Origin of the sequence: Pontibacter oryzae, from assembly GCF_003576375.1 — a bacterium.
In the GTDB taxonomy this organism is placed as follows: Bacteria; Bacteroidota; Bacteroidia; order Cytophagales; family Hymenobacteraceae; genus Pontibacter; species Pontibacter oryzae.
On sequence record NZ_QWGE01000002.1, the window covers coordinates 288,358 to 346,028 of the forward strand.

The window sequence follows — 57,671 nt, forward strand, 5'->3', positions numbered from 1 at the left end:
AAATAAGCGCGAGCGCCAGCTAATGGACCACCTGCTTGTAAACGCCCTGATCGAGGCCCGCAGCTGCGAGCGCTTCAAGCTGCTCTGGAAACACATACAGGACGAGGAGCTGCAGAAGTTCTACTACGAGCTAATGGTATCTGAAGCCGGGCACTACGTTAGCTTTGTAAAGCTGGCAAAGGAATACATGCCCGCTGAGGAAGTTGATGCCCGCCTAAAGGAGCTGCTTGCCATAGAAGCAGACATTATCCGAAATCTGGAACCGCGCCCAGACAGAATGCACTAGTGAGTTCTGAGTTATGAATTCTGAGTCTTGAGTCATACTTATTTTTTAACTCGGCACTCAGAATTCATAACTCAGAACTCCATCAGGTTTTTTGCTTTTTCTTTTTGGCTGCCGGGAAGAGGATATTGTTCAGAATGAGCCGGTACCCTGGGGAGTTTGGGTGCAGGGCCAGATCTGTCGGGTCTTCGCCAACTAAGTGCTGGTAGTCTTCCGGGTCGTGGCCGCCGTAGAACGTCCAGGTGCCGCGCCCATAGGTGCCGTGCATGTAGCGTATCTCGCCCAATTCTTGGTTTTCACCCATTATTACCACTTCAGGCTTAACCAGGCTTTTGCGGAAAGCTGTGGTTTGGCCCATAAACCCTTTTATCGTTTTTACGTGGTCCTGCGTGAGCATGGTTGGGATCGGGTCCCATTTTGCGGAGAAGGTGAATAGCTGAAAATAGTCGTTCGACTCAGTTACGGGGCGCTCTTGTGGCTGCACATCTATGTTGGAGTATTCATACTCCAGGGGGTTGCGCGAGATCCTGAAATCCCGGAAGGCAAAGGTCTTACTGTAATCCAGTTTTTGCTGCGCAGTGGGGTCTGCGGCATCGCCGTCGAACATGGCTTCCACAATATCCAGGCCTTCAGCGGCCAGGGCAATGTCGTAGGTATCGGTGGCCGAGCACATAGCAAAGAGAAAACCGCCGCCAGCCGTAAAATCTTTAATCTTGTTTACTACCGCCAGCTTTAATTGCGATACCTTCTCGAAACCTAACTCCGTGGCTGACTCCTCAGCTTCGCGCTGCTGCTCCTGGTACCAAGGGTAATGCCGATAGCTGGCGTAAAACTTGCCGTACTGGCCCGTGAAATCCTCATGGTGCAGGTGCAGCCAGTCATACTTTGGCAAATCGCCCTGCACAATCTCCTTATCGTAGATCACATCGTATGGTATCTCGGCATAGGTCAGTACTAGGGTCACGGCATCATCCCAGGGCATTTTTGATTTAGGAGAGTACACTGCCACTTTTGGCACTTTCTCCAGTTTCATGATATCCATGTTTGCCTCCGGGTCGTTGATCTGCTGCAGAATGCCGTTGTACTGCGCATCCGAGATCACGTTGTAGCTCACGCCCCGCACGATCAGCTCATTCTCAAGCTGCGGAACATGGTTAAATGCGAAACTTCCGCCACGGTAGTTAAGCAGCCAATCCACGGGCACGTTTTTGCCAAGTACCCAATACGCCACGCCGTATGACTTTAAGTGGTCTTTCTGGACCTCATCCATCGGCACTAAAATAGTGCTGGCCCAGGCAGGCAAGTGCATAAGTAGCATGAGGAGTAAAAGCGCGGTGGTACGGAAAAACATCAGGTTGGTCTTTAAAATATAGTCAAATGTATAAAAAAGGTTCATTTTTAAGAAAATGACACTATCTTAGAAGCATTGCTGCCGATTTTTATTCTTAACGTAAAAGATAACAAAAGCGCACATCTTTCCCGCAGATGAACCTACTCGAAAATATACGCGAAGGCCTGAGAGCCATCAAGAGCAACTTGCTCCGCACCGTACTTACCGGTCTAATCATTTCCATTGGCATCATGTCGTTGGTTGGCATACTTACCGCTGTTGATAGCATGAAGTACTCCCTGACCCAAACCTTCTCAAACCTGGGAGCCAACTCCTTCGATATCCGCCGGAAGGGCATGAATAACCGGGGTAGTCGACAGGGCCGCGTGGAGAAAGTATACCCACAGATAGATTACGAGCAGGCATCGCAGTACAAAGAGCAAATGGCCGATGAGGCGCGCGTGAGTCTTTCGGCGTTTGTTTCCGGGGCCACAGTTGTAAAGAGCGAAACAGAGAAAACCAATCCAAACATTAGTGTGGTGGCGGCTGATGAGAACTACATGCTCAACAATAACCTGAACCTGGCCAAGGGGCGCGACTTTTCTTCTTTTGAGCAGGAGATGGGAAATAACGTGGCTATTATCGGAGATGAATTGGCTACCAGCCTTTTTAAAGGACAGGATGCAGTAGGAGAGTATATTACCTTTTTAGGCCGAAGGTTTAAGGTTATTGGCCAGATGGAAAAAGCGGGCAGCAGCATGGGTGGCAGCAGCGATCGCCGCATACTTATACCCCTCGAAACTGGCCGCCAGATTCCTAGAAATGGCAATTCGGAGCTGAACTTCGATATTAAAACAGCTATTTTTCGAGCCGATGAACTGAACTATGTGATGGGCGAGGCTACCGGAAAAATGCGCAACATTCGGCAGGATGCCTTAGGCCAGGAAGACTCCTTTGAAATTCGTCGCTCTGACTCGCTAATCGAAAGCCTGAACAAAATAACCGGTTACTTGAAATGGGGAGGAGGCGTTATCGGGTTCATCACGTTGCTGGGCGCATCGGTTGGTTTGATGAACATTATGATGGTATCGGTAAACGAACGCACCCGCGAGATTGGTGTGCGAAAGGCCTTGGGTGCAACAGCCTTCCAAATACGGCAGCAGTTCCTGATAGAGGCTATCGTTATCTGTATACTTGGCGGTTTGGTGGGTATACTGCTTGGCATTTTAATGGGTAACGGCATTGCCTCGTTAATTGCCGAAGGCGGCGGTTTCTTTGTGCCTTGGCTATGGGTTTTTGTGGGGCTTAGCATTTGTGTAGCAGTAGGCGTTATCTCTGGTTACTATCCGGCTTTCAAAGCTTCTAAACTTGATCCGATTGAATCGTTGCGATATGAGTAATGTTGAAAAGTATGGTATAAACGAGAAGCCCGCTGCGAACAACAGCGGGCTTCTCGTTTATACCATACTTTAACTTCAGCGCTGACTTAACTTGGCTTATGTTAGCATAGCTGGGAGAGATGCTCAGTCTTGCATACTTATCTTTTCAAGCTACTTTGTTGAGCTCCAAGTCCGCGAGGACTCGTTTTACCACTCGGCGCTGTGTTCCCTCCTGCGCCAGGGCGCTGCCCTACGGGCACCGGATCTCACAAGGCGCCTCCCGGAAAAACTGGGAGCTGTTTTTTTCTTAAGTTGCGAGTTTTAACGCCTTCCTGCTAAGCGGGCTTATCTTGATGCTTTTCGTTTCTAGGTTCACGTTGCGTTTAGATTAGGCGGTGGCATAGGTTTAAAACCAAAAGGCCCGCTGCAGGTTGTGCGGCGGGCCTTTTGGTTTTATGGGCGAGAGAGAATTACTTCTTTTTCTCTTCAGTCGTCTTTTCTTCTTTTTTGTCAGAAGATTCGGCTTTCTCTGTTTCGTAGGTCTTGTTTAGTGAAGCAACAACTTTCTCGGTGATGTCCAGGGTAGAGTCGCCGTAAAGGATGGCGCTGTTGCCACGCTGGTAAGTGAGCACCATTTTGTAGCCTTCCTCGTTGCTTAACTGCTTCAAGTATTCCTCTACGCGGTCGTAGATTTTCTTCATTTCCTCCGACTCCTCAGAAACAAGCTCGTTGCCTGAGCTTTGCTGAAGCGCCTGCAGCTGCTGCTGCTTCTGGGCAAGGCGCTGCTCAGTGTTAGCACGCTGCTGCTGCGACATGCCGGCCGCTGACTCCTGGTAACGTTGTACTTCTTTCTGGAAAGACTCAGCCTGTGCGCGAAGGTCTTTTTCTTTTTGTTCGGCTTTGCCTTGCAGGCGGTCGCGTACGTCTTTAAAGTATTCGTAGTTCGCCAGGAGCGAGTCAGAGTTTACATAAACGATGTTCGGTGCGCCTGCAGCGGTCTCAACGTTTGCGGTAGTGTTGTTCGGGTTCTGGTTGCAGGCTACCATCATGGCAGAAGCCGCAGCCAGACCTAATGTCATCTTTAAAACTTTCACGCTCTATCTAATTATGTTTAGTTGGAAGATTTAGCAGCTTAAATATAAGAGTATTCTTGTCCAAAAACCTAATGCTTGAGCACCTCCTGAAAAGTTTCTTCGGCTTCCATCAACCCGTTGGCATCTAAGTTGGTCAGGCGCACATGCTTTGTCTCGTTCACCAGCACGGGATCATACTTGGCAACTACGCGCACGTAGTTTTCTGTCCAGCCTTCCATTTGGCCGTCTTTCACGTCATCCTCGAAAAGCACGGTAAACTCGCGGCCAATGTTCTGCTCGTAGAAATTGCGCTTTTTCTTCTCAGAAAGTATGCGCAGCATATCGGCACGGCGGTTCCTTTCTTTTATACTTACCTTGCCAGCCATGTCTGGGGCCAGGGTGTTTTCGCGCTCAGAGTAGGGGAACACGTGCAGGTAGCTCACATCTAGACCGTTAATAAAGTTATATGTTTCCAGGAAATCTTCTTCCGTTTCGCCAGGGAAGCCCACGATCACGTCCACGCCAATGCAGCAGTGCGGCATCAGCGCCTTGATTTTGGCAACGCGGTCGGCGTACAGCTCGCGCTGGTAGCGGCGGCGCATCAGTTTCAGGATCTTATTGGAGCCCGACTGCAGCGGCACATGGAAGTGCGGCATAAAGCGCTGGCTGGTGGCCACGTATTCTATTATCTCGTCTTTAAGCAGGTTTGGCTCAATGGATGAAATGCGGAAACGCTCAATCCCTTCCACTTTGTCCAGTTCCTTCACCAGCTCATAAAACGACTCCACGCGTGTGCCATCCTGTATGCCAAAATCGCCGGTATTCACGCCGGTCAGCACAATCTCTTTTACCCCGGATTCTGCAATCTCATGCGCAGACCTTACCACGTTGGCAATACTATCGGAGCGGCTGTTGCCACGCGCCAACGGAATGGTGCAGAACGTGCAGGAGTAATCGCAACCGTCCTGTACCTTTAAGAAAGTGCGGGTACGATCGCCGAAAGAATATGAATTATGAAACGTGTTGGCTTCGGAAATTGGGCTAGCGTATACCTGTGCCTTATCCTTTTTCTCAAATGTTGCCAGAATATCCACGAGCTGAAACTTCTCGGCAGCGCCTAAAACGGCATCCACGCCAGGTATTTCAGAGATTTCTTTTGGCTTTAACTGAGCATAGCAGCCAACAATCGTAATAAAGGCATCGGGAGAGTGCTTTAAGGCCTCCTTCACAATTTTGCGGCATTTCTTATCGGCGTTATCGGTTACCGAGCAAGTATTGATAACGTAAATGTCGGGCGTATCGGTAAATTCCACCTTCTCAAAGCCACGCTCCTGGAAAATACGTCCAATAGTGCTGGTTTCGGAGTAGTTGAGTTTACATCCTAAGGTATAAAAAGCTACTTTTTTCATAATCAGGGGGCAAAGATACGAAATTAAATTGTGAAAGGGTGAATGTGTGCCTTGCCAAGTATAGCTCTGGTACAAAGCACCTTAGAAGTTATACTTGGCTAGAAGAATAGTTTGTGTGCTTCTGTTGATTAAGCCGGGGTTCCTATTTCTTAACGAAATCCCCGAAGGAGTATTCCATATAAGCCTTGCCATTCTGGATTTGTTCCTCGCTCACAGTGCCTTCCTTTAAAATCGGTTTTTGTGAGACATTGTCGAAAGCAAGTATACCTTCGGGTGTGACGTATCCAAAACCATCGTTGAAAACATAAAACGCAAAAGGAGAGGAGCTTGGCGCCAGTAGGTTGCGGCTCCACTTAAACTGATTGTGCGGCAACTTTAATTGTGCGAGCAATGTGGCTGCAATATCCGTCTGGCTGCCAATGCCTGGTACTTTTATGCCGCTTTTGGCAAGTGCGCCGCCGGTAAGCATGAACGGCATTCTATACTTGCTCGGCAGGTGATTGGCATCGTGGCCAGGTAGCGGGTGCCCGTGGTCGGCCGCTATCACCACCAAGGTATTGTTCCACCAAGCTTCATTTTTGGCTGCGGCTATAAATTTACCCAATGCCCAATCGGTGTAGTAAATGCTGTTTCGGAATTTGGCCTCCTCGTTGTTACCGGGGAATTTAGCTGGAATCGGTATTTCGAAGGGCTCATGGCTGCTCAAGGTATAAACGGTGCTGAAAAAGGGCTGCTTTTCCTTGGCAAGATCTCCGAGCACACGCTCAAAAAGCACATGGTCGTGCGCGCCCCACTTCGAGTTGTAGGTGCTCGGGTCAAAGTCATACTTGTCGATTAGCTTATCGTAGCCGCCGTTGCGCAAGTATGATTTGATGTTTGCAAACTCCAACTCGCCGCCGTAAAAGTAGCTGGTGCTGTAGCCTTGCTCGGCAAATACCTTGCTTAGCTGTGGCAGTGCCTCGGTTTTTTGCGGGTATTTGATGATGGAGGTGGTTGTTTGCACGGGGTAACCACTCAGAAGCGCCACCATGCCTTTTTCGCTGCGGTCGCCGGCGGCATATATGTTCGTGAAATTTATGCCTGCGTTTGACAGGCTATCCAAGGTTGGCGTTACGCCCTGCTCGCCGCCCAGGCTGCCTACAAACTTGGCAGTATAACTCTCCAGGATGATGAATAACACGTTTGGCCTTGCCGAGCGAAGCACCATTTCCGTTGAATCTGACACCGACGCATAGAGTGCCTGCACACGTTCTTCGGCTTCCTGCTCCGGCATATACTGGTACGGGTTATGGCTGGATTTGTCATACTTCAGCAAGGCGTGCATCAGGTTCCAGGGCATGTTCAGTCCGGCATGGTTGGCGAACGGTTTATTAGAAAAGTATACCACGCTCTGGTTAATGGGAATTTGCTGCCAGCCGCCACGCAGGGGCAACACCAACAGGGCAGCATACAGCAGGGCCACCCCGGCCACCACCCAGCGATTCAGGTGCAGTGTAAATCTGTGCAGGTCAAAAATGCGGCGGTAAAGAAATAGAAATGCCACCGTAATGAACAGCGTGACTATGAAAAGTATAAACAGAGGCGCGCCCGCAGCGGAAGCCGCCATCTCGGTAGGCGAGCTCAGGTATTGTAGCGGAGAGGCATCAAGCCGGAACCCCCAATGGCTGTACAACTCTAGGTCAGCAGAAAGAAGTATGGACAGGAAAGCAAGTATAACTACTGTATAGTGCCGCACAAGACGGGCTGCCGGCAGTTTTTCCCACAGCAGCGACAGCAACACGAGTAAAAAAGGCGCTATACTTATATAAGCCGCAAACGAAGCATCCAGCCGGAGGCCGTACAGGAAGGTGTCCAGTACCTCGCCGGAGGTCAGGTCTGCGCTTTTCTCCAGGTGATAGATCAAAAAGATGGCTCTGGCCACTATAAAGTATAGCATCCAGAACAGGAAGTATAGGGGTTGGAAGTAAATGCGTTTTTTCACAGCGCGAATATAAAGTATAAGTCAGCCTTCGGTAACACTTTCTTAACAGAGATGGTTTCCGGAGTTTAAATAGCTGGGGTGCGAGAGGATAGGGGATGATTCAATATTTGACTGGATTTTGCAAAATTGCCCTAGTTAAATGAAGGGGTGTTTAAGATTTTGAAGTATGATTTTCTGAATTGCCCTTGAAAATTTATACCCTATTTGTTTCGAGGCGACGTTTTATGTTTATATTTGTAGCATATAACAACCCAACCCTAAAATCTAATGGCAATTTTAAGATTTAAAGCGCTGGAGCTTGCTAGCCAGCGCAAACCCGGTGAAGTGGCAAGCACTTCCCAAAATATTTCTGATTATTTCGGGGAAAACGTGTTCAGCAAGGCTGCCTTGCGTTCTACCATGTCTTCGGAAAACTATAAGCGCCTGCTCCGTACCATCGAGTCGGGCGACAAAGTGGACCGCCACCTGGCAGATGCCGTGGCCGCAGCCATGAAAACCTGGGCCATGAGCAAAGGTGCCACGCACTACACGCACTGGTTCCAGCCCCTAACTGGCGCTACTGCTGAAAAGCACGATTCATTCTTCGACCTGTCCGGTGATGGCGAGGCAATTGAGAACTTTAAGGGCAGTGCACTGGTGCAACAGGAGCCGGATGCCTCGTCTTTTCCAAGCGGTGGTATCCGCAACACCTTCGAGGCACGCGGTTACAGCGCCTGGGACCCGTCTTCGCCAGCTTTCCTGATCGAGAACGCCGGAACCAGAACGCTTTGTATCCCGACAATCTTCGTTTCCTATACCGGCGAAGCACTGGATTATAAAACACCGCTTTTAAAATCGCTGAAGTTACTGAACGATGCCGCTGTGCCGGTTTGCCAGTATTTCGATAAAGAAGTAAATAAGGTTAGCACCACTTTGGGTATCGAGCAGGAGTACTTCTTGGTTGATAAGGCCCTGTATGAGGCGCGCCCAGACCTAGTTATTGCCGGCCGTACGCTGTTCGGGCATTCGCCTGCCAAAGGCCAGCAGCTGGAAGACCACTATTTCGGAAGCATCCCGAGCCGTGTGCACGCCTTTATGGTTGATTTTGAGAAAGCGGCGCTTCGCCTGGGCATTCCGTTGAGAACGCGCCATAACGAGGTGGCTCCAAACCAGTACGAGTGCGCGCCAACGTTCGAAGACGCCAACCTGGCCGTAGACCACAACCAGCTGCTCATGGATATTATGGACCGTGTAGCAGAGCGCCACAACTTTAAAGTATTGCTTCATGAGAAGCCATTTAAAGGTGTAAACGGCAGCGGAAAGCATAACAACTGGGCCATGAGCACCAACACAGGCGTTAACCTGCTTGGCCCCGGCAAAAGACCAAAGGAGAACCTGCAATTCCTGACCTTCTTCATCAATACCATCATGGCGGTGCACACGCATGCCGACCTTTTGCGTGCCTCTATTGCCTCAGCCAGCAACGACCACCGTTTGGGTGCCAACGAGGCGCCTCCGGCAATCGTTTCTGTGTTCATCGGCCAGCAGCTTACGGCGGTGCTTGATGAGTTTGAGCGCACTTCTAAAGTGCCGATGGAGAAAGGCGATAACATGTACCTGAAGCTGGGTATCGATCGCATTCCAGAAGTGCTCCGCGACAACACAGACCGTAACCGTACGTCTCCGTTTGCCTTCACGGGTAATAAGTTTGAGTTCCGCGCGGTAGGCTCATCGGCCAACACATCTTCGCCAATGACGGTGCTAAACACCATTGTGGCAGACCAGTTGCAGCAGTTCCGCAAGTCTGTGGATGCGCTGATCGAGTCTGGCATGAAGAAGGAGCTGGCTATTATCCAGATCCTGCGCGAGTATGTTGCAGCTTCTAAAGCCATCCGCTTCGAGGGCAACGGTTACTCTAAAGAGTGGGAAGACGAAGCGGCAAGCCGTGGTCTTTCTAACATTAAATCTACACCGCTTGCGCTGGATGTGTATGAGCGCGATACTGTGAAGAAGCTTTTCACGGAGCACGGCATCTTCTCTGAGGTTGAGCTGGAGGCACGCCATGAGATCCTGCTTGAAGAGTACATCAAGAAAATCCAGATTGAGTCTCGCGTGATGGGCGACCTGGCCGTGAACCACGTTATCCCTACGGCGATAGCTTACCAGAACAAGCTGATTCAGAATATCCGAGGCCTGAAAGAGCTTGGCTTGGAGGATGATTACACAGTTAGCACCGTGGAGGCAATCAAGAAAATGTCGACACACATCTCAACTATTCAGAAGAATGTAAACGCGATGATCGAGGCCCGTAAGGTTGCCAACAAGATTGACGATGCCCGCGAACGTGCTATCATGTATAACGAACAGGTTTTCGGTTACTTCGACACGATCCGTTACAGCGTAGATAAGCTAGAGCTGATGGTGGATGACGAAGACTGGCCACTGGTAAAATACCGCGAACTATTGTTCCGCCACTAAGCGTCATCCATTTTTATTAGGTTGATAAGTGAGGGCACCCGATCAAGGTGCCTTCACTGCTTTTAGAGGCAAGCCATTAAGCCTTTAATTTTCGGATAAGCTCTCCGCTAACCTGCGCAAGTATAAGTGGAAGCAGAACCAGGGCAAGTGCTACGGCAATTACTTTGCGCAAGCCCAGCCGCATCATAAGCTTGCTAACTACCTGGTTGCGCAGCTCACTAAGTACAAAATGCCCCGTCTTCGTTAAGGGTTTGCCTTTCAGGATGTCCTTCACCTCGCGCCAATGCCCGCGTTGGAGCATACGGCGCAGGTAGTTAAAAACCGCGTCCTTGGTTACAAGTATAGCTTGGCTAAGCTGCTCCTGGCCTAACTTGCCCCAGGCCTGTATTTGGCTTAGTTTCTTCCAGCTTTTACGCGGTATAAAGTTGTGCATGTAAATCATATGTCATCAATTTTATACTTTAGTTTACGCAAGCCAACAACGGTCGGGAGTTATACTAGCCCGGAAAGTATGAGCCCGCAGTCCGGTCATTTTATACTTGTTGGCCGGAAATGGGGCCGGCATGCGGAAGTATGCGCAGAATTTTGCGTATTTTGCCCTTTGAACAAAGCAGCGGATACTTTAGTTAAAGAGACACATGGAATGTCAGCTTAATCAAATGAACAGTTCGTATTGCCCAAGCATGGTGGAATACAAGCGCAGAAAAACGCGCGTTGTAAATATTGGTGGCGTGCCTGTTGGCGGCGATAACCCTATCAGGGTGCAGTCGATGACGACCGTGGACACGATGGACACCCTGGGCTCAGTGGAGCAATGCATCCGCATGATCGAGGCCGGCTGCGAGTACATACGCATCACCGCGCCAAGTATAAAAGAGGCCGAGAACCTGCGCCAGATTAAAGAAGAATTACGAATCAGGGGTTATAATGTGCCTTTGATCGCCGATATACACTTTACACCAAATGCCGCGGAAGTTGCAGCCCGGATTGTAGAGAAAGTACGCGTAAACCCCGGCAACTATGCCGATAAGAAGAAATTCCAGGTAATTGAATACGACGATCTTTCCTATCAGGCCGAGCTGGACAGAATTCGGGAGCGTTTCGTGCCGCTTGTTCGGATCTGCAAAGAGCACGGCACGGCCATGCGTATCGGTACAAACCACGGTTCGCTATCTGATCGCATCTTGAGCCGCTACGGCGATACGCCGCTGGGCATGGTGGAAAGTGCGCTTGAGTTTATCCGCATCTGCGAGGATGAAGGTTACTATGACATCGTAATCTCGATGAAAGCCTCCAATACACAGGTAATGGTGCAGGCGTACCGCTTGCTGGTTCAGAAGCTGGATGAGGAAGGACTGCAGCCCTACCCGCTGCACTTGGGCGTAACAGAAGCCGGAGAAGCAGAGGATGGCCGTATAAAATCTGCCGTTGGAATAGGTACTTTGCTGGAAGACGGCTTGGGTGATACCGTGCGCGTATCTTTAACGGAAGCTCCGGAAGCCGAGGCGCCCGTGGCTCAGGCGCTTATAGACCGCTACACGCACCGTGCAGAAAAGGCGCAGCCAATCAAGCCGATTTGCAACGTGCCTTATGATCCGTTCCAATACCACCGCAGACATACAACCGAAGTGGCTAACCTGGGCGGCCTGAACGTGCCGCGCGTGGTAGCCGACTTGAGCCGCTTGACGGATGTAAAGTATGCCGACCTGAAAAGCGTAGGGCATTTATACTCTATGCTGCTCGATAAATTCAATATGAATGACCTGGGCGCCGACTACATCTATACCGGTGATAACCCGATCTCGTTTATGCTGCCAAACGGCCTGAAGGAGATCGTGAATTATGAAGCCTGGTTGCAGGCTGATCAGCGCGAGGAGCGCCACCCACTGATGCCTGCCGATGTATACCTTAGCGAGGCTGCGCGCCACCCTGCGCTCAACTTTATACTTGCCGGCATTTCAGATATATCAACTGAGCTTATTGAGGCGCTAAAGGTAGATGCCACTGCTGTGCTTATGCTGCACACGCAAAACGAGCACGCCATGCCGGAATTGCGGAAGTGCTTTATCCGTTTAATGAACAATGGAGTTCAAACGCCATGTATTATCAAGCGGGAGTATGGTGCGCTTACACAAGATCAGATGCAGCTATATGCCGCCACAGATGTGGGGGGGCTATTGATTGACGGTTTGGGAGATGGGATAATGCTTGGCACAGAGTTGCTTCCTGTGCAGGAAAAGCAGGATGAACTGCTTACCATTGACCGCCTGAACAGCCTGAGCTTCGGGATTTTGCAGGCTGCGCGCACACGCATGAGCAAAACGGAATACATCAGTTGCCCAAGCTGCGGCCGCACGCTCTTCGACCTGCAGGAAACCACTGCCATGATACGCAAGCGCACCGACCACCTGAAAGGTGTGAAAATCGGCATTATGGGCTGCATCGTAAACGGCCCCGGCGAAATGGCCGATGCGGATTACGGCTATGTTGGTGTCGGGAAAGACAAAATAGCGCTGTACCGTGGGCAGACCGTGATTAAAAAATCAGTGCCGGCTGATAGGGCCGTAGACGAGCTGATTGAGCTGATCCGGGAAGATGCCAAATGGATAGAGCCGATTAGGGTGGAAGAGTAAACTGTGATAACAACTGATAAGGCTGTTTTTGAACCTGCGCCAGGGAACGCAGTAGCAGAAGATGTAGCGTCGTATAATTTGATTCGTCTATTTGCTACGCTATCTGTCATTGTTGTGCACGTAGCTACACCAACTGTTGGTCAGTATGATCCGTCAACTGAGTTAAATTGGTGGGTTGGTAATTTTTATCAGTCGGTTTTCAGATCAGGAATCCCTTTATTCTTAATGCTTACCGGAGCGTTGCTTTTACCAAGAGCCGAAGGGTTTGTCTTTATTAAAAATAGGGTAATTCGAGTGCTTTTGCCTTTCTGCTTTTGGGTCTTCGTTTATTTGTTAGCAAAAAACTATATTCGAGATTTAAGCTTAGAGGATTACTTTATAGCGCTTTATGAAGGTAATTCGTATCACTTCTGGTATGTTTATCTTATTTTATCGATTTACTTTTTGATGCCTTTGCTCAGATTAGTGTTGCAATGGCTAAAGCCAACCTTAGTTCAGGTATTGGCATTTACTTGCATAATCTCCCTGAGTTTAAAACTTCTTCCAGATGATAATACTAATATTCGCTATCTATTAAACTACGCGATATACCTGGCTTATATTGTTTTTGGCTATTATGCTGCAAAGTTTGAGGATGTACAGTGGCTTAATAATTGCCAAATTGGAATGCTTTTAATTTTTCTCGGATTTGGAATAACTTTTTTCGGGAGTTACTATGTGTCTGCTTCTTCTGGGCATCATAGCGACTTACTGTATCAAAGCTCTATGGTGCATATTTTTTTAAAGGGACTCGGTGTTTGGATAATCCTGAAAAGAATGGTTAAATACATCCCGGATCGCTGGTTAAAGCACCTGAAGGCAATGAGTAAATTAAGTTTTGGAGTGTTTCTAATCCATCCGTTGGTAATTGATCATATTTTGATTGTTAGACTGGGGATCTCGCATAATCTACTCCATCCAGCTTTTGGGATATTTTTAACCAGTACTATGTGCTTTGTCTTTTCTTTCGTTATAATTTATTTGTTGAGTAAACTACCTTTGGGAAAGTATACTTATTAGCTGTAATAAGAAACAATACACCTGTGAATTAAATCATTTTGGAACAGCCGTTGTTTTCTAACTAAAGCATTGAAAAGTCAACGCATTTAATAACTGACCCATGAAAAAAGGACTCTTTGATTTTACGGAGGTGGCTACCTACTTTTTCAGGAAAAAAGACCCGAACCGAAAGACAAATTTCAACCTGCGCACCATGCACGTCATCAATAAAATATCAATCCTGATGTTTTTAGCTGGCGCAATCTACTTTATAGCAACGCATATTTAATCCATTTTGCCTTGGATATAGAAGCGTTTAGAGACTATTGCCTTGCCAAAGCCGGAACTACCGAGGAAACTCCTTTCGACGAGGATACGCTGGTATTTAAAGTATGCGGCAAGATGTATGCCTTATGTAGCATGGCTGATTACGGTAAAGGCATAAATCTGAAGTGCGACCCGGAACTGGTATTGGAATTACGCGAAAAGTACCCGCAGGTAAAGCCTGGTTATCACATGAGCAAGCGCCATTGGAACTTAGTTATGCCTGAGGCAGGCTTGCCCGAGAGCCTGTTAAAGGAGTGGATAGACTTGTCATATTACTTAGTAGCAGCAAAGCTTACAAAGCATCAACGTTCTTTGATTGGCTTTAACGACCTAGTGTAGAAAGGTTTCTCATAAAAAGTATTATTTACTCAAAATTAAGGTTAGTATACCACTTACTTCAGAGGAGCCTCCTGCAAAGGTGGCTCTTTTGCTTAATGGCCCCGTACAAAATAATAGTATGATATGTTTTTGGTGTATATACATTGGTGTTGCGAGGCCATTTCCAAGACTTACAGATGACTTTAGCTAAAAATATTGTTTTTGATATGTATTTATTGTTTCAATACCTCTGAAAAGACAAGATATTTTAGTATAATTGAGAAACTCACCTTATTATATTATGATCCTAGAGAAAGAATTTGGTATTAGTTCCTTCCGGAACGAATGGCAAAAGGCAAGTATGAGTTTAATCTATACTTCCGGTCTGCTAACAAACGGGTATGAAAGTTTTTTTAAAAAGCATAATATGACTACCCAACAGTATAATGCTCTGCGTATTTTGCGTGACCAGTTTCCAAAGCCGGTTTCAACGTCTTTCCTCCGCGAAAAGATGCTGGATAAAATGTCTGATGCTTCCAGGTTGGTTAGCCGCTTAAGTGCAAAAGGCCTTGTAACTGTAACACAAAACCCGGCAGACAAGCGGCTTGTTAACATTCTGATTTCGCAGGAAGGCCAGCGCATTTGCAGTATCATTGATGAAGACTTACCAAACCTGGATGCACTGATTCAAGGCATTACAGAAGAGGAGGCGATTACTTTGGTAGAACTGCTTTACAAAGTGCGGGAATCACTAAAGACAGTAGACGAACGTATAACAACCACAGAGAACGTGAATGCATAAAACTTTCTACTAATTTAATCATAAGTTCATCTTATGCGGAAAGGTGACAGAGAAGCCTGAGCGGCTGGTCTGTCACCTTTATCTTTTTATGGCAACAGCTGTGTTTGCTGGCAAAAATAGTTTCTTTATAACGGTCTCAACAGCATCAGAGAATGGAAGCAGGACGTGTACTTCCTTGTTCTCTTCCTGCAATAAGAACGCATCAGCTGCTCTGTGTGCCGTAACGGCTATTTTACCTTTATAGCCCATATGGTACAGCATCCTAATTAGGCTCTGGTTTAGTTGCACATCGGCAATGCTACTGATTACGGCCTTTGCATGGCTCAAGGGTAACTGCTCTGAGAGCTCCGGATCATCCATGTCTCCGTATTGCGCTGAAATGTCCTCTTTCTGCCAAAACCTTATAAGCTTTGGGTCAAAATCTACTGCTAACACCTTATAGCCGTGTTTTTTCAATTCCAAGGCGATATTGCTGCCAAACCTGCCTAAGCCAAAAAGTATGATGTCGAAGGGCGCATCCTGCCTTGCCTGATTTTCTTCTTTCGCGGTAATTTCTCTTTCAAAAATCCCGAGAACAGGGGAGAGCAACGCAAACAATGGGTGAGAGTAAATGATCATGTACGTGGACAAACCTATGGTAATGAGGCCGACTAATGTAACCAAGCCAACTGTTTGAGGGCTTATATGGCCTAAGCTCATACCAAGTGAGGCAAAAATCAGCGAAAACTCGCTTATCTGCGCAACAGTAAGGCCTGCCAGAAAGCTAGTTCGTTTTCTATAGCCCATCAATCCCATAATCACCATAACGATGAGTGGATTGCCTACGAGTACAAAAAGCGAAAATATAAGGGCAGGCACCACCTGGTCGCCGATGAGTTGCAGATTAAGGTGAAGCCCCAGATGAATAAAGAAGAAAAGCAGCAGAAAATCGCGGATACTAACCAGGCGGCCACTAATTACATTCCGATACTGCGTGGAGGCCAGCGATACGCCGGCTACAAAAGCGCCAACCTCACGGCTGAAACCTAGGTACTCGCTGCCTGATGCAACAGCCACGGCCCAAGCAATGGCAAACAGCACAAGCAGTTCCTGAGACCGTGCCAAGTATTGCACTAACCGCGGAATCACATAGATCATCAGCAATCCTATGGCTAACAATATGCCTAGTCCTCTGCCCAACATACCCAACATGTTGTACAGCAGCTGTTCGCCAATGTTATTATCCAGAGCCTTTAAAAAAATCATCATAAATACCACAACAAGGTCTTGCACAATCAAAAAGCCAATGGCAATCTGTCCGTGCAGCGAGTCTATCTCTTTTTTGTCAGAAAGGAGCTTTACAATGATAATGGTGCTGGAAAAAGTAAGCGCAATGGCGATATACAAAGAAACCAATGGAGTATAGCCAAGCGCAAGGCCTATAACAAAGCCAAAAACCGATGTAAAAACGACCTGTCCCAAACCAGTCATCAGGGCCACTTTACCCATTGAGCGAATTAGGTTCAGGTCAAGTTTTAAACCTACAACAAATAGAAGTATAGCAATGCCTAGATCTGAAAGGAGCGTTATTTTATCCGTGGATGATACCAGGTTTAGGCCTGTGGGGCCGACAAGTATACCTAAGGCTATAAATACAACAATAAGTGGCTGACGAAGCACTTGGCCGATAGCGCCCAAAATGGCAGCCAGCATAAGTATGATGGTGAACTCATAAAAGGCGTTTTGGTTCAGCAGCTCCATAACCATGCTTCATTGCACCTCCTTTATATGCGGTATAACTAACAAGGGCAACCCGGCTTTGCTGGCGGCTCTCTCTGCAAACTGCTCCGAGGGAGAATTTCCCCAAACTCCACGCTGCATTGGGAGCCAAACAAGCAGTTGAGTGCTAGTCTGTAGCAAGTACCTTTCCAAGTCCTCACTTTTATTGGCTTTGCGGATGGAGTTTATCTCATAGGGTAAATTGGATATTAAATTTTGGTTATCAGCTATCTGAATATAGTTTGGCTCCATTTCATCCTCATCTAACACAAAAACAAAGTATAGCTTGGCACTGTAGGTGTGCGCGATTTTCTCAAGTAGCTTTAGGCCGGGTCTCTCTCCGAATCGCTTTAGCCGAATAATAACTGAAATTGTAGCGAAGCCATTAAACGTATGGTTTGGAGGGATTATAAGCAGCGGTGCAATGGTATGGCGAATCATATCGCTGGTATTGCTGCCCATAAAGAATTTCTGAAAACCGCTAACTCCGCTCGAGCCCATTACCACCAGGTTTACAGTAGTGCTATAGCTGAGCTGAAGGACAGCATCTGTTAATGGAGCCGGCAGTACTTGCACAGTTTTGAGTACTTCTTTCGGCCTGATGCTCAGTTCTTGATATAGCTTCTGGCACTCCTGTTGCAGCTTTTGCTCCAAATGCCAGTGCTCGGACTCATATATGCTGGCGTACACTTCTTGTGGAGAAGTTGCGGGAACAGGCGGTCTTTCCATAGTGTGCAAAAACACTACTTCCGCATGATAGCTTCTGGCTAATTGCAACGCAGTATGCATGGCAGCATACGCATTCTCAGAAAAATCGGTAAGCACAAGTATACGTAGCATGATAAAAGAGTCTTACTATCTGTACGCAATAGCTTGAGTATGAAGTTGTAGCGTAGGGGCTTAAAAAAACAAGCCGCCTAGCTTTTAGTGGCTGAGGCGGCTTGTTTATAAAGTTGTTAGTTGGTAAAAAAATGGGGATTCTTTATACTACCACATTGATTATTTTGTTCGGCACGATAATGATTTTCTTGGGAGATTTTCCTTCGAAAAATTTAGTTACCTGCTCCTCGGCAAGTACGGCCTTTTCAATCTCCTCGCGCGGCACATCCAACGCAAATGTTAGCTTGGCCCGCATTTTTCCGTTTACAGATACCGGGTACTCAAACGTGTTCTCCACCAGGTACTTTTCCTCAAACTTAGGAAAAGTAGCGTAGCTGATGCTTTCCTGATGACCCAATTGCTGCCAAAGTTCTTCGGTAATGTGTGGCGCGTATGGCGACAGTATTACCGTAAGCGGCTCTAGGATAGCGCGTTTGTAGCACTTCAGTTGGCTCAGCTCATTCACGCAGATCATAAAGGTAGAAACGGAGGTGTTGAACGAGAAACGCTCAATATCTTCCTCCACCTTCCTGATCGTTTTGTGCAACGACTTCAGTTCTTCGGCTGTTGGAGCCTCGTCGGTTACCTGCAGGTTGCCGTCCTTGTCGAAGAACAGCTTCCAGTACTTCTTCAGGAACTTGTGGACACCGTCCATGCCGTTGGTGTTCCAGGGCTTAAACTGCTCCAGCGGGCCCAGGAACATTTCATACATGCGCAGCGTGTCAGCTCCCTGGCGCTCCACAATGTCGTCGGGATTAACCACGTTATACTTGGATTTCGACATCTTCTCGATCTCTACGCCGCAGATGTATTTGCCATCCTCAAGTATAAACTCGGCGTCAGTATTCTCCGGTCGCCAGTTCTTGAAGGCTTCCAGATCCAGCACGTCATTGTCTACGATGTTTACGTCTACGTGCAGCTGTGATGTCTCGTACTGGTCTTTCAGGCCAAAGGAAACATACTTGTTGGTGCCGTTGATGCGGTACACAAAGTTAGAACGTCCCTGGATCATGCCCTGGTTGATGAGCTTTTTAAACGGTTCCTGCTCCACCACAAGCCCTAAGTCGAACATGAACTTGTTCCAGAAGCGGGAATAGAGTAGGTGGCCGGTAGCGTGCTCAGAGCCACCGATGTATAGATCTACGTTGCGCCAGTATTTTACGATGTCCTCGTCGGCGAACGCGCTGTCGTTTTGCGGGTCCATGTAGCGGTACCAGTACCAGCTGCTGCCGGCCCAGCCCGGCATGGTGCTTAGCTCATACTCATGCTCATTTTCATACTTCCAGTCCACGGCGCGGCCCAATGGCGGCTCGCCGGTTTCGGTTGGCAGGTACTGGTCAATCTTAGGCAGCTCCAGCGGTAGCTCTTCTTCTTTGATCAGGTGCGGCACGCCATCCTTGAAGTATACCGGCACGGGCTCGCCCCAGTAGCGCTGGCGGCTGAACACGGCATCGCGCATGCGGAATTGCGTGCGGCCTTTGCCCACGCCAAGTTCCTCGGCTTTGGCAATACCTGCTTTGATAGCTTCTTTAACCTCCAGCCCGTTCAGGAAACCGGAGTTAATGATCTTACCTTCTTTGCCTGCATAGGCTTCTTCCTCGATGTTACCGCCTTCCACCACTTGCTTTATCGGCAGGTTAAAGTGCTTGGCAAAAGCATAATCGCGGCTATCATGGCCCGGCACAGCCATAACGGCACCTGTACCGTAGCCAGCCAGTACGTAATCCGCAATCCATATCTGTACCTTGTCACCTGAGATCGGGTTGATAGCATAAGCGCCGGTAAACACGCCGCTCACGGTTTTTACGTCGGTCATGCGCTCGCGCTCCGAACGGTTTTTGGCCACGGTAACGTAAGCATCCACGGCTTCGCGTTGCTCCTGCGTCGTAATCTGTGCTACCAACTCGTGCTCTGGAGCCAGCACCACAAACGATGCCCCGAAAATCGTATCGATACGGGTGGTAAATACTTTGATCTTATCGTCAGCGCCTTCTACGATAAAGTCAAGCTCGGCACCCACGGACTTTCCGATCCAGTTGCGTTGCATTTCCTTGATCGGTTCTGGCCAGTCGATATCCTCCAAACCTTGTAGTAAACGCTCGGCATAAGCTGTGATGCGCATCATCCACTGGCGCATTTTCTTGCGTTCAACAGGGTAGCCGCCGCGCTCCGATACGCCGCCCACTACCTCGTCGTTGGCAAGTACTGTTCCCATGGCAGGGCACCAGTTTACCACGGCCTCGGCCACATAGGTCAGTCTATACTTTAGCAACACTTCCGACTGCTGCTGCTCGTTCATGGCTTGCCACTCAGCGGCTGTAAAGGCTGGCGTTTCCTCATCACAGGCAGCATTTACCTGGGCATTTCCGTTTTGCTCAAACTCCTCGATCAGGGATGCAATCGGTTCTGCCTTATCCGAAGTATAATTATAGTAGCTGTTAAACAGCTGCATGAAGATCCACTGGGTCCATTTGTAATAATTTGGCTCAGAGGTGCGGATCTCGCGCTCCCAGTCAAAAGAGAAGCCGATATTCTTCAGCTGCTCCACATAGCGCTTAATGTTCTGCTCGGTGGTAATTGCCGGGTGCTGACCTGTTTGGATGGCGTACTGTTCTGCTGGCAAACCGAAAGCGTCGAAGCCCATGGGGTGCAGCACGTTAAAGCCTTTCAGGCGCTTGTAGCGGCTCACAATGTCAGAGGCGATATAACCAAGCGGGTGACCCACATGCAGTCCGGCGCCGGATGGGTACGGGAACATATCCAGGGCGTAATACTTTGGTTTATCACTGGTTGCGGTGGCTTTAAATGTCTGGTTTTCTTCCCAGTACTGCTGCCACTTTTTCTCTATCTGCTTAAAATTATACTCTGACATGCTCTATAAATCTGTTCGCTTACTTCTGGTTGAACTGCTAAGATAATTGTTAATTGTGAATTGTGGGATTGTTGGCAGGCTAAATTGTTTAATTGCTACCTAGTTGATTGGCTAAGAACGTAAGATAATAGGAAGAGGCAACACGAGGGGTCGATACCGGATTCAGGTTTGGTATAAGGTTACCTAATGGTGATATCATCTAGCGTGCACCTCTTGAATTAGCAATTAACAATGCAGTAATTTATCAATAAAACCTACCTTTGCGCCATGGAACAGAAGAAACACGACCTACTCGATATAATCCATCTGATTTATGTGATGGACCCGATGTGCTCCTGGTGTTATGCTTTTGCCCCGGTGGTAAAGCAACTGGTAGCCGAGCAGAAAGATAAGATGCAGTTTAAGCTGGTAATGGGCGGCCTGCGCCCGGGTACCGAACGGCCACTGGAAGACCAAATGAAAGCCAGTATCCGGCACCACTGGCAGGACGTGGAGAAAATAACCGGACAGCCGTTTGATTATACTTTCTTTGACCGTGACGGCTTTATATATGATACCGAGCCTGGCTGCCGCGCTGTAGTAAGTATGCGTTACCTGAAACCTGAAGCTGAGCTAGAGATGGCAGAGGCAGTGCAACAGGCATTTTATGCCAATAATACCGATGTTACCAAGCCGGAGGTGCTGGCTAGCATTGCCACGCAGTTTGGGGTAACGGAAGATGCTTTTCTGGAGAAGTATAATTCCGACGACATGAAGGAGAAAACACAGCAGGACTTCACAATCGCAAAGCACTTGCAGGCTACGGCCTTCCCGAGTTTATATATCCTGAATGGTACAAACATACACCTGATTAGCCGCGGTTACCGCCCTTACGATGGCATGAAAGCACACTTAGACCGCGTGCTGCAGCAACTCTCCCCAGACCAAAACCCTTTATAAGATTTGCCAAGTATAAGGAAGCAACCTGCTAATTTATACTTATGAAGCGCCACCGGGAGCCTTTTGGTTTTTGCCAGATCACTAAAAAGCATTTGCCGCTGCATTTGCTGGTGCCCGGTAAGGCCATTCGCCAGAAGGTAGTAGACCTGATCAAAGTTGATTTTCCGGATTTTGACCTGGAGAAGTATGTGGCCCTGGATGTGCTGGCTAAATACCGCAGGTTATACCTGGAGCAGCTGCTGCGGCAGGAACTCGGCGAGCTAACGGAGCTGGAAGAGGAGGTGGTGAAAAGTATAAACCAGCAGGAATTGCTCTCCAGCAACGTGGAGGAGGAGCTGGAAGAAGACATTAGCCTAGGCAACCGCATGGCCGACCACATAGCCAGCTTTGGTGGCAGCTGGACCTTTATAAGCATCTTTTTCTCTTTCCTGATGATCTGGATCGTAATTAACGTGTTTTGGCTGGCATCGCGGCCCTTCGACCCATACCCGTTTATACTTCTGAATTTGATATTATCTTGCCTAGCCGCTATTCAGGCACCTATTATCATGATGAGCCAGAACCGGCAGGAGACCAAAGACCGGCTGCGCTCTGAGCACGATTACAAAATCAACCTGAAAGCTGAGCTGGAGATAAGGCTGCTGCACGAAAAGCTCGACCACCTGCTTATGCACCAGAATCAGCATTTAGTGGAAATACAGCAAATGCAACTTGACCTGCTGGAGGATATTATGCAGCAGGTCAAGGCCAAGAAAAACCATTCCTGAGAAGCTGTAGTTCAGGTTAAAGTATACTAGCCGTTGGGTCAGCACCGTTCCAGGTGCCTTCGCTGGCCACAGGCTTAAAACGGGCAAAGAGCTCTTCGCTGTACCAGTTCTCTGATCGGGTGCGCCGCATTACCTCCTGGTGCAAGGGGCTTTTATACGCAAAATTTTTCATCGCCTCCACTGACTCCCAAACGCTAAATGTTGCCTGCCTAATAAACGGCAACTCACCAAGGCCAATAGAGCATATCAGACCCTCAGCATTTTCCAGCGCCTTGCTCGTGCTGGGCACAAAACGCCAAAAGCCAGGCAAAGCACGCCAGTTTATACTTGCACGCGTTAGCACCGCAATGGGGCCGGAAGTATGCTTTTCAGGTAAGGTTGGGTTAAATGGCTCTTGCCCATCCCATTGCCCATGTTGCTGGTAAGGGTATAGTTTGATCGTCCAGGTTTCGTGGGTGTGTTGCCGGTATTCCTGCATGAGGGCGGAGTTTTGCAGAAAAGCATCGGCGTCAGCTTCTGTTTGCCAGGTGCACATGAGGCCGTAGCGCATAAAGTTCGGTTTTATACTAAAGCCTTTGCCGTGTCCGCTGCCCAAAAGCTTAAAGAACAACAAACCGGGTACTTTCTCTAGCTTAGGCCCTGAAGTACCCATCTGTGCCAGTCCCCAGCGCCAATGCCCCTTGCGTATGCCAAATAGGGTAAGGGTAGTTAATCGGGGAGAGGTAGATGCTAGTGGTGGCATTGGATACGCTGAAATCAAAGATTTATGTAGGTTAAACGCAAAGCAGGAGGCGCTTCAACAAGAAGCGCCTCCTGCTTTGCAATTACAGTAAAATAATTTAAGCCTGATACTACAGGTTGATTTTCTTGTTTTCGCCGCCCTCGGCAGGCTCTCCGGTTATAGCGGCCTTCACCATACCGTATAAAACAACCATGGTATTATTCGGTGTATCCCAGTACTCCGCTTTCTGAATTGTAACCTTTATCAGGCCGATATTTTTATCCTCTTTGCCATCCGGGAACCATGCTTTCATATCAGAGCTCCAAAGCTCGTTAATTTTGTGCTGGTCACGAACTACCTGAGCCTTACCCGAAATAGAAACGTAAAGGTTGTCGTCTGGGTCGGCATAGCTTAGGTTTACATGGGAGTCGTGCTGAATCTCGTGCGTTTTACCTGACTCGTAGCCAGTAAAGAACCACAGTTCGCCGTCGGGTTTGCTTTGCTGCGTTTTCATGGGGCGGCTGCGCAAGGTGCCATCGTCATCTACGGTGGTCATCATGGCAATCTTAACATCTTTGATTTTATGTATCAGCTTCTCTAAGTTCTCCTGTGTAGTTGGGTTATTGTTCATAGCTTTATATCTTGTTTGTGTTAGATTACGGGCCTGCATGGCTTAGGGTTCATACTTCTGGTGAAGGCAACCCAGGCCCGGAAACACCGCTAAAACAATAGGCACAGCAGCATGTTTATACTTTCTACCTTTGTTAAAAATACGTGAACTACCTGGCCCACATCTACTTGTCTGGCTCCGATGAACAACTTTTAGTAGGCAATTTTATAGCTGATGCCGTTAAAGGCAAACAAGTTGAGTTATACCCGACTGGCATCGCCAAGGGCATCCGTTTGCACCGGCTCATTGATACGTATACCGATACGCATCCAGTAGTGGCTGAAACTAAAGCCCGGCTGCGCCCGAAGTATAAAAAGTTTGCACCGGTTATAGCAGATATGTACTATGATCATTTTCTGGCCAGAAATTTCAGTAAGTATGCCGGCATGCCTCTAACAGCATTTGTGCAACAGGCATACGCTACCATTCAACAGCAATATGATGTTCTGCCACCGCGCATGCAGCAGCTATTCCCCTACATGCAACGCCAGAATTGGCTGGAGTCATATGCCGAATTTCATGGTTTGGCACAGGCTTTCGAGGGCATGAGCCGCCGTGCAGCTTTTACGTCTGGTATGGAAACAGCTGGTGACGAGCTAAAGGCACGCTATACTTTTTACCAGGCGGACTTTGATGCTTTCTTTCCAGACCTTGAAGGTTATGTAGCTAAAGCGCTTATCCGGCTTTGATGTAGGGTTTTTAAAATAGGCCTGCGGAATATGCAGACTTGAAAGCCCAAACCCCTAAAACTATAGGGGCCTACAATATAAACGGGCAGCACAGGTTATACCCTGGCTGCCCGTTCTATACATTGGTTTATAAATCTTAGTGGTGATGACCGCCGGCACCATGCACATGGCCATGGTCAATTTCTTCAGGGGTAGCATCACGAACTTCTTCAACTTTACCTTTAAAGTATAACTCCTTGCCTGAAAGCGGGTGGTTAAAGTCCATCTTCACGATCTCATCTGTTACCTCGATAACGCGGCCCTGAAGCTGGTTGCCTTCACTGTCCGTCATCGGGATGTAGTTACCGATCTCGAGCAAATCTGCTGGTACGGCGCCTTCAATTTCGAAAGATTGCTTTGGCAGGTCCACTACCGCGTTTTCATCGTAGCCACCGTAACCTCCTTCAGCATCCAGTTTAAAGTCGAAAGTATCGCCAGTGCTAAGGTCACCAAGTTGCTGCTCAAACTGCTCGGGCAAGCCGCTCATGCCGTAGATAAAAGCCATTGGTTGTTCTTTATCTGCCGTCTCAATCAGGTTTGGCTCTCCGTTTTCGTCCAGTATGCGCAACTCGTAAGTAAGTGTTACTACTTTGTTTTTTTCAATTTTCATCTGCTCTGTTTAAAATTTCAAAGGTTGAAGTTAAAAAATATACCACAGAACTCTAGCCTTTGTTCCAGATTTCTACTTGGCTAGCCCATCAGTTCCTGTAGTTCCCAAGCGCTGCGGTAAGCATTTATACTTTCTACGTAATTCAGGAACGAAGCGTAGAAAGGGTGTTGGCTAAGGGTGGCGCTGTCGCCGACTATCACCAGTTTCTTTTTGGCCCGTGTCATGGCTACGTTCATGCGGCGCATATCCGCCAGAAAGCCAATCTCGCCCTGCTCGTTGCTGCGCGTCATGCTGATGTAAATGATGTCGCGCTCCTGCCCCTGAAAACTGTCTACGGTGCCCACCGATAGGTGGCGCTGCAGGCGCAGTTCGTGCAACAGCGGCATATGCTCAACCTTATCCTCCAGGTAATTGATCTGGGCACGGTAGGGGGCTATCACGCCAATACGCAGGTGCTCCACTTCCTCATCACCAGAAGTATAGTCTTTGAGTAAATGGGCCAGGTGGTTTAGTAGCAGCTTGGCTTCGTCGGGGTTTGCCGAGCTGCTGCTTTCAGGCGTCTCCACCTCGTTGTAGCCGCAGCCGGCCGTATCCACGAACTCAACCGCCAAGCCTGGGGCAAAGTGCGAATTAAATGCGTGCAGGTCGCTGCTATGCACGCTTTCGTGGGCCTCCAGCTCGCCGTTGTAAAACTGCTGGTTAGAGAACTGCATAATGTGGTGGTGCATGCGGTACTGGGTTTTCAGCATCACGGAAACGTTGGGCTGTCGCTCGATGCATTTCTCAAACAAAGTTCTGCTCAGGCCTTTTTGCTCTGCCGCAAACGACTTTACGGTTGGCGGAAGCTGGCAATGGTCGCCGGCCAGCACCACGCGCTTTGTTCTGGAGATGGGAATCCAGCAGGCTGGTTCCAGCGCCTGTGCCGCCTCGTCAATAAACACGGTGTCATACTCCAGGTGGCGAATGGATTTGTTAGCTGCGCCCACCAGCGTACAGGTAATTACCTGCACGTTGTTTAGGAGGTCCTCGGTTATGTACTCTTCAATCCGGTCGGCTTCTTCCAGCAGGCGTTTGCTTTCCAGTTTGAAAAGCTGGCGTTGTGCCCGCTCCTCATGCCCGAACTTGCGCTTGAACTGGAAGGCCATGCGGCGGTATTCCTCGGCGCTCTTACGGTACTCTTTCAGGTTTTTGTACGAGCGGTGCGCCATGATTTGGGCATCCAAAGTATGCTCCAACAGCACATCCGATACCCTGGACGGGTTACCAATCCGGATCACGTTCACGCCCTCGTTTGCCAATTTCTCGGTGAGCAGGTCCACGGCTGTGTTGGAGGGGGCCGTTACCAACAGCCTTTGCTGCGACTCCAAGGTTTTAAGTATGGCCTGCACCAACGTAGTGGTCTTGCCTGTGCCCGGAGGGCCATGTATAATCGCCACATCCTTTGCCTGCACAATCTTGCGCACCGCCTCGTTCTGCGAGGGGTTTAGCGCCGGGATGTCGTGCATGGTGGCATCCGTAAACTGTGCGGGCACATCGCCAAGTATAATATCGCGCAGCTCCGCCAGCCTGGATTTGTAGGCTTCAATCACCTTCTTCATGGCAATCTCCATCTCGCGGTAACTCATCTCGTCGAAGGTGAGGTCCACGCCCAGGCGGCCTTCTTCCACCCAGTCGGGGAGGTCTTCCTTGTTGGTGGCCAGGAGCACTTTATTGCGTTTCAGGCCCACAATCACGCCGTTCAGACTTTGCCGTTCGCCGCCGTTGCTGAACAGCGAGGCAGCCTTGCCCACCTGGAACAGATGCAACTGATCGCGGTCTTTGGTACGCTCCAACTCTACCACAACCTTGTTGCCGAAGCCCAGCTCTTCCTTGTTTATCGTGACAGGGTACCAGCAGAAACCCATGGCCTTGCGCTCGGCAATGGTGCTCTTCAGGCTTTTGATTTTATATTGCTGGCGATCTTCTTCCTGTTCAATTTTTAGCAGTTCCTGTACCTGCTTCAGTTCAAATAGTATTTCGCTCATGTATGTAAAAAAGAAAGGCTGGTCGTGTTGCCCCAGCCTTTGTCGTTGATGTATGTTTTAAAGGTAGAAAACTTGTATAACTGCTTTATCAGCCACAGCGCGTTGCATAAAGTATAACAGCATTTCGGCTGCTGATAATTCAACTATTGTGAAAGCACACTAAACTATACTTTCTTTTTCTTGCGGACTTTGGCTTTAGCATTGCTCAGGCGCACCTGCAGAAAAACGGCATACAGCAATAGTATGAAGCAGGTTACACCAAGTATAGATATTACCTTGTCTTTACCATACTTTATCTCATAAGTCGCCTGCAACTGGCTTTCCAGGTCTTTAATAGCGCGCTCGCGCTTTTTGAGTGTTGTCTGCAGTACTTTTACCTCGCCTTTCAGGCTGCTGATCTGGTTCTCAAAATTGCGCTGGTCTACAATGGTTAGCTTACTGGCGCGGTTGTTTTCTACGGTGCTGGTGGCAATCTGCCGGATGCTTTGCTCTTTTACAGCCCCGATTAGCTCAGAATCCTTGTTGATGATCTTTCGGAGCGTTTCGATAATGTTGATCAGGTCTTTTTTAGACTGCGTGCCCCAGAAGCTGCTGGTCTGCTGTTTGTAGTACTGATACTCTAAAACCAACTGCTCGCGCTCACTCATCAGCCGCGATAATTTGTCTTCTTCCTGCGCCTGTGCCCCTGCAAACCACAGGCATAGCAGCGCCATCACCAATATTCTCTTCTTCATCGCTCGTGTTACTGTTTCTGTAATTTACACGCAAATATGGTCATCCTTATTGGATTAGGCCTAATTTTTTTTAGGATGCTTGTAGAAGAGAAGCACTAGCACGGGCAGCAGAAACAGGTCGGCCACCACGGCAAAAACCAGCGTAAGGCTCACAAACAGGCCCACATAATACGTGGCATCAAAAGTGGAGAGCACCAGCGTCATAAAACCAGCCACCAGGATGCAGGATGTGATAATTATTGCCTTGCCCGCCGAGATAAAGCTGCGCTTAATAGCATACGGCAGCGATTTGCCCGATACCAGTTCCAGCTTAAGCTTACTCAGGAAGTGAATGGTGTCGTCTACGGCGATACCGAAGGCAATGGTGAAGATGATGGAAACCGAAACGGTCATGTTGATGCCCATAAAGCCCATCAGGCCCCCGATCATGAGCAGCGGAATGATGTTCGGGATAAGGGAGATTACAACCATGCGCAGCGAGCGGAAGATCAACCCTACGATCACGGCAATCACGGCAAAGGCAATTAACAGGCCCTGCATCATGTTACTGGTTACGTAAGCGTTGTTCTTGTCCATCAGCAGCGCGCTGCCAGTAAAGTGTGTCTTTAGCAGCGTAGGGTTTATGTTCTGGCTGATATAGCTTTCTAAGGAGTCGTTGAGGATAGTTGCCTGCGCGCTGCCGATGTCTTTCATCTTACCGGTGAGCCTGCCTTCCGAGGCATTGGCGGTTACAAGGCTGCGCAGCTCGCTCCGGTTCTTGTAAGCCTGCAGGCGGCGCTTTATACTTTGCAACTGGCGCGTGTTTTCCGGGAGACTGTAGTACTCTTGCAGGCCGCCATTTTGCGCCCGGTTAAGGGTTTTAACCACAGTGGCAGGCGAGGAGATGAAATTTAGCCCGTAAGTTCCGTAAAGGTATTCCTCAATTTTGCTGATTTCCTCAAGCACCTCCAGGTCATACATGGTGTGGCCATCAGCCGCTATCAGGTGCATCTCGAAAGGCCGAACACCAGAGAATTTTTGCTCGAAGTAATTAAAATCCTGAATGATCGGGTCGTCATCGCCCAGGTCTTCCAGTAACGTCGTATCTACCTTTATCTGGCTAATGCCCAGCAAGCTGATGAGTATGACGGCAGCGCTGCTGGCAAGTATGGCTTTCGGGTGCACAAGCACATAACGCAGCATGGTGCGCAGCAGGATGGGCCACGATAGGCTTACACGGCGGGCACGCACAGGGTTAGGCTTTTTGATGAGTAGCAAAATGGCCGGTAATACCGTGAAGGCAAGTATAAAAGCCAGCCCAATGGAAATAGCGGTATACAGCCCGAAATTACGGATGGGCACGATGGCCGTGGTGAGCAGTGTAAGAAAGCCTACTGCCGTGGTAAATGAAGTAAGAAGCGTAGCCATACCCACCTCTTTTAAAGTGATTTTAAGGGCCGGCAGCTTTTCCATACCGTTGCCAATCTCGGTAACATACCGCGACATGATGTGTATCACATCCGACATGCCAACCACAAACATAATGGTAGGAAGCAGCACCGTCATTAAATCAATTGGTTTGTTAAAAAGGCCCATCACACCCATGCCCCAAACCACGGAGAGCAGCACTACCACCAGTGGCACCAGCACGCCCCAGGCCGTCCGGAAGGTTATCCAAAGGAAGAAAATAACCAGCACAATAGAGGCCGACATGAAAATAGCCAGCTCTATTTTCATCTTCTCCACAAAAACCGATTGCGCCAGCGCCTTGCCCGCCACATGATGTTCCTTTAAATCGAGTTGCTCCAGTTTTTGGTTTAAGGCTGTGATTAGTGTATCACTGGCTTCTTTGCTGAGGTTGTCGGTGGTTTGCACGAACAACGAAATAGCGGTGGCATCTTCAGAAAACAGTGTGCCAATCAGTTCCCGGGATGAGTAAATATTTATTGAATCCTGGGTATAGCGCTCAGGCTCTGAAGTATGCAGATAAGGGATCTCGAAATAGCCGAACTGCTCGATAACCGGGCTTTTAACGGTAGTAGGAGAGAGCACCGACTCCACGTGTGGCTGGCGCATCATAAAACTGCTCAGGCTGTCAACCTTTGTCAGAAAATTTTTCTGAAATATACTTTTGCCCTGGTTGTCGAGCCCGATCAGAATATAGTCGTTGTCGTTTCCGAATTTTTCGCGGTAATCAAAATAATAGGCAAGGTCAGGATCGCCTTTCGGGAAAAAATTGTCGAAGTTATAGTCAAAACGTAGCTGGGAAGCAAAGTATATGCTCACAGCGGAAAGTATGGCCACCAGTAGCAGCACGAGGTAACTTAGTTTGCGGTAGTTCAAGAGAATTCTATACTTATGAATGCATTGTTTTCCAGACGCAAAAGTAACTCCTATACTTTGTTTTTGTTCGCCGGGAGCCAAGTATACTTTGCGGCAGCGGCAGTAAATGTCTTTTACGTTGAAAGGCCTAACTGCTTCGGTTTGAAATCGCTGTGTCAGGCTGAAGCACCTGCCTGTTATACTTACTGCCCTGGTTGGGCTAAAAACTCAATTCCGAAGTAACGCAGAATATGTATCTTTAAGCTTCTACTCACGATTTATACTTACCATGAAGCAATATTTAGATTTGATGCAGCACATCCTGGATAAGGGTGTGAAGAAGGAAGACCGCACCGGCACGGGCACACTCAGCATTTTCGGGCACCAGATGCGCTTTAACCTGACCGATGGCTTCCCGTTAGTTACGACAAAAAAGGTACACCTGAAATCGATCATACACGAGCTGCTCTGGTTCCTGAAAGGCGACACGAATATTTCATACTTAAAAGAGAACGGTGTTTCTATCTGGGATGAATGGGCAGATGCGCAAGGCAACCTTGGCCCGGTTTATGGCTCGCAATGGCGCAGCTGGCCCACACCCGACGGCCGCCACATCGATCAGATCTCGCAGGTAGTTAACCAACTCAAAAACAACCCCGACTCGCGCCGCATCATTGTAAGCGCCTGGAACGTGGCCGAGATCGAAAACATGAAGCTGCCGCCTTGCCATGCTTTTTACCAGTTTTACGTGGCCGAGGGCAAGCTGAGCTGCCAGCTTTATCAACGCTCCGCGGATGTTTTTCTGGGTGTGCCTTTTAACATCGCCTCGTATGCGCTGCTGGTACTGATGATGGCGCAGGTGACAGGCCTGGAGCCGGGTGAGTTTATCTGGACGGGCGGCGACACGCATTTATACTTAAACCACCTAGAGCAGGCGCAAAAGCAGCTGCAGCGCGAGCCGCGCGCATTGCCGCAAATGAAGCTGAACCCCGACGTGAAGGATATCTTTGGCTTTACGTTCGAGGATTTTGAATTGGTAAACTACGACCCGCACCCAGGTATAAAAGCGCCAGTGGCCGTGTAAGTATACCTGTATTTCTAAACCGAAATCATGCTGAAAATATCATCTTCTTTAAAGGCTTGTATAGCCGCGCTGGCCCTTTGCTATGCCACTACGGCTGCCCATGCACAAACCTTCTCTCCGCAGGTGCGCGAGTACATTACCATGCAAGCAAATGTTATCGCCCTCACAGATGCCAAAGTGATTGACGGAACGGGCAAGCCAGCCAAACAGCATCAAACGGTTATACTTCGCGAGGGTAAAATAGAGCAGGTTGGGGATGCGAAGAAGGTGAAAGTGCCAAAAGATGCCACGGTTATTAACTGCGCCGGCAAAACGCTTATTCCTGGCTTGGTGATGGTGCACGAGCATTTATATTATACCATCCCGATGGATAATTTCTTTAACGTAGCTCAAATGCCGGGCACGTTCACAAAGTTATACCTGGCAGCCGGGGCCACTACCATTCGTACCGCCGGAAGCATTGAGCCGCAAACAGACCTTGCACTGAAACAGCTGATCGCGGAAGGCAAGTTTATCGGCCCGGACATGGATATTACAGCGCCATACATTGAGCGCAAGGCCTACGACATTCCGGCCCTGAACACGGTTAGCAGCACCAAAGACGCCGCCGAAACCGTAAACTTCTGGGCCGACAGAGGCTGTACATCCTTCAAAATGTATATGCACGCTACGAAGGATGACCTGAAGGCTGTTGTCCGCGAAGCCCATCAGCGCAACCTGAAAGTTACCGGCCACTTGTGTTCCATTACTTACCGCGAGGCAGCCGAGCTTGGGATAGATAACCTGGAGCACGGGTTTATGGCCAGCACTGATTTTGTTGCCGGTAAACAGGAAAACGACTGCCCGGACGGAGCCCGCCAATCGCTGATGAAGCTAGACGTGAACAGCCCGAAAATGAAAGAACTGCAGCAGTTCCTAATAAGTAAAGGCGTGGCGGTGACATCTACTCTGCCTGTATTTGAGCCTTATACCAACCGTGAGGCCATTTTAGGAGGTGGCGAAGCAGCACTGCTGCCCGAAGTTAGGGAATCGGTGGTGAGCAAATGGAAAGCGGCACAAGGGAAAGATTCTGCCAGCGTTGCGCTGTTCACTAAAGAGCTGGCCTGGGAAAAGCAGTTCCACGATGCAGGCGGGCTGCTGATTGCAGGCACCGACCCGACAGGCGCAGGCCGTACCATCGCCGGCTATTCCAACCACCGGCAGGTTGAGTTGCTGGTAGAAGGAGGTTTTAGCCTGCCCGAGGCGATCAAGATCAGTACCTTAAACGGTGCTGTATACTTGGGCAGGGAGAATGAGATCGGTACGATTGAAAAAGGAAAGAAAGCCGACCTGGTGCTCATCGATGGTGACCTGGAAAAGGACGTAAGGCAGATTCGCAAAACCGAAACAGTTTTTAAGAACGGTGTTGGTTTTGATTCTCAGAAAATCTTCAACTCCGTAAAAGGGAAAGTTGGCCTGAACTAAGGCGTTGGTAAAGTACCAGAACATTCGATTGCATTTGCTGTTTCACATCAAACTATAAAAAACTATGAAACTGAAATCCATACTTACCCTGGCCTTAGGCTTGGCACTTGCCACGGCGCACGCGCAGCAAACAATTACCCCAGATACCATCGCAACGAAGCAAGGACCATTGGTGCTGCAACCAATAACGCATGGCACGCTGGCGCTGAGCTTTAACGGCCAAACCATTTACGTGGACCCAACCGGCGGTGCCGAGGCGTTTCAGGGTCTCGCGGCTCCAAATCTGATCCTGATCACCGACATTCATGGCGACCACCTGGACCCCAAAACCCTTGATGCGCTGCCAACCACGGGCGTAACCATGGTGGTGCCACAAGCCGTTGCCGACAAGCTGCCAGAGAAGTATAAAAGCCAGCTAAAAGTGCTCAAGAACGGCGAAAGTGTTACAATGATAGGCATCAATATTAAAGCCATACCGATGTATAACCTGCCCGAAAGCGCAGACGCCAGGCACACCAAAGGCCGCGGCAACGGCTATGTGCTGGAAATGGGTGGCAAACGCGTATACCTCTCCGGCGATACAGAAGGCATACCGGAAATGCGCAAGCTAAAAAACATAGACGTGGCGTTTGTAAGTATGAATCTGCCTTACACCATGGATGTAGACCAGGCTGCCGATGCCGTGCTGGACTTTAAGCCTAAAGTTATTTACCCATATCATTACCGCGGTCAGAATGGCCTGAGCGATGTAGCCTCGTTTAAGCAGCAGGTTAACGCTAAAAACAAGAAGATAGACGTCAGGCTCCGCGACTGGTACGCCAAGCAGTAATACGTGCAGTAACGGAGCAAACAAGTTTCAAGAGCACAAGTCCTTAGGGCTTGTGCTTTTTTTATTTTAGAGGCGTGCTAGTATATAAATTATGCTATTTTTGCTGAAGTTATACAACCTTTATACTATCACGTTGAAACAAACTTTTACCCGCCCGCGCTTTAAGCAGCGCAGGAGCCTTGGGCTTGGCGCTATCCTTTTCTCCATCTCGGTTTTTGCACAAGCCCAGCAAACAGACACGCTCCAGACAAGTTACCTTAAACTGCCGGCTTCCGCAGTAACAGATGCCTACGTAACCATCCACCCCGATAGCGTGCCCCAAGGACTGGTTCTGTTCACGGATACGTACCTGGATGGGCGGGTACCCGGGTTGCGCGTAACCGATACGGATGGAGCCCCAGGCAAAGGCAACCAACTGCTGCTACGCTATGGCACGTCAATAACCAATAGTAACAGGCCGGTAGTTGTTCTGGATGGCTTTGTACTGGAGGAACCTATACTTTGGGATTATATTTCAGAGAGCCAGAAATCGCTGTTTGGGTACACCTATCAATCAAACCTGAATTTTATCAACCCCGATGACCTGGCCTCTATTCGGTTCGTGAAGGATGGTGCGCTGAATGCGGCTTATGGCCCGCAGGCACTAAACGGAGTGCTCTACCTCGACACTAAGAAGGGTGCGAAAGGCAAAGGTATAGGCGTCAGTTATTCTGTAACGGCTGCGCTTGCACAGCTGCGTAAAAAATCGGACAAGCCCCTTAGCGCAGCAGCTTACCGTGAGCTCATCGAGACGAAGTATCCAGACCTTACTTCTGGCTTAGGCGATGCATCCACCGACTGGCAGGATGTGATCTATCGCCCTGCCTTTGGGCTTAATCATCAGTTAGCTGTTAGTGGCACTCTATTTAAACACGTGCCATACTATGCTTCTGTCAATCATGCCAACACGGACGGGATTATAGAAACATCCGGCTACAAACGCACGGCGCTTACTGCATCTGTAAATCCATCATTACTAAAAGATCACCTTTCGCTGCAGCTGTCTTATCGCAAAACGTTTCAGGAAGAGCGGCTGATTGATCGGCGTGCTATCTTAGAGGCCTTAAGGTTTAACCCTACGCAGCCTGTATATCAGCAGAATGAATATGGAAACTATTTTACTCATGTTGATAATGATGGAAACTATCTTGGTCATTTATTTCCGAACCCCCTTAGCCTGCTCGAGCAAAAACATACTTATGAAGACAACGAACATGAGTTGATGCAAGCTAAACTTTCGTATAAGCTTCATTTTTATCCGGCTCTCAGTTTAAATGCACGTTATGTTAAGTATGATCAAGATAATGATGTGGAATCATTGACAGATGCTGAACTTCCGAATCCATATTCTCCAGAGATCAGGATGAACTTAAGCGAGATTAAAAACAGTGGTAGCCAGCAGGAAGCCTACCTAAAACTCGATAAATCATTAACGGATGGCCAAAGTTTACTAAATCTCTCTTTTGGGCTTTCTAAGTTAGAGTCGGTGACCGAGACCACAGTTAGAGAAGGTTTAGGAGAGAACAGGGATTATACTCGATTCGAGAGAATGCGCTGGACTATGCAAAAGAACAAAGCACACAAACTTTACGCACAAGGTGCTTTCAATTTTAAAGGGCGTTATACATTGAACACTGCCGTTAACCAGACATGGTCTGATAAATATTTCAGTGATGTTTCTTTAATAACTGGTGGCTTTGGTGCAGCCTGGGATATTTCTAATGAAAAGTTTTTCCCTTTGATAAAGCAGCTCAATTCGTTAAGGCTTTTTGCCAACTATCATACGTTAAGTTTGCATTACCCCGACAATGGTTCAACAGCCACTGTAGATACTAAGTATGAAAAAAGCAGCAAATATAATACAGGCTTGTCGTGGTCTATGCTGGCTGGTAGATTAACCGGTTCAGTAAACTACTTCCGCACCCAAACGGATGATCTATTACTTTTCTGGCTATTTACATATGGAACGGGGAATATATACAGGCCTTTAAATTATGGTGCTTTGCTGAGCAGTGGCCTGGAAACCAATATAAACTATACTTTAAAGGATAATAACAAGCTATATTGGAGTGTAGGTACTACTTTTTCAACGCTAAAAAACAAAATACTTTTTGAGGAAGAGTTAAGCAGGTTTATCATGACTGATGAAAGAAGGTGGCAGGTGCTGGAAAACGGTAAGCCTATGAATTATTTCAGCCTCTATCAGCAGCTCTACGATTCAGATGGGCACCCAGCCATGGGATTTGTAGTTGATCAAGAGGGGATTGCTATCAAAGAGCTCCGTTATTCAGCAGATCCACAGCTTCTTTGGTCGGTGCACTCCCAATGGCGACACAACAAGATAAACGGCGGTTTATTGGTTAGCGGTATGGCAGGAAACCATGTCTATAATACCATGGATGAATACACGGCTCGGGAGCCTTATAAACATAATACATCGACTGTGTTTGTCCAAAACGGATACAAATCTGCGCCAAGCGGCTCAAACATGTACCTCGAAAGTGCATCCTTTGCCAGGCTGGAGTACATTCAGCTTGGCTATGACCTGGGCAAAGTATGGAAGGAGCGGGCCAGCCTGAGCCTGTCGGCGGCGGTGCAAAATGCGTTTGTCATCACAAAGTATAGCGGCCAGGACCCCGAGGTGAATGCCGGAAACAACCTGAGCCACTATCCGCAGCCGCGAACGTTCTCACTCACAGCCAAGCTGACTATCTAAAAACTATCCGGTGCACCTTTCTGCCCCGCCGTAAACGATACGTTCATGATATCTCCTGTCTGGCGCTCGATCATTTGGGGCAGCACGGCGCGGGTGATATAGTACGGCTCCTCCAGGTTTACCTGGATGATGCTTTCCCACTTGGCTGGCTCCATCTCCAGAAACTTGCCAAACGCGCCTACGCCAGCGTTGTTTATCAGTATGTCGATGGCGCTAAACTGCTGGTGCACATCGTCCACGGCCTTGTTCACGGCTTCCATATCCGTCACGTCAGCCGTTACCACAGCGGCCTTTACGCCATACTTTTTCACTGCTTCGGCAACCTCTTCCAGTTGGCTTGGGGTGCGGGCCATGAGCCCAACGTTCACGCCTTCCAGGGCAAGCGCTAGAGTCACTGCACGACCAAGTCCTTTGCCGGCACCGGTCACCAGCGCGTTCTTTCCTATTATAGATTCTATAGTCTCTTTCTTTAAAGTTTGTAGCTACAAATATGTCAATTATCGCTGATTGGGCTAAAAGCAACTCTTGCAAAGTATGGTTTTGTGCCAGCCCCAAATTCCGCCAAGTATAAATGCCGTAAAAAAAACACGCCCAGCCAATTTGATTTGGCCGGGCGTGTAATTAAAGTTTAAACGGATGCTTACTGCTTAATAAAGCGCTGATGGTGTTGTTTCTGTCCATCGAATATCTCGATCAGGTAAACCCCTTTGGAAAGGTTAGAGACATTGATCTGGTAGTTGCCTTCTTCCAATTGCTGCTGCATGATCTCGGCACCCGTTATACTTAGCACGCGCAAGCTGGCTCCCCGTAAGGCCGAGGATACGCGCACGTAATCAGTTGCCGGGTTAGGGTATACCAGGTCAGTGGCCACAAGCTCGTTGCCAAGCCTATCCGATTTTATACTTTGCGTGCTGGTAATGCCTGCGTTGGCACTGTTGCTGATGTTCACTGTGTAATCTTCTACCTCGCCGTAGCTAAAGGTTTCGCAGGAGGTCTGGGAGGTGCGGTATTTCATGGAAACGCGCATGCGGGTAGTGCCCAGAGCCGCCGACGATGGCACTGTAACCGTCGCGCTAAGCGTGCCGCTACTGGAGCTGGTGCCACTTACTACTTCCTCGCCGCTATCATCAAAGTCTCCATCCTTGTTAAAGTCAATCCACACTTTCCAGGACTCAGTGTAAGCTCTGCCAGAGTAGCCTGCGCTAAAGTATATGGTATTGCTGCTGCCCGGTGCCACGGTGCCAACCATGGCTGTATTGTCCTTGTAACCGCCATCGGAGCCAGAGCTGCGGTCTATACCTGCAAACCGTACCAGATCAATCCACTCGTAGTTGGCGTTGTTGCCTTTGGAGGTACAGTAGCTTACCGTAGCCGATGTGGTTGTGAAGGTGGCAGATGCGGAATAGGCTGAGCTGCCGCTGCTGCAAACACTGCTAACCTGAAACTCATAGGTTGTGCCTGGCGTGAGGCCGCTAAGCGCGTAAGAGGTAGCCGTGCTGGTTGCTGTGCTCCATGAGGATGTTCCGGTTGGCCTGTGGCGTATGCTGTAGCTGTTTGCGCTGGTTACTGCGCCCCAGCTTAGTGTAGCGCCGCTGCTGCTAACGCCAGAGCTGGCAAGGCTGGCTGGCACATCGCAGGTGGCTGGCGGAGCGCCGGTGAAGCTTACCGTATAGTCTTCCACCTCGCCATAGCTAAACGACTCGCAGGCTGTTTGCGCACCGTTATACTTCATGGAAACCCGCATGCGTGTGCTGCCAGTGGCAGAAGCCGCAATATTTAGCGTACCGGATACGGCAGACTTGCTCATGCTGCCTGCGTCGAAGGCTAATTCTCCGGCATCATCAAAGTCACCGTCCTTGTTATAGTCAATCCATATTTTCCAGTATTCGTTGTAGGTGGTGCCTGCAAAACCAGGCGTTAAGGTAATGGCATTGTTGCTACCGGCGCTTAGGTTTATGGTGTTGCTTGTAAAGTCGGTGTAACCCGCTGCGCCGGAGGTTTTAGTGAAGCTTCCGATTTTCACGCTGGCAATCCACTCGTAAGATGAGTTGTTGCCCTGCGAGGTGCAGTACGAGATTTCGCCATACTTACCGCCAATGCCTACTGCGTTCCAGGCATTGGTTGTTTGTATCTCCTCGTTAGAGCCATCGCCATACAAATCCTCAGCGGCTTTTATGGCAAATGCACGCGCGTCAGCATAGTTTGAGTTGGAGGTCATGTACACGCTTTCCATGCGATATACGATTTTAGCTGCCTCCTCAATCCCAATGCCGGACACGTTATAGCTTACGCCGTTATCGTTGGTGCCGGATTTGCCTACTGAGAGTATGTAGAACCAATGGTTGATAACGCCGCTGTTAGTATGCACGCCACCGTTATCGCCAGAACCAGCATACCAGTTTATACCTTTGTAAGTATCTGGCTGGCCCTCAGCCTTAGGGTTTATCATGGAGCGGAGCGAGGGGCGTTGTTTGTCTATGTCCTCACCGATCAGCCAAGTTGCCTTCTCTGGGGCAGCGTAATACTCCACGGCAGCTCCCCAAATATCAGACAGGCCCTCGTTAAGCGCTCCAGATTCATAGCTATAGACCAGGTCTGCAGTGTAGGTGCATACGGCATGGCCAATTTCATGCGCGCCTACGTCCAGGCTAGTTAAGGCGTCGAAACGGGTCGCACCGTCGCCATAGGTCATTACAGAGCCGTTCCAGAAGGCGTTCTCGTAGTTTTTATCGAAATGCACATAACTTTTGATTTTTGCACCGTTTCCGTCGTAGCTATTGCGGTTGTGCTTGTTTTTGAAGTAATCGAAGGTCATCTGGGCAGCCCAGTGTGCATCCAGAGCGGCGTTGTCTTTAGCAGAATTGTTATACTCGCCAGAGGTCCAGTTATTGTCAGTGTCAGTAAAGTCAGTAGCGTTATTATAACTGGTTCCTGTGTTACAGTTGTAGGTTTCCACGCCGCTGCCCCGGGTATAGTCGCGTAAGCGGTAGGAGCCACTGAAGCTATCGGTGGTTATGGTTTTAGAACCGCTGTAACGCGTGGCTGCGGTAGCAGTAGCTGATGCGTGCTTTATGATGGCATCTTTATGTACTACTTCTCCTGTATGTGCATCCACATAAATGTAGTCGCGGCTAACAGGTTGTTGGGCGTATACATCAAACTTCCAAGCCAACACATTTTTGCCCTGCTTGTCTTTGTCGTTGCTTAGGTAGTTCTTTACAATTACCAACTCACCCTCGGGGTAGAAAGTTGCTTTTTTGTCTGCTTTCAGTTGCTTTACCCAGGCTTCTTGTTCCGGTACCTGCCACATGTATGTTTTGGCACCCACAAAGGCCATAGCGCGTTGCAAGGCAGCCCGTACCGATACAGTAGGAATTGTGCTCAGATCCCTAATTTTCTTTAATTCGCCGCTCATTGCCTGCACCATGCCGTTTTTAGAATGCACTGTGTAGTCCCCATACTCCACGCGTACACCTTTGTAAAACTGACCATAGCGCTGGTGCTGATAACCGAGTTCATCGACACTTTGCCGCATTGGCCGGAGATCGTCTTCTGCGGATAAACCTAAATAGGAACGCAGTGCTTGGCTGGATTCACTTACCCGCAGGCTTTGATTGCCCGAATTTTTGAATTCTATAAGTTTTGGAGAGCCGTTAGCTTCTTCTAAACTCGATTTAACGCGTTCCTGCTGTTGTGCCTGCGCAGGAACAGTACAGGTTAGGCCGCCCACAAGGAACGAAGCCAACAAGTAAACTTTTCTCATAATGTATATTTATATAATTGAACATAAGCAAGGAGAAAAGTTGGTTGTATACTTAGGCTTTATGTGTTTCAGATATTGCCTAATATAGCAATTCTTAAAACAAATAATCAAATATATCTGATTATTTGAGTATTGTGTTTAGATAATTCTCTAACGAATATAATAAAGACAAGGTTGGTTTGTGTTTTAATTTTATAATGTTAAGAGAGGGTGATTTTGATAAATATTAAATTACCTAGAGAGGTGGGCGATAAAGAACTTGAGTTTAAACACAAGTTTTGAAAACTACTCAGGAAATGGCAGGACCAAACTATTACACTATGCCAAGGCCAACTCTTAGTCGGTGCAGCAATTCAGGCTGCTGTCGTAAAGCTACTTGATCAATATTTCTGATAGACCTTATACCCGTTATATTAATCGCAAAGGCAGTATCAGACATGAAAACATGTTTAGGAGTTACCTGAACCTCATGGTAAGTAAATGAATTAGCAGCGCACCAAGCCAGCATCTGGCGGCGCAGTATGCCATTTACACAGCCTGTATTCAGACTTGGGGTGTAGAACTGGTTATCTTGTACCCAGAAGATATTAGAAGAAGTAAGCTCAGAAACCCAGCCTTGTGGACTCAGCAAAAGCATGTCGTCCAGTTGCCGCTCTTTTTTTTCAATGCCAGCCAAAACATATAGGGGGGCATTGGGTCCTTTAAACCCGGATAAAGCATGGTATGCAGTATTAATTTTTTGGCAGATGCCTATTTCTATAGCGGAAAAGGGCGCTGGCTCTGAGGCAACGGCAGTGGCAAGCCAATGTGCAGTATTGGTATCTGGAGTGTAAAGACCGTTGCCGCCCCGCCATACTTTAAGCTTAACTCTACCGTAAAGTTCTGCACTGTTTTGTTTTGCCAATTCAACAAGTTGATGCTCGAGACCAACATCGAGGAAATAGCCGGGCAACTCTAAGCCTAATGCTAGGGCGGCTTCCTGCATGCGTTCCTGATGACTTTTCCAGAACCTAAGCTTGCCATTTACAATAATAATAGTTTCAAAAAAACCATCGTTGTACTGGAAGGCTCTGTTGGTAGCCGGAATGTGAAGCGCTTCTTCATGGAGAAGTTGGCCACTATATAGTAATTTCAATGGGCAGGGGCTAGAAGGCTAAATAAAACTTTAAGATATGGATCGATTCTTGTAACTCAAAATTCGTGTAGCGCTTAAATCTGACGTCTGCACGCTGCCGTAGTATAAAGTATAAACCCACAGCTTATGATCACCAGAACCTTACTACTTTTGATTTCGATCTTATTTTGTTTTACCTCATGTACCGAGGCTACAAATAATAATCGCCTACAGGCAACAAGCAGCCCTCCTCAGAATCTGAGTGAGGATACTGTTGGCCTTGCCAAGGCAACGTTTGCGGGCGGATGTTTCTGGTGCACGGAGGCATACTTTGAGCGGCTGCAGGGCGTGCAGGCCGTAGTTTCTGGCTATGCCGGGGGCAAAAGCCAAAACCCAACTTACCAACAAGTTAGTGCCGGAAGCACTGATTATGCAGAGTGTGTACAGGTGTATTATAACCCCCAACAGATAAGTTATAAAGAGCTACTTGAGGTTTTCTTTGCAACCCACGACCCAACCACACTAAACAGGCAGGGCCCGGATCATGGTAAGCAGTATCGCTCCGTTGTGTTTTACCGCACCCCAGAAGAGAAAAAAATGACGGAGCAGTACATCACTGACCTGGAACAGGCGGGTGCCTATCCTAACAAGATTGTCACCTATGTGCAACCGTTCAAAAAATTCTGGCCTGCTGAGGGGTATCATCAAGACTACTATAAGCTGAACCCCAAAGACCCTTATGTGCAGGCTGTAGCCAAGCCTAAAGTGAAGAAATTTGAGTCAAACTTTCAGAATAAGCTAAAGCCCGAATATTCTAATTAACCTATCAAATTTGTGATTGCCCACGTAGTACATGTCTAATTGTAGATCTTTTAACCTAACGTAAAACTATGGGCTTCATTATTAATTTATTAGTAAGTGCCGGGGTGATTCTGCTGCTGGCCTACATTATGCCAAGTGTGCATGTAAAAAACTTCTGGACGGCACTTTGGGTAGCTTTCCTGATTGGCTTGTTTAACGCCACCATAGGCTGGTTATTAAGCGGCTTGCTTAACCTGGTTTCCTTTTTTCTGCTAGAGGCGATTGTGAGTTTAATTGTAACCGCCCTTATGATTAAGCTGGTGGATGTGCTGGTCGGTAATTTTAAAATCGATGGTTTTTGGCCCGCGCTTATTATAGCATTGGTTACTGCACTGGCTATAGGCCTGATTGGCTGGCTGGGTAATGGCAATGATAATTACTCGCAGATACAGCAACATGCAAAATACGAACAACTAGTTTAAAACAATTATGCTTTATCAAATCATAAACAAAACGCCGTGGCAACTACCACGGCGTTTTGTTTATGCTACTAATTTATACTGCCTTATAAATTGTTGGATTAAAACTAGTTGGGTTTGTGCGGCAGAATTTGGATTAAACAAACTTGAAGGTTTAGTATTTATTTCCCCTGAAGGCGCTTAGATTTGCAGACTAATTTATTCTTGATAAATGTTTCAGCTAGTATACTTAAGCACTGCAGTTAACCTCTTTGAAGAAGAAGAACTGAATGAGATTCTGCAAATCTCCCGCACCAACAATAGCTCCCGCGATATAACGGGATTATTACTATACCATGAGGGTAATATAATTCAGGTTCTTGAAGGAGAAAAGCAGCAAGTTATGAACGTATACTACAAAATTGAGCGTGACCCACGGCACAAAGGCATTATCAAAATGATAAGCGGCGATGTATCGCAGCGGTTTTTTACGGGCTGGTCAATGGGTTTCAAATCACTTTCCGCAATGGAGTACAAGGATGCGCTCGGCTATTTGGAACCGGAGTCTGAGGATGTGTTGATGAGCCCCGAAACGGATGAAGATCCACAGGCTGTTACCCTGCTTAAGACATTTGCCTCTGCCACTATCAGCCGGCGCAGGCAATCATAGTTTAGGTAACTGTGCCATCTCTGCTTCTGTAAACAGCCTAGACCGTATATGGAAGCGTAGACCTAACGGAATCTCCAACGAGAAGCTGGCCCCGCGGCCTGGGGTCACGTCAAGCGTTAAGTGCGTGTGCTTCCAGTATTCATACTGATCTTTGGCAATATAGAAATTGCAGCCTTGCACTTTGCCTAAAAGCACATCGCTGTCGCCAACCTTAAACTCGCCTTCCTCAAAACACATAGGTTGGGAGCCATCGCAACAGCCGCCGCTCTGGTGGAACATTAAGGGCCCGTGCTGCGCTCTGAGCTTATCAATCACCTGTTTTGCCTCTTCGGTTACGCTTACGCGCTTTGCCTTTTCCATAGGTTTTATGTTTACTAAAGAGACACTGCCGGCATAGCGCCGGCAGTGTTTCATATGTCATACTTTGATGCTTAAAAGAATCCCAGTTTGTTTTTATCGTAAGAGATAAGCATGTTCTTGGTTTGGCGGTAATGGTTCAGCATCATTTTATGGTTCTCGCGGCCAAAGCCGGATTTTTTATAGCCGCCAAACGGAGCGTGGGCCGGGTACGCATGGTAGCAATTGACCCACACGCGGCCCGCCTGAATGGCGCGGGGCATCTGGTAGATCTCATGCGCATCGCGGGTCCAGAGGCCGGCACCCAAGCCATAAAGCGTGTCGTTGGCCAAGGAAATGGCTTCTTCCTGCGTTTTGAAGGTAGTAACAGATGTTACTGGCCCGAAAATCTCTTCCTGGAAAACCCGCATCTTATTATGGCCTTTAAATATGGTAGGCTGTATGTAGTAGCCCTTCTCCAGCCCGCTGTTCAAACTTGCCACGCTTCCGCCTACCAGCACTTCGGCGCCTTCCTGCTTGCCAATGTCCATGTATGACTTTATTTTCTCGAACTGATCGTTGGATGCCTGCGCGCCCATCATGGTGTCTTCTGCCAGCGGGTGGCCCACCTTAATGTCCTTGGTGCGCTGCACCACGCGGTCCATGAACTTGTCGTAAATAGATTCGTGCACCAAAATCCTGGATGGGCAGGTGCATACTTCGCCTTGGTTCAGGGCAAACATCACCGCGCCCTCCACACACTTATCAAAGAAAGCGTCATCGGCGCTGGCTATACTTGGCATAAAGATGTTAGGCGATTTACCGCCCAACTCCATCGTAACCGGAATCAGGTTTTCTGAGGCGTACTGCATAATCAGGCGGCCAGTGGTTGTCTCGCCGGTGAAGGCCACTTTGGCAACGCGCGGGGAGGAGGCCAGAGGTTTGCCTGCCTCTGGGCCGAAACCAGTAACTACATTCAGTACGCCGGCCGGCACCACGTCCTCAATCAGTTCCATCAGCATCATGATGCTGGTTGGCGTTTGCTCGGCGGGTTTCATAACGATGCAGCAGCCCGCTGCCAGCGCCGGCGCCATTTTCCAGGTTGCCATCAGCAGCGGGAAGTTCCAGGGAATTATCTGGCCAACCACACCAATGGGTTCCTGCAGGTTTATACTTATGGTGAATTCATCGTGCTCCGACATGGTGCTTTCGTCGGCACGAATGGCACCTGCAAAATAGCGGAAGTGGTCGATGCAGAGCGGGATGTCAGCGGCGCGCGTTTCCCGGATTGCCTTTCCGTTATCCACTGTTTCGGCGCGGGCAAGCATTTCGGCGTTCTCCTCTATGATGTTGGCAATATCAAGCAAAACCTTACTGCGTGCCGCTGCAGAGGTTTTAGACCAAGTCTTAAAGGCTTTATGGGCAGCATCCAGGGCTTTTTCTATATCCTCCTTGTTGCCGCGCGCAGCTTTGGTGAAAGCTTTGCCATCGATGGGAGAGATGTTGTCGAAATACTCGCCACTAGCCGGGGCTACCCATTCACCACCGATAAAATGGTTGTACTTTTCTTTGAACTTAGGCCTTTCCAGTACGGCTGATTTCGGTTGGGGAGATGCTACAGTATCCATAGTTTATATGATTGGTTTATAGATGAAATTATTATGGCTTAAAAGTCAGTAATCACTCATTTATAAACTTGCTTTATCGTACAAAAAACTATTACTATCGTATCATCTTGATAATGAGCATCAAAATAATTAGCTTTAACTATGCCCTATAACGTTAAACTGCAGCAAATCCCGCTTAAGCAAGAGCGCAATTTATACACGCTGGTAGAAAACCGGTCGGTGTATAGTATGGATGCCTGCGAATTGAACGTGTTTGAAACGCACCGCCAAGCTGAGGCTGTTAACTTGCAATTTGGCGACTGGGTGCTTACAAGTATGCTACAAGGCAAAAAAGTGATGCATCTTTCAGATAAGCCCGGTTTTGACTACCTGCCCGGTGAGTCGTTGATTTTGCCACCAAACGAGTTGATGAAGATTGATTTTCCGGAGGCCGCAAAAGAGAACCCTACGCAGTGCCTGGCGCTGGCTATTTCGGCGGAGCAGATAGAAACAACCATACAACTACTAAACGAGCGCCACACAAAAGCTGAGGACGGAGAGGAGTGGGGCCTAAGCATGGAGCACCTGCACCTGGCCAATAACCTGGAACTGGCCGAGATCATTAACCGGCTCATTAAAATCAGCCTGAACGACCATAGCCGTGAGAAGGATATACTTGTAAACCTGGCGCTGCGCGAGTTGCTGGTGAGGCTGATGCAGACGCAGGCCCGCGCATTTTTTGAGCAGAACTATCAGCGGCTGGCCACTAGCAACCGGTTCGGCTACATCATGCAGTATATAAAGGAGAACATCACCTCGCGCATAGATATTGACCGTCTGAGCGAGAAAGCGTGTATGAGCCGCGCCAAGTTTTTCAGGAAGTTTAAGGAAGAATTCGGCTATACGCCCGCCGATTTCATTTTAAAAGAGCGCATTCGCCTGGCTAAGCAGCACCTCCAAGATCCGTTTAATTCTGTAACACAAGTGTGCTACATGGCTGGATTCCAGAACCTTAGCTATTTTATAAGGGCCTTTAAAAAAGAAGTGGGCCTTACGCCCAAATCCTTTCAGTTAAACTTAAGAAGCAGGGCAGACGCCTAGCTATACTTTACGCTTCTCTTTTCCCGGCTACTCTGGAGCGCTAATTCTATCACTCGAATGGTGTTGCGTGCCTGCTCTGGTTTAACCGCCAGGTCTTCCTGTCCAAGTATGGCTTTGTACACGTTTTGGTAAAGCCCCGTGTAATCGCCAGTTTCGCTTTCAACTTTTCCAGTGATGTGTATGCCTTGCACCTCCGTATTTATTGTTCCCCATAGGTTTTCAGGCTCCGTGCCCCAATTCAGCGTTTTTCCCGGAAAGCTACCTGCGTTCAGGGTTTCTTCCTGTACATCCATGCCATACTTTACAAAGGAGCCCTTGGTGCCGTGAAGTATAAAATGTGGCCCTTTCTCGCGCACAAGCATACTTGCCTTTAAAATCGCTTTAACCTTGGCGTAGTGCAGTATCACCTCAATGTAATCCGTAACCTGCGAGTACTGGCGCTGCGTGCGCACATCAGCGTAAACTTCCAACGGTTCTCCAAAAAGGCTTAATGCCTGGTCGATCAGGTGCGTGCCCAGGTCGTACAGTATGCCGGTGCCGGGCAGGTTTTCCTCTTTCCAGGTGTTTGGCTTTATCTCGTTGCGGTAACGGTCAAAGTGTGCTTCATACTCTACCAGGTCGCCGAGCAACTGCTGGTCTACTACTTTTTTTACGGTTTTAAAATCACTGTCCCAGCGGCGGTTTTGGTAAACGGTCAACACGTTGCCTTTTTCCCGGGCCAGTGCAATCAGTTCATCGGCTTCTGCGCTGGTCACGGTAAAAGGCTTGTCTACGAGCACATGCTTTCCAGCTTGCAACGCAGCTTTTGCCATGGCATAGTGCGAGGGGCTGGACGTGGCAACTACTACCAAATCTATACTTTCATCGTTAAAAATAGCTTCTTCCGATGACACAACTTCAGTTTCGGGGTAACGCTGGTTGGCAAGTTCGACGCTCTCGGCCCGATTCGCCCTAATTTTTTTCAGCACTAAACCCGGAACATTCGAGATAAAGGGCGCATGAAAGATTCTTCCGGCCGTGCCAAAGCCTAGCAGGCCAACATTTATTTTTTTATCCATTTACGAGGTTTTAATTTCCGTTCGTCAATTTAAGGTACATACTAATCGCAAATATGGGTAAAAGGATTTTGTGAATTTGTTTAGGGCATTTATTTGTGATTGTAATTATAATGGTGGCTATGGATAAGTGTTGCACGTATGATTGGCAGTAATGTATGGCTATTTCCATGGTTTTTACTATATTAAGACATAATGTGGCTACAGTGTACTTTGGCTATACATGCATAATTCTCAATCTAACCACGCACATTAATATATGAGTAGTACGATAGAAGTTTTCCGCAACCAGGTAGGGACCCGGTTTGAGATGTATAACAGTCTTTTTTCTTCGTTGCCTTTCCATAGGGTAGAGAAAACAGGAGTGCTTTTATCGCTTTTTGTGCTGCATTGTGAAGAAGGCTATCAGCGTGAACTCAGCCCCAAAGAGATTATCCTTAGTTTCTTTGAGCAATACACTAACTACAGAACAGAGCAGGAGCAAAACGACTTATTATTTCGGTTTGTGCAGTATGCCGAACGGCAGGTAGTACTGTTTGATGCCTTGGAGGAAGCCGCTTTCCGCGATACCCACGATATGCATGGCATTGGCACGCTAAAGCAGTTAAGTGCTGCTGTGGTGCAAAGCAAAGCGCAAGATGAGTTAGCTGCGAAGCTGCGTGATTTCTCTGTCAGGTTAGTGCTTACTGCGCACCCAACGCAGTTTTACCCGAGCAATGTGTTAGGCATTATTAATGATTTGTCTAAAGCGCTTGCTACGGATAACACTTCATTAGCGCATTCATACCTGCGGCAGTTGGGCAAGACGCCATTCTTCAAAAAAGAAAAGCCAACGCCTTACGAAGAGGCTGTTAATCTTGTCTGGTTTCTGGAGAACGTTTTTTACAGGGCTGCCGGCAATATCATGTATTACCTACGCGACCAGTTTAACGGGGCCGTGCCGCAGAAAAGCCAGTTGGTGCGCATGGGCTTCTGGCCCGGCGGCGACCGCGACGGCAACCCGTTCGTGAAATCGGATACAACCCTGCGTGTGGCAGAAGCGCTACGTGCCGCGGCCGTGAAATCATACTACGCCGATATTCGCCGCCTGAAAAGGAGACTAACCTTTAAAGGAGTAGAAGAACTGGTTAAAGAACTGGAAACCAAACTGTACAACAATCTTTTTGTACCTGGCTATACGTTTGACCTTACCAAGGAAGAGATCCTGGATACGCTCAACCAAATCCGGGAACTACTGATCGAGGAGCACAGCAGCCTTTTCCTGAGCCAAGTGGAGGCCTTGATTACTAGGGTAGAGCTCTTTGGCTTATACTTTGCCTCACTTGATATCCGTCAGGATAGCTCTGTGCATGGCCATTTGTACGAGGAGCTAGCTCTAGTATCGGACGCTATACCGGGAGATTATGCGGAGCAAAGCGACGAGGCTAAGATCGATATTCTCCGCAAGGCAACAGGTAAAGTTGACCCAGAGGTGTTTGAGGATGAATTACTGCAGGACACATTGCAGGTCATAGCTGATATCAAAACGATTCAGGAGTATAACGGAGAGGAAGGATGCCACCGCTACATTATCAGCCATAGTACTAGCGCTCTTAATGTGATGGAGGTTTATACCTTATTTATGCTTAGCGGCTGGACTGCAGAAGAGCTTACCGTTGACATCGTGCCTTTGTTCGAAACAATCGACGACTTGCGCGAAGCTGCCTCGGTAATGCGCCAGCTTTATGAAAACGAGCGCTACAGAAGCCATTTGCACCGTCGCAGAAACACCCAGACCATTATGCTCGGCTTCTCCGATGGCACCAAAGACGGAGGTTATTTTATGGCGAACTGGAGTATATATAAGGCCAAGGAGGCATTGACGCAAGTATCCAGGGAGTATGGCATAGAGGTGATATTTTTTGATGGGAGAGGAGGCCCACCGGCACGAGGGGGTGGAAAAACACAGCAGTTTTATGCCTCCATGAGCAGCAACATTTCTAACAAGGAAATACAGCTAACTATTCAGGGCCAGACGATTAGCTCAAATTTTGGTAACATAGATTCCGCACAATATAACATAGAGCAACTTATACATGCGGGTATCAGCAATGCACTGTTCTCGCAAAGCAAATCTACACTTTCATCGGATGATGAAGCCTTGTTGCAGCAGTTGGCCGACATCAGTTACAAAGCTTACAGTGTGCTGAAGAATGAGCCGGTTTTCCTGGATTACCTGAATTTTATAAGCCCGTTGCGCTATTATGGAGAGGCTAACATAGGTAGTCGCCCATCAAAACGCAAAGCCGGTAAGCTAAATCTCGACGACTTGCGCGCCGTGCCATACGTAGGTGCCTGGAGCCAGTTAAAACAAAACTTGCCTGGGTATTATGGCGTGGGCACAGCCTTACAGGAAATGCATGAGAGTGGCGATTGGGAAAGTATAAAACAGCTTTATAAGAGTTCGTTATACTTTAAGACCTTGTTAGACAATTGTGAGATGGCCATGAAGAAGTGTTTTTTTCCGGTTACCGCATACTTGTCTGAGCATCCGAAGTATGGCGCTTTATGGCGCATCATTTACGAAGAGTTTGAGCGCACCAAGAAGTATGTGCTGATGTTATCCGAAGCCGATGAATTGATGGCTGATAAACCTGTAGATCAATTATCAATTCAAATGCGCCAACGCATAGAGTTGCCACTAATTACAATACAACAGCATGCGTTAGCCAATATCAGAACTCTGGAGGAACAAAATGCTGAAGGTCAGGCGAAACTGATTTATGAAAAAATGGTAGTGAGGTGCTCATTCGGAATTATTAATGCAGAGCGCAACTCGGCATAACAGGCAGGGCGGAACTTAAATCGCGTTATACAACTTTAAATCCAAAATCTTCAGAAGCACGACAGTAACAGACACTGCTCCTGAAGATTATTCTACTTAACATAAAGTACATTATGAGTGACACTTAAAATAGATGATTATTCATCGTACATTATAAGTCTTATAATTTATATTATGTTAAGTAGTATATGTGTTTTACCATAATATTTTGTGTGTCAATCCTTTTGTCTATCTTCTACTGCTTTGATTTTAATTATATCCCCTATTAGTTTAGATTATAAAAAATTGGGTCATAAAAAAAAGGACAGCTGTATAGCTGTCCTTTTTTTTATGTAATAGATTAAATTACTTATTCAGCTGTGCTGAAATTTTTTCTGCATCAGACTTACGGCCTAAACGTGTGTACACGTTAACCAGGTTTTGCATAGTTGCCTTATCCTCTGGTTGGATCTGGTGTGCTTTCTCAAAATAAGGAAGCGCTGACTGGTAATGCTTTTTCGCTTCAGCTTCTAAGGTTTTGCCTTTCTTCTGGTACGTTGCATAGTCCATTTTCGCGGCTTTGTTGTTTACTTCTGCACCTTGGTTATACTCTAATACACCTAAGTTGTAGTAAGCATCAAAGTTATTCGCATCTACCTCGATAGCTTTCTTATAGGTTTTCTTAGCACCTTCAAAGTCTTTCTTACGCTCCATCAAATTGCCTTTTACTGCATAAAGGCTGGCATTTGAAGGGTCGGCAGCAATTGCCTTATCCAGCTTATCCATTGCTTCGTCAGCACGATCGTTTTTCAGATAGTACTTCAGCTCTTCTTGCATCAGATACACGCTGTTCGGGTGCTCTTTCAGGCCATTAGCCAATGTAGCCATTACAGCATCATCGCTTGCCTCAGTAGCTTGCTGTAGCTGAATCTTAGCCTTGAAAACATCTTCTGTTTTATGGCCCATCTTAATCAGTTCATCATAAAAACCGATCGCCTGGTCATACTTGTTATCAGCAGTTGATGCGTAAGCGGCATAAAGTACTGCGGTAGTATCTTCCGGGCTAATTTTATGAGCCAGCTCATACTTGCTTATCGCGTTAGACCAATCCTGGTTATTATGGAACTCTACGGCTTGGTTTAGCACTTGGCCATACAGCATTTGCTTACGCTCTGGTACTTGCTTGCCGTACTCTCCATTTTGGCCGTCTAACTCAACCGCCTTATCAAAAGACTCAAGTATAGTTATAGGCGTTTTATCGTCTGTCATTTTGCCGTAGATCGGGTTGCCGATCATGTCCTGCATAATTACGCCACGGTAGAACCAGGTTTTAGCCTTGTCCATTGTTTTTTTATGCTCTGTGGCTTTCTCAATATCGGTTAGCGCTTTATCAAGAGTCCCATTTTTATGGTTCAGGATAGCACTGTTTACGGCCGAATTCTGTGCACTCGCAACCGAAATAGTACCGGCTACCAGAGCTGTTAAAAGCACTTTTTTCATATGTTAGATTAATGGTTTGTGATAGTTGTTTGCTTAACGTTTTTTCTTTGAGAATAATTCGCTATCAGATACTTAGGCTTCTTCAGATGCCTCCGGGTCAATCATAGTATCGGGCTGTAAAGAGTCCTCCGGGTTTGGTTCAGACTGTTCTAATACCAGTTCCTCTGCCGTTTCTTCTTCATTATCTACCTCTACCTTTGCGACTGAAGAAATCTGATCCCCCTCGTTTAGTTTCAGCAAGCGAACGCCTTGTGTGGCCCGCCCGATAACGCGGAGCTCGCCAATACGAAGCCTGATCGTAATGCCGGAACGGTTGATAATCATCAGATCATCTGTATCCGTTACGCCTTTGATAGCGACAAGTTTACCTGTTTTGTCGGTAACGTTCATGGTCTTCACGCCCTTGCCGCCACGGTTCGTGATGCGGTACTCATCAAGAAGCGAGCGTTTGCCGAAGCCTTTTTCCGAAACCACTAACAGGTCTGTATTGTCATTCTCTACACAAACCATACCAACTACCTTATCATCTGGTCCGGCAAGGGTCACGGCGCGCACACCTGCAGCCGTACGGCCCATGGCGCGCACCTGCGTTTCGTTAAAGCGGATAGCCCTCCCCGATTCCAGCGCAATCACTATTTCGCTGCTGGTATTTGTTAGCTGCACATCAAGCAGGCGGTCGCCTTCGTTGATTGAGATCGCGTTAATACCGTTCGTTCTTGGGCGAGAATAAGCCTCTAATACCGTTTTCTTGATGGTTCCTTGTTCGGTAATGAATACAAGGTTATGGTTGAGTACGTAGTCCTGATTTTTAAGGTCATGCACGTTTAGCACGGCACGCACTTTGTCATCCTTCTCAATTTGAATGAGGTTCTGTATGGCACGGCCCTTTGTCGTCTTCCCTCCTTCCGGAATCTCGTATACCTTTAACCAGAATACGCGACCGAATTCTGTAAAGAACAGCATGTGGTGGTGCGTGTTGGCGATAAACAGGTGCTCGGTAAAGTCGCTTTCCTTGGATGCGGCCACACCTCTGGAGCCTACACCGCCACGGCTTTGGCTGCGGTACTCGCTCAGCGACGTGCGTTTGATATAGCCTTCATGAGAAATGGTAATTACCATGTTTTCTTCCGGAATCATGTCCTCGTAGGAGATATCGCCGGTGCTGGCTTCGATGCCTGTGCGGCGTCCGTCGCCGTAACGATCCTTAATTTCGAGAAGCTCGTCTTTGATGATCTGCATACGGCGCTCTTCGTTAGAAAGAATCTCGTTCAGTTCATCGATCAGTTTCATGATCTCCTCGAATTCCTGCTGGATTTTGTCACGCTCCAGGCCAGTAAGGCGCTGCAGACGCATATCCAAAATGGCGCGTGCCTGAATTTCTGATAACTCGAAACGCTCGATCAGGCCATTGCGGGCTATTTCCGGGTCGCGCGATGAGCGGATCAGGTTGATCACCTCATCCAGGTTATCAAGCGCAATAAGTAAGCCTTCCAGGATGTGTGCACGCTTCTTGGCTTCATCCAGTTCATACTGTGTTCTGCGTACTACTACCTCATGGCGGTGCTCCACAAAATACTGGATAAGCTCCTTCAAGTTCAGCGTCATTGGGCGGCCTTTTACCAGGGCCACGTTGTTAACGCCAAACGATGATTGAAGCTGCGTATACTTGTAAAGGTTGTTAAGAACAACGTTCGGAATGGCATCACGCTTCAGGTCGTACACAATGCGCAGACCGTCGCGATCAGACTCATCACGCAGGTCAGAGATGCCTTCGATTTTCTTATCGTTGATGAGGGCTGCCGTCTTCTCGATCAGGGAGGCTTTGTTTACCATGTACGGGATCTCCGTCACGATAATCTGCTCCTTGCCGCTGGCAGTTGTTTCGAAGTTCGCGCGTCCACGCATCAGTACGCGGCCACGGCCAGTTTCAAAAGCCGATTTCACGCCATCATACCCGTGAATGATACCACCCGTTGGGAAGTCTGGCGCAGTGATGTGCTGCATCAGCTCGGCAATCGTAATTTCTCTATTATCAATATAGGCGATAATGCCATTTACTACCTCAGTAAGGTTATGCGGGGCCATGTTGGTGGCCATACCCACTGCGATACCGGAAGTACCGTTTACCAAAAGGTTTGGCAGCTTGGCAGGCATAACGCTCGGCTCCTTCAGGGAGTCGTCGAAGTTCGGCACAAAGTTTACAGTGTTCTTGTCCAGGTCAGACAGCATCTCGTCTGCGATGCGCTTGAGGCGGGCCTCAGTGTAACGCATGGCGGCCGGAGAGTCACCGTCGATGGAACCATAGTTACCCTGGCCATCCACGAGCGGGTAGCGCAAAGACCAAGGCTGCGCCATACGCACCATGGTTTCGTACACGGAAGAGTCACCATGTGGGTGATACTTACCCAGCACCTCTCCTACGATACGCGCTGATTTCTTGTAAGCTTTGTTGTAAGATACCCCCAGCTCGGACATTCCGTACAGCACGCGACGGTGCACTGGCTTTAATCCGTCCCGAACGTCGGGTAAGGCTCTGGAAATGATAACAGACATTGAGTAGTCGATATACGCACCGCGCATTTCGTCTTCAATGTTGATCGGTATTATTCGTTCGCCTTCTGTCATGTTAAAAGGTCTAAAATAAAATGATGATAGTTATTTTAATGAGGCAAGTTAGGCAAAAAAGCCGTTACTGGCTATATAGCTTATTCCTTATTTTGGCTTTTAGAGTGCCCTTTATGCGTTTTCTCTCTCGAAACCTTGTCAAGGTCCTGACCCATTTTCGGGTTCTGCTTCTTCCAGAAAGGCCGCCCTCGGTACTCCCCTTGCCCGTGCGGATGCACCATGCGCACATGGCACGCAGCAATTGGGCAGGTTGGTTTACAAGAAATTACAGTAGATGAGATCAGCGCAAGGCCAAGTATGAAAAACAATCGGTTTTTTGCCATGAGGTTAGGTTTAAGAGAGCCCCATGATATAGTCGGGCTCACAAATCCACATCATACAAAAATAAGCATTTTTTCTTTAAAATAACACTTACACGCAGCTTAATTAGTGGTCTCAATTATGCATTTGCCGGGTTTACAGCGGGTGAAAACCGTTGATGGTAAAACCACCGTCCACGGCAATGGTTTGACCAGTTATGTACGCTGCCGCAGGCATGCACAGATACGCCGCGGCGCCTGCCACATCCTCAGGCTCGCCAACTTTTTGCATCGGTGTTCTGCCTACAACATTATCGTAAAATTCCTGGTTCTGTAGCACTGTTTCGGCCAGTGGCGTCCGGATGTACCATGGGGCTACGGCATTTACTCTAATGCCGTCCTTGGCCCACTCGGCGGCTAGGTTGCGGGTTAACTGGGTAAGCGCGGCTTTGGTCATGCCGTAGATGCTTCCGGTGCGCACGTGCACTAGGCCGGCCACTGACGTGATATGCACAATATTGCCTTGTTTTGACTTCTGAAGGTATGGATATAGCAACCTGTTCAGCTCAAAGGCTGATTGGAGGTTTGTGTGCATGATAAAGTCATACTCTTCCGGCGTGTAATTTGCGGTAGGCTTCCTTACGTTCGTACCCGCATTGTTAATGAGAATGTCAAGCATACCCCACTCCTTTTGCACGTACTCTACTACCCTGGCCCGACCGGCTTCGGTACTGACATCGGCTGAAAGAATATGTAGGTGCTTGGAGTGCTCTCGTTGAAGTTGCTCGAGGTCTTCGCGCTTGCGCGCCACAGCCAGCACTTCTGCGCCCAGATCTATAAACTCTTTTACGGCTGCTGCACCAATGCCCTTGGAACCACCCGTTACTACTGCCTTTCTGCCTGTGAGCAGCCATCTGTTTTGCGCCATTGTTTGTCTTTGGTTACGGTTAAATAATCGAAGCTTATGTTTAAAGTGATTTGTTTCTTTTTTAATACCCTATGTTATAAGCGGTTTTAAGGGCAAGATATAATTGCTTTGCCCATGCTTATTGATTGCCGAGTATACGGTTCCAGTAAGCTAGTAGGTATGTTTTATCAACTTTTGGCCTGTTGTTAATCTCTCTAAAACGAAGCTCGCCTTGGGGGTCCTTCCATACTTTGTACACGAACACGTAACCGCCACCGCTTTTCTGCCAGCCATCAAACTTACCGAAACGCAGGTCATTTATCAGCAAGCTGCCATCGGTTGGGTGCTTTTCTACGGTGTAATACCCTTTGGTTAGATCTAATAGTCTTTCCAGTTTTGGATTGCCTCTGTAAGGTGCGAGCAAACTGGCCTGCTGTAACTCAAAATCATACGTTATTGGCTGCCCTTCTTTATCGAGCAGTGAATGAAAGCCATTGTAAAAGCCTCTTTCTGTTTTTGCGGTAACCGACCAGAAAATCGTGTTTAGCGGGGTGGGTTTGCTGATGTATGAGATGTATGCTACTCCTTGCTTCTTTAGCGTAACTTCGAATGCCTTGTTGGCCATGCTTTTGGCCGCAAAAGACCATGCCAAGTAACCCGTGCTAAGCAACAACCCAGCATAATTCAGCTTTGCGCGTAACGGGCTTTTCCTATTAAAAAAGGCTACGGCTCCGACCAGTATCAGAAACGGGAGCGTGTAAAACGGGTCAACCACAAACACATTGTAAAATGCCACACCATAATTTGAGAATGGCCAAAAAAGTTGCGTGCCCCAGGTGGTGCAACTATCCAGGAGCGCGTGCGTGGTGAAGCCCAGAAAAAATAGTAGCGTCCAGTGGAGATAGGTAGCAGGTTGGTTTCGATATATTCTGTGCAGCAGCCAGCCAAGTATGGGCGATGCTATCAGGGCAAAAAGTAGCGAGTGCGTCATAGACCTATGGAAGCTAAGTTGCTGTACCGTGTCCAGCCATGGGTTCAGGAGCACATCTAGGTCGGGAATAGTACCGGCTATGGCGCCCCAAACCAATGCCTTGTTACCTATCCTTCGGCCAGCAACAGCCTCGCCAACCGAAGCGCCCAATACTATCTGCGTTAAAGAATCCATGCCAAGTGTTAGTTAAGTCTTATGTGGTATTCGTGGGTTTCGCAACTAAGGCTGCACCATAAAAGTATAAACTATCCTGTTTGCACCCAAAGCACCCTACTTTCTATGAATGATGTAATTTACCTGATCATAGGTATACTTATACTTGGCACAGTCTCTTATGATTTAATATATACCACTTTCTCGCCGCGCGGTGCCGGGTTTGTGAGCAGAAGCGTCTCCACTGTTATTTGGCGATCACTCTTTTGGCTTAGCAGGCTCTTCAAATACTCAAAGATGCTGAATGGTGCTGGTATTATTATCGTGGTTTCTATCCTGCTGAGTTGGGTCATGATGCTTTGGATAGGCAATGCTTTTATTTTTCTTTCGGATACCGATGCTGTGGTTAACAGTACCACTAAAGTGCCGGCGGGCCTTGTTGAGCGTATTTACTTTACTGGCTACAACCTCTCCACCATGGGCAACGGCGACTATATGGCCGGTACCGACGGATGGCGCATTTACACTGCCTTTATCTCCTTCTCTGGCTTAATCATGATTACAATAGGCGTAACTTACATGGTGCCGGTGCTTTCCGCTATTACTTCCCGGCGTGCCCTAAGTATACGCATTACCAGTATTGGCCAGAGCCCACAGCTAATGTTGCTGAACAACTGGAACGGCAGTGATTTTAAGCAGCTTGAATCGCACTTCGAAAATTTGGCTCAGCCTGTAGCAGAACAAGGCCAGTCGCATTTGGCGTATCCGGTGCTGCATTTTTTCCACCACACCGATAAGGAGGCTGCGCTCCTGCCAAACCTAGCCGCCCTTGATGAGGCGATTACGATTCTGCTGCTTTTTGTGCCTGAAGACAAACGCCCTGCCAATAATGTCATCATTCCGCTGCGGCAGGCCATTACTACTTTTCTGGGATCACTTACTGTGCTTTACCTAGACCCGAGCAGCGTGCAGGAACCTAGCCTTAACATCAAAAAGCTACAGGAGTCTGATATCCCGTTAGAAAAGCCAGATACTTACAAAATAGAAAAGTTAAATAAACGCCGCCGTATCCTGAAGGCTATGCTGGATTACGACGGCTGGGAGTGGGATGAGGTTAGCGCTCCGGCCTTCGACCCGAAAATGGACCTGCCCGAAATGGTTTAGCGTATTATCGGTGCGCGCTTAAATTCTTTTGTTCTATCAAAAAGATAGCGGTACGTTGCGTGTGTTTTATAGATGCGCCCGCCAATCTGCTCTACCAAGTGCATCATCTTGGGGTTGAAGTCCCCTATCCAGTTCATTTGCAGGTCCTGGTATGGGATG

At 48.1% G+C, this 57,671-nt stretch carries 47 protein-coding genes (2 of these 47 only partly in view); 21 read left to right on the forward strand and 26 right to left on the reverse strand.

The genetic code is table 11. The annotated features are described in order from the left end of the window. Window positions 1-286, forward strand: the final stretch of a protein-coding gene (gene miaE / locus D1627_RS06090; RefSeq protein WP_119431347.1) for a tRNA-(ms[2]io[6]A)-hydroxylase. Its footprint begins 323 nt before the window's first position; the window shows 286 of its 609 coding nt (coding positions 324-609); the start codon falls outside the window, past its left edge; the stop codon is at window positions 284-286. An 82-nt stretch (window positions 287-368) separates the two neighbouring features. Here miaE and D1627_RS06095 read toward each other — a convergent pair whose 3' ends face one another. After that, on the reverse strand, window positions 369-1,601 hold the full coding sequence (locus D1627_RS06095) for an asparagine synthetase B (protein ID WP_119431828.1): 1,233 nt from the start codon (window positions 1,599-1,601) through the stop codon (window positions 369-371). Between the two features lie 167 nt (window positions 1,602-1,768). Between D1627_RS06095 and D1627_RS06100 the strand changes: the two genes are divergently transcribed. Beyond that, entirely contained in the window at window positions 1,769-3,013 is a 1,245-nt protein-coding gene (locus D1627_RS06100) for an ABC transporter permease (RefSeq protein WP_119431348.1), read from the forward strand. 449 nt (window positions 3,014-3,462) lie between these two features. Here the strand turns inward: D1627_RS06100 and D1627_RS06105 are convergent, their stop codons facing one another. The 3 genes from D1627_RS06105 to D1627_RS06115 form a co-directional block, all read right to left on the reverse strand. After that, window positions 3,463-4,071: an OmpH family outer membrane protein gene (locus D1627_RS06105; protein WP_119431349.1), complete on the reverse strand. Its 609-nt coding sequence runs from the start codon at window positions 4,069-4,071 to the stop codon at window positions 3,463-3,465. 83 nt (window positions 4,072-4,154) lie between these two features. Beyond that, window positions 4,155-5,474 carry a tRNA (N(6)-L-threonylcarbamoyladenosine(37)-C(2))-methylthiotransferase MtaB gene (mtaB, locus tag D1627_RS06110; RefSeq protein ID WP_119431350.1) on the reverse strand — a complete coding sequence of 440 codons (1,320 nt, stop codon included), beginning with the start codon at window positions 5,472-5,474 and terminating at the stop codon, window positions 4,155-4,157. 142 nt (window positions 5,475-5,616) lie between these two features. Next, on the reverse strand, window positions 5,617-7,455 hold the full coding sequence (locus D1627_RS06115) for an LTA synthase family protein (protein WP_119431351.1): 1,839 nt from the start codon (window positions 7,453-7,455) through the stop codon (window positions 5,617-5,619). Window positions 7,456-7,722: 267 nt separating this feature from the next. On the opposite strand from D1627_RS06115, the gene D1627_RS06120 reads away from it, so the two are divergent. Further along, window positions 7,723-9,912, forward strand: coding sequence for a glutamine synthetase III family protein (locus tag D1627_RS06120; RefSeq protein WP_119431352.1), 2,190 nt, complete (start codon window positions 7,723-7,725; stop codon window positions 9,910-9,912). 76 nt (window positions 9,913-9,988) lie between these two features. Here the strand turns inward: D1627_RS06120 and D1627_RS06125 are convergent, their stop codons facing one another. Beyond that, window positions 9,989-10,354, reverse strand: a complete 366-nt coding sequence (locus D1627_RS06125; RefSeq protein ID WP_119431353.1) for a hypothetical protein — start codon at window positions 10,352-10,354, stop codon at window positions 9,989-9,991. A gap of 217 nt (window positions 10,355-10,571) precedes the next feature. Here D1627_RS06125 and ispG point away from each other — a divergent pair, with 217 nt between their 5' ends. The 5 genes from ispG to D1627_RS06145 all read left to right on the forward strand — a co-directional run bounded on the left by ispG (window position 10,572) and on the right by D1627_RS06145 (window position 15,030). Continuing rightward, window positions 10,572-12,545 carry a (E)-4-hydroxy-3-methylbut-2-enyl-diphosphate synthase gene (ispG, locus tag D1627_RS06130; protein ID WP_119431354.1) on the forward strand — a complete coding sequence of 658 codons (1,974 nt, stop codon included), beginning with the start codon at window positions 10,572-10,574 and terminating at the stop codon, window positions 12,543-12,545. 3 nt (window positions 12,546-12,548) lie between these two features. Then, window positions 12,549-13,604 (forward strand): acyltransferase, encoded by a 1,056-nt coding sequence (locus tag D1627_RS06135; RefSeq protein WP_119431355.1) that lies wholly within the window; start codon window positions 12,549-12,551, stop codon window positions 13,602-13,604. 100 nt (window positions 13,605-13,704) lie between these two features. Further along, window positions 13,705-13,872: a DUF6728 family protein gene (locus tag D1627_RS18435; RefSeq protein WP_199688391.1), complete on the forward strand. Its 168-nt coding sequence runs from the start codon at window positions 13,705-13,707 to the stop codon at window positions 13,870-13,872. An 11-nt stretch (window positions 13,873-13,883) separates the two neighbouring features. Then, window positions 13,884-14,249 carry an MmcQ/YjbR family DNA-binding protein gene (locus tag D1627_RS06140; protein ID WP_119431356.1) on the forward strand — a complete coding sequence of 122 codons (366 nt, stop codon included), beginning with the start codon at window positions 13,884-13,886 and terminating at the stop codon, window positions 14,247-14,249. A gap of 280 nt (window positions 14,250-14,529) precedes the next feature. Continuing rightward, complete coding sequence (locus tag D1627_RS06145; protein WP_119431357.1) at window positions 14,530-15,030, forward strand: MarR family winged helix-turn-helix transcriptional regulator; 501 nt, start codon at window positions 14,530-14,532, stop codon at window positions 15,028-15,030. Between the two features lie 78 nt (window positions 15,031-15,108). Here the strand turns inward: D1627_RS06145 and D1627_RS06150 are convergent, their stop codons facing one another. From D1627_RS06150 to leuS, 3 genes are all read right to left on the reverse strand, one after another. Next, entirely contained in the window at window positions 15,109-16,770 is a 1,662-nt protein-coding gene (locus D1627_RS06150) for a cation:proton antiporter (RefSeq protein WP_119431829.1), read from the reverse strand. 9 nt (window positions 16,771-16,779) lie between these two features. Next, window positions 16,780-17,628, reverse strand: a complete 849-nt coding sequence (locus tag D1627_RS06155) for a universal stress protein (protein WP_119431358.1) — start codon at window positions 17,626-17,628, stop codon at window positions 16,780-16,782. Window positions 17,629-17,770: 142 nt separating this feature from the next. Next, window positions 17,771-20,539: a leucine--tRNA ligase gene (leuS, locus tag D1627_RS06160; protein WP_119431359.1), complete on the reverse strand. Its 2,769-nt coding sequence runs from the start codon at window positions 20,537-20,539 to the stop codon at window positions 17,771-17,773. A gap of 267 nt (window positions 20,540-20,806) precedes the next feature. Here leuS and D1627_RS06165 point away from each other — a divergent pair, with 267 nt between their 5' ends. Together D1627_RS06165 and D1627_RS06170 are read left to right on the forward strand one after the other, a co-directional pair. Beyond that, a complete protein-coding gene (locus tag D1627_RS06165) occupies window positions 20,807-21,478 on the forward strand; it encodes a DsbA family protein (protein WP_119431360.1) in 672 nt (223 codons plus the stop codon). Between the two features lie 41 nt (window positions 21,479-21,519). Next, complete coding sequence (locus D1627_RS06170) at window positions 21,520-22,245, forward strand: DUF1003 domain-containing protein (RefSeq protein ID WP_119431361.1); 726 nt, start codon at window positions 21,520-21,522, stop codon at window positions 22,243-22,245. Between the two features lie 16 nt (window positions 22,246-22,261). Here the strand turns inward: D1627_RS06170 and D1627_RS06175 are convergent, their stop codons facing one another. Together D1627_RS06175 and D1627_RS06180 are read right to left on the reverse strand one after the other, a co-directional pair. Then, window positions 22,262-22,987, reverse strand: a complete 726-nt coding sequence (locus D1627_RS06175; RefSeq protein WP_119431362.1) for a DUF3291 domain-containing protein — start codon at window positions 22,985-22,987, stop codon at window positions 22,262-22,264. A gap of 109 nt (window positions 22,988-23,096) precedes the next feature. Further along, window positions 23,097-23,597 (reverse strand): pyridoxamine 5'-phosphate oxidase family protein, encoded by a 501-nt coding sequence (locus D1627_RS06180; protein WP_119431363.1) that lies wholly within the window; start codon window positions 23,595-23,597, stop codon window positions 23,097-23,099. A 143-nt stretch (window positions 23,598-23,740) separates the two neighbouring features. Here D1627_RS06180 and D1627_RS06185 point away from each other — a divergent pair, with 143 nt between their 5' ends. Continuing rightward, window positions 23,741-24,325, forward strand: a complete 585-nt coding sequence (locus D1627_RS06185; RefSeq protein WP_119431364.1) for an acyl carrier protein phosphodiesterase — start codon at window positions 23,741-23,743, stop codon at window positions 24,323-24,325. Window positions 24,326-24,461: 136 nt separating this feature from the next. Here D1627_RS06185 and D1627_RS06190 read toward each other — a convergent pair whose 3' ends face one another. From D1627_RS06190 to D1627_RS06205, 4 genes are all read right to left on the reverse strand, one after another. Next, on the reverse strand, window positions 24,462-24,974 hold the full coding sequence (locus D1627_RS06190) for an FKBP-type peptidyl-prolyl cis-trans isomerase (RefSeq protein WP_119431365.1): 513 nt from the start codon (window positions 24,972-24,974) through the stop codon (window positions 24,462-24,464). A gap of 80 nt (window positions 24,975-25,054) precedes the next feature. Continuing rightward, window positions 25,055-26,998, reverse strand: coding sequence for an AAA domain-containing protein (locus tag D1627_RS06195; RefSeq protein WP_119431366.1), 1,944 nt, complete (start codon window positions 26,996-26,998; stop codon window positions 25,055-25,057). A gap of 164 nt (window positions 26,999-27,162) precedes the next feature. Further along, complete coding sequence (locus D1627_RS06200) at window positions 27,163-27,732, reverse strand: hypothetical protein (protein ID WP_119431367.1); 570 nt, start codon at window positions 27,730-27,732, stop codon at window positions 27,163-27,165. 60 nt (window positions 27,733-27,792) lie between these two features. Beyond that, complete coding sequence (locus D1627_RS06205) at window positions 27,793-30,054, reverse strand: efflux RND transporter permease subunit (RefSeq protein WP_119431368.1); 2,262 nt, start codon at window positions 30,052-30,054, stop codon at window positions 27,793-27,795. Window positions 30,055-30,322: 268 nt separating this feature from the next. Between D1627_RS06205 and D1627_RS06210 the strand changes: the two genes are divergently transcribed. The 4 genes from D1627_RS06210 to D1627_RS06225 all read left to right on the forward strand — a co-directional run bounded on the left by D1627_RS06210 (window position 30,323) and on the right by D1627_RS06225 (window position 36,165). Next, complete coding sequence (locus tag D1627_RS06210) at window positions 30,323-31,117, forward strand: thymidylate synthase (protein ID WP_119431369.1); 795 nt, start codon at window positions 30,323-30,325, stop codon at window positions 31,115-31,117. Window positions 31,118-31,144: 27 nt separating this feature from the next. Next, a complete protein-coding gene (locus tag D1627_RS06215) occupies window positions 31,145-32,581 on the forward strand; it encodes an amidohydrolase family protein (RefSeq protein ID WP_119431370.1) in 1,437 nt (478 codons plus the stop codon). Between the two features lie 64 nt (window positions 32,582-32,645). Continuing rightward, window positions 32,646-33,410 (forward strand): MBL fold metallo-hydrolase, encoded by a 765-nt coding sequence (locus D1627_RS06220; RefSeq protein WP_119431371.1) that lies wholly within the window; start codon window positions 32,646-32,648, stop codon window positions 33,408-33,410. Between the two features lie 133 nt (window positions 33,411-33,543). Next, window positions 33,544-36,165 (forward strand): TonB-dependent receptor plug domain-containing protein, encoded by a 2,622-nt coding sequence (locus D1627_RS06225; RefSeq protein ID WP_158607152.1) that lies wholly within the window; start codon window positions 33,544-33,546, stop codon window positions 36,163-36,165. Here the strand turns inward: D1627_RS06225 and D1627_RS06230 are convergent. From D1627_RS06230 to D1627_RS06240, 3 genes are all read right to left on the reverse strand, one after another. Continuing rightward, window positions 36,162-36,593: an SDR family NAD(P)-dependent oxidoreductase gene (locus D1627_RS06230; RefSeq protein WP_262697018.1), complete on the reverse strand. Its 432-nt coding sequence runs from the start codon at window positions 36,591-36,593 to the stop codon at window positions 36,162-36,164. The two genes, D1627_RS06225 and D1627_RS06230, sit on opposite strands and share 4 nt — an antisense overlap. 212 nt (window positions 36,594-36,805) lie before the next feature. After that, complete coding sequence (locus D1627_RS06235; protein WP_119431374.1) at window positions 36,806-39,928, reverse strand: M4 family metallopeptidase; 3,123 nt, start codon at window positions 39,926-39,928, stop codon at window positions 36,806-36,808. A 313-nt stretch (window positions 39,929-40,241) separates the two neighbouring features. Beyond that, a complete protein-coding gene (locus tag D1627_RS06240; RefSeq protein WP_119431375.1) occupies window positions 40,242-41,063 on the reverse strand; it encodes an aminotransferase class IV in 822 nt (273 codons plus the stop codon). A gap of 126 nt (window positions 41,064-41,189) precedes the next feature. Here D1627_RS06240 and msrA point away from each other — a divergent pair, with 126 nt between their 5' ends. The 3 genes from msrA to D1627_RS06255 all read left to right on the forward strand — a co-directional run bounded on the left by msrA (window position 41,190) and on the right by D1627_RS06255 (window position 42,971). Beyond that, a complete protein-coding gene (msrA, locus tag D1627_RS06245; RefSeq protein ID WP_119431376.1) occupies window positions 41,190-41,864 on the forward strand; it encodes a peptide-methionine (S)-S-oxide reductase MsrA in 675 nt (224 codons plus the stop codon). 68 nt (window positions 41,865-41,932) lie between these two features. Then, window positions 41,933-42,325: a phage holin family protein gene (locus D1627_RS06250; protein ID WP_119431377.1), complete on the forward strand. Its 393-nt coding sequence runs from the start codon at window positions 41,933-41,935 to the stop codon at window positions 42,323-42,325. A gap of 208 nt (window positions 42,326-42,533) precedes the next feature. Beyond that, window positions 42,534-42,971 carry a BLUF domain-containing protein gene (locus D1627_RS06255; RefSeq protein ID WP_119431378.1) on the forward strand — a complete coding sequence of 146 codons (438 nt, stop codon included), beginning with the start codon at window positions 42,534-42,536 and terminating at the stop codon, window positions 42,969-42,971. Here the strand turns inward: D1627_RS06255 and D1627_RS06260 are convergent. Further along, a complete protein-coding gene (locus D1627_RS06260; protein ID WP_119431830.1) occupies window positions 42,966-43,331 on the reverse strand; it encodes a DUF779 domain-containing protein in 366 nt (121 codons plus the stop codon). The two genes, D1627_RS06255 and D1627_RS06260, sit on opposite strands and share 6 nt — an antisense overlap. A gap of 71 nt (window positions 43,332-43,402) precedes the next feature. After that, complete coding sequence (locus D1627_RS06265; RefSeq protein WP_119431379.1) at window positions 43,403-44,935, reverse strand: aldehyde dehydrogenase family protein; 1,533 nt, start codon at window positions 44,933-44,935, stop codon at window positions 43,403-43,405. A gap of 141 nt (window positions 44,936-45,076) precedes the next feature. On the opposite strand from D1627_RS06265, the gene D1627_RS06270 reads away from it, so the two are divergent. Then, window positions 45,077-46,015, forward strand: coding sequence for an AraC family transcriptional regulator (locus tag D1627_RS06270; protein ID WP_119431380.1), 939 nt, complete (start codon window positions 45,077-45,079; stop codon window positions 46,013-46,015). Here D1627_RS06270 and D1627_RS06275 read toward each other — a convergent pair. Then, on the reverse strand, window positions 46,012-47,073 hold the full coding sequence (locus tag D1627_RS06275; protein ID WP_119431381.1) for an oxidoreductase: 1,062 nt from the start codon (window positions 47,071-47,073) through the stop codon (window positions 46,012-46,014). The two genes, D1627_RS06270 and D1627_RS06275, sit on opposite strands and share 4 nt — an antisense overlap. 256 nt (window positions 47,074-47,329) lie before the next feature. Between D1627_RS06275 and D1627_RS06280 the strand changes: the two genes are divergently transcribed. Next, complete coding sequence (locus tag D1627_RS06280) at window positions 47,330-49,894, forward strand: phosphoenolpyruvate carboxylase (protein WP_119431382.1); 2,565 nt, start codon at window positions 47,330-47,332, stop codon at window positions 49,892-49,894. Between the two features lie 345 nt (window positions 49,895-50,239). On the opposite strand, the gene D1627_RS06285 is transcribed toward D1627_RS06280, so the two are convergent. From D1627_RS06285 to D1627_RS06305, 5 genes are all read right to left on the reverse strand, one after another. Then, window positions 50,240-51,373, reverse strand: coding sequence for a tetratricopeptide repeat protein (locus D1627_RS06285; protein ID WP_119431383.1), 1,134 nt, complete (start codon window positions 51,371-51,373; stop codon window positions 50,240-50,242). Between the two features lie 72 nt (window positions 51,374-51,445). Continuing rightward, on the reverse strand, window positions 51,446-53,998 hold the full coding sequence (gene gyrA, locus D1627_RS06290; RefSeq protein ID WP_119431384.1) for a DNA gyrase subunit A: 2,553 nt from the start codon (window positions 53,996-53,998) through the stop codon (window positions 51,446-51,448). A gap of 80 nt (window positions 53,999-54,078) precedes the next feature. Beyond that, window positions 54,079-54,321 carry a hypothetical protein gene (locus D1627_RS06295; RefSeq protein ID WP_119431385.1) on the reverse strand — a complete coding sequence of 81 codons (243 nt, stop codon included), beginning with the start codon at window positions 54,319-54,321 and terminating at the stop codon, window positions 54,079-54,081. Between the two features lie 133 nt (window positions 54,322-54,454). Further along, window positions 54,455-55,225, reverse strand: a complete 771-nt coding sequence (locus tag D1627_RS06300) for an SDR family oxidoreductase (protein WP_119431386.1) — start codon at window positions 55,223-55,225, stop codon at window positions 54,455-54,457. Between the two features lie 118 nt (window positions 55,226-55,343). After that, on the reverse strand, window positions 55,344-56,369 hold the full coding sequence (locus tag D1627_RS06305) for a metal-dependent hydrolase (protein WP_119431387.1): 1,026 nt from the start codon (window positions 56,367-56,369) through the stop codon (window positions 55,344-55,346). A 105-nt stretch (window positions 56,370-56,474) separates the two neighbouring features. Between D1627_RS06305 and D1627_RS06310 the strand changes: the two genes are divergently transcribed. Then, window positions 56,475-57,512: a potassium channel family protein gene (locus D1627_RS06310; protein WP_158607153.1), complete on the forward strand. Its 1,038-nt coding sequence runs from the start codon at window positions 56,475-56,477 to the stop codon at window positions 57,510-57,512. Here D1627_RS06310 and D1627_RS06315 read toward each other — a convergent pair. After that, window positions 57,509-57,671, reverse strand: partial view of a hypothetical protein gene (locus D1627_RS06315; protein ID WP_119431389.1) — the 3' portion only. 1,004 nt of this gene lie beyond the right edge of the window; 163 of the gene's 1,167 nt are visible here — the last part of the coding sequence; its start codon lies off the right edge, out of view; its stop codon occupies window positions 57,509-57,511. The genes D1627_RS06310 and D1627_RS06315 overlap by 4 nt on opposite strands.

Coding starts and splice junctions, on each gene's coding strand:
- D1627_RS06235 (WP_119431374.1), bottom strand. CDS start 39,928: ATGAGAAAAGTTTACTTGTTGGCTTCGTTCCTTGTGGGCGGCCTAACC.
- D1627_RS06095 (WP_119431828.1), bottom strand. CDS start 1,601: ATGCTACTTATGCACTTGCCTGCCTGGGCCAGCACTATTTTAGTGCCG.
- D1627_RS06310 (WP_158607153.1), top strand. CDS start 56,475: ATGAATGATGTAATTTACCTGATCATAGGTATACTTATACTTGGCACA.
- D1627_RS06210 (WP_119431369.1), top strand. CDS start 30,323: ATGAAGCAATATTTAGATTTGATGCAGCACATCCTGGATAAGGGTGTG.
- D1627_RS06120 (WP_119431352.1), top strand. CDS start 7,723: ATGGCAATTTTAAGATTTAAAGCGCTGGAGCTTGCTAGCCAGCGCAAA.
- D1627_RS06155 (WP_119431358.1), bottom strand. CDS start 17,628: ATGCTACGTATACTTGTGCTTACCGATTTTTCTGAGAATGCGTATGCT.
- D1627_RS06125 (WP_119431353.1), bottom strand. CDS start 10,354: ATGATTTACATGCACAACTTTATACCGCGTAAAAGCTGGAAGAAACTA.
- D1627_RS06265 (WP_119431379.1), bottom strand. CDS start 44,935: ATGGATACTGTAGCATCTCCCCAACCGAAATCAGCCGTACTGGAAAGG.
- D1627_RS06250 (WP_119431377.1), top strand. CDS start 41,933: ATGGGCTTCATTATTAATTTATTAGTAAGTGCCGGGGTGATTCTGCTG.
- D1627_RS06270 (WP_119431380.1), top strand. CDS start 45,077: ATGCCCTATAACGTTAAACTGCAGCAAATCCCGCTTAAGCAAGAGCGC.
- D1627_RS06275 (WP_119431381.1), bottom strand. CDS start 47,073: ATGGATAAAAAAATAAATGTTGGCCTGCTAGGCTTTGGCACGGCCGGA.
- D1627_RS06170 (WP_119431361.1), top strand. CDS start 21,520: ATGAAGCGCCACCGGGAGCCTTTTGGTTTTTGCCAGATCACTAAAAAG.
- D1627_RS06145 (WP_119431357.1), top strand. CDS start 14,530: ATGATCCTAGAGAAAGAATTTGGTATTAGTTCCTTCCGGAACGAATGG.
- D1627_RS06175 (WP_119431362.1), bottom strand. CDS start 22,987: ATGCCACCACTAGCATCTACCTCTCCCCGATTAACTACCCTTACCCTA.
- D1627_RS06200 (WP_119431367.1), bottom strand. CDS start 27,732: ATGAAGAAGAGAATATTGGTGATGGCGCTGCTATGCCTGTGGTTTGCA.
- D1627_RS06150 (WP_119431829.1), bottom strand. CDS start 16,770: ATGGAGCTGCTGAACCAAAACGCCTTTTATGAGTTCACCATCATACTT.
- D1627_RS06100 (WP_119431348.1), top strand. CDS start 1,769: ATGAACCTACTCGAAAATATACGCGAAGGCCTGAGAGCCATCAAGAGC.
- D1627_RS18435 (WP_199688391.1), top strand. CDS start 13,705: ATGAAAAAAGGACTCTTTGATTTTACGGAGGTGGCTACCTACTTTTTC.
- D1627_RS06180 (WP_119431363.1), bottom strand. CDS start 23,597: ATGAACAATAACCCAACTACACAGGAGAACTTAGAGAAGCTGATACAT.
- ispG (WP_119431354.1), top strand. CDS start 10,572: ATGAACAGTTCGTATTGCCCAAGCATGGTGGAATACAAGCGCAGAAAA.
- D1627_RS06190 (WP_119431365.1), bottom strand. CDS start 24,974: ATGAAAATTGAAAAAAACAAAGTAGTAACACTTACTTACGAGTTGCGC.
- msrA (WP_119431376.1), top strand. CDS start 41,190: ATGATCACCAGAACCTTACTACTTTTGATTTCGATCTTATTTTGTTTT.
- D1627_RS06305 (WP_119431387.1), bottom strand. CDS start 56,369: ATGGATTCTTTAACGCAGATAGTATTGGGCGCTTCGGTTGGCGAGGCT.
- D1627_RS06285 (WP_119431383.1), bottom strand. CDS start 51,373: ATGAAAAAAGTGCTTTTAACAGCTCTGGTAGCCGGTACTATTTCGGTT.
- D1627_RS06195 (WP_119431366.1), bottom strand. CDS start 26,998: ATGAGCGAAATACTATTTGAACTGAAGCAGGTACAGGAACTGCTAAAA.
- gyrA (WP_119431384.1), bottom strand. CDS start 53,998: ATGACAGAAGGCGAACGAATAATACCGATCAACATTGAAGACGAAATG.
- D1627_RS06165 (WP_119431360.1), top strand. CDS start 20,807: ATGGAACAGAAGAAACACGACCTACTCGATATAATCCATCTGATTTAT.
- D1627_RS06105 (WP_119431349.1), bottom strand. CDS start 4,071: ATGACATTAGGTCTGGCTGCGGCTTCTGCCATGATGGTAGCCTGCAAC.
- D1627_RS06255 (WP_119431378.1), top strand. CDS start 42,534: ATGTTTCAGCTAGTATACTTAAGCACTGCAGTTAACCTCTTTGAAGAA.
- D1627_RS06295 (WP_119431385.1), bottom strand. CDS start 54,321: ATGGCAAAAAACCGATTGTTTTTCATACTTGGCCTTGCGCTGATCTCA.
- D1627_RS06220 (WP_119431371.1), top strand. CDS start 32,646: ATGAAACTGAAATCCATACTTACCCTGGCCTTAGGCTTGGCACTTGCC.
- leuS (WP_119431359.1), bottom strand. CDS start 20,539: ATGTCAGAGTATAATTTTAAGCAGATAGAGAAAAAGTGGCAGCAGTAC.
- D1627_RS06280 (WP_119431382.1), top strand. CDS start 47,330: ATGAGTAGTACGATAGAAGTTTTCCGCAACCAGGTAGGGACCCGGTTT.
- mtaB (WP_119431350.1), bottom strand. CDS start 5,474: ATGAAAAAAGTAGCTTTTTATACCTTAGGATGTAAACTCAACTACTCC.
- D1627_RS06260 (WP_119431830.1), bottom strand. CDS start 43,331: ATGGAAAAGGCAAAGCGCGTAAGCGTAACCGAAGAGGCAAAACAGGTG.
- D1627_RS06215 (WP_119431370.1), top strand. CDS start 31,145: ATGCTGAAAATATCATCTTCTTTAAAGGCTTGTATAGCCGCGCTGGCC.
- D1627_RS06300 (WP_119431386.1), bottom strand. CDS start 55,225: ATGGCGCAAAACAGATGGCTGCTCACAGGCAGAAAGGCAGTAGTAACG.